Raw genomic sequence first — 57671 nt, 5'->3', positions numbered from 1 at the left:
GCTGGCTGAACAAAAAGTCGAAGCGGCGCGCGTACTGGAAAGTCTGAACGGCGCGCTGGCTGCGGATGCCGCGCTGTTAAGCACCGCAGAACGTCAGGTCATCGACGATGCCGCTGCTCACCTGAGTGAAGTAGCGCAGGGCGATGATGTTGACGCCATTGAACAAGCGATTAAAAACGTAGACAAACAAACCCAGGATTTCGCCGCTCGCCGCATGGACCAGTCGGTTCGTCGTGCGCTGAAAGGCCATTCCGTGGACGAGGTTTAATATGCCAAAGATTGTTATTTTGCCTCATCAGGATCTCTGCCCTGATGGTGCTGTTCTGGAAGCTAAGAGCGGTGAAACCATTCTCGACGCTGCGCTGCGTAACGGCATCGAGATTGAACACGCCTGTGAAAAATCCTGCGCTTGCACCACCTGCCACTGTATCGTTCGTGAAGGTTTTGACTCGTTGCCGGAAAGCTCTGAGCAGGAAGACGACATGCTGGACAAAGCCTGGGGGCTGGAGCCGGAAAGCCGTTTAAGCTGCCAGGCGCGCGTCACCGATGAAGATTTAGTGGTCGAAATTCCGCGTTACACTATCAACCATGCGCGTGAGCATTAACAGAGGTTAGTATGGGACTTAAGTGGACCGATAGCCGCGAAATTGGCGAAGCACTGTACGATGCGTATCCCGATCTCGACCCGAAAACGGTTCGATTCACCGATATGCATCAGTGGATTTGCGATCTGGAAGATTTCGACGACGACCCGCAGGCATCTAACGAGAAAATCCTCGAAGCGATTTTGTTAGTCTGGCTGGACGAAGCTGAGTGAATAAACGGGCTGCCTGGGGGTAGCCCGTTTTGCTGTTAAACAAATAAGGATAACTAAAATGACAGAAGCGATGAAAATTACCCTTTCTTCCCAACCTGCTGATGCGCGTTGGGGAGAAAAAGCGACTTACAGCATTAATAATGATGGCATTACCCTGCACCTGACCGGGGCTGACGATTTGGGGCTGATCCAGCGTGCGGCGCGCAAGATTGACGGTCTGGGCATTAAGCATGTCCAGTTAAGTGGTGAAGGCTGGGATGTGGATCGTTGCTGGGCGTTCTGGCAGGGTTACAAAGCGCCTAAAGGTACGCATAAAGTCGAGTGGCCGGAGTTGGACGATGCACAACGCCAGGAACTGGATAACCGCCTGATGATCATCGACTGGGTGCGTGACACCATCAACGCACCGGCTGAAGAACTGGGGCCATCACAACTGGCGCAGCGTGCTGTTGATCTGATCAGCAACGTTGCGGGCGATCGTGTGACTTACCGGATCACTAAAGGCGAAGATCTGCGCGAGCAGGGTTATATGGGGCTGCACACTGTTGGACGCGGATCAGAACGTTCCCCGGTATTGCTGGCGCTGGACTATAACCCAACGGGCGATAAAGAAGCGCCGGTATACGCTTGCCTGGTAGGCAAAGGCATCACCTTTGATTCCGGCGGTTACAGTATCAAACAGACCGCGTTTATGGACTCGATGAAGTCCGATATGGGCGGTGCTGCAACGGTTACCGGAGCGCTGGCATTTGCTATTACGCGCGGTCTGAATAAACGCGTGAAACTGTTCCTCTGCTGTGCGGATAACCTGATCAGCGGCAACGCGTTCAAACTGGGCGATATCATCACCTATCGCAACGGTAAAAAAGTCGAAGTGATGAACACCGATGCGGAAGGGCGACTGGTGCTGGCAGATGGCCTGATTGATGCCAGCGCGCAGAAACCGGAACTGATTATTGATGCTGCGACCCTGACCGGAGCGGCGAAAACCGCGCTGGGTAATGATTATCACGCACTGTTCAGTTTTGACGATGCGCTGGCAGGGCGTTTGCTGACGAGTGCCGCGCAGGAGAATGAACCATTCTGGCGTCTGCCACTGGCGGAGTTCCATCGTAACCAGTTACCGTCAAACTTTGCCGAACTTAACAATACCGGAAGCGCGGCTTATCCGGCAGGGGCGAGTACGGCGGCGGGCTTCCTGTCGCACTTTGTTGAGAACTATCAGCAAGGTTGGCTGCACATTGACTGCTCAGCGACTTACCGTAAAGCGCCGGTTGAGCAGTGGTCTGCGGGCGCGACCGGGCTGGGTGTGCGCACGATTGCCAATCTGTTAACTGCGTAATCTTTTATGCCGGATGCGGTTCAAGCCACATCCGGTTTTTTTATCAGACCGTTGGCAAAGTGCATTTGTTCATGCTGGATGCGGCGTAAACGCCTTATCCAGCCTACAAAGTATTGCAAATTCAACAAATTGCGATTCACTTGTAGGCCTGATAAGCGTAGCGCATCAGGCACTTGCGCCCAGAACGTTGAATGATTTGTGGTTCTTATGTCCGAAACAAAAAATGAACTTGAAGACCTGCTGGAAAAAGCAGCAACCGAACCGGCACACCGTCCGGCCTTTTTCCGTACTCTACTGGAATCCACTGTCTGGGTGCCGGGTACAGCGGCGCAGGGCGAGGCAGTAGCTGAAGATAGTGCACTTGATTTACAGCACTGGGAAAAAGAAGATGGCACCAGCGTCATTCCTTTTTTCACCTCGTTAGAAGCACTTCAACAGGCGGTTGAAGACGAACAAGCATTTGTCGTGATGCCCGTTCGTACGCTGTTTGAGATGACCCTTGGTGAAACGCTCTTCCTTAATGCAAAACTGCCCACCGGCAAAGAGTTTATGCCGCGTGAAATCAGTTTGCTGATCGGTGAAGAGGGAAACCCACTGAGCAGTCAGGAAGTGCTGGAAGGTGGCGAGTCGCTGATATTATCGGAAGTCGCAGAGCCGCCAGCACAAATGATTGATTCGCTCACCACCTTATTTAAAACCATTAAGCCGGTGAAGCGCGCTTTTATTTGTTCAATTAAAGAAAGCGAAGAGGCACAACCTAATTTGCTTATTGGTATTGAAGCAGATGGCGATATCGAAGAAATTATTCAGGCGGCGGGAAGCGTGGCGACCGATACGTTACCGGGCGATGAACCTATCGATATTTGTCAGGTGAAAAAAGGGGAAAAAGGAATTAGCCACTTTATTACCGAACATATTGCGCCATTCTATGAACGTCGCTGGGGTGGATTCCTGCGTGATTTTAAACAGAATCGGATAATATAAAATATGCCGCCCCAAAGGGCGGCATTCGGGCTTACTTGCTGCACTGAAGGTTGTTAGCCACCAGTAAATTATTACCAGAGAAACTCCGGTTATTATTTACCTGGGAAAACAGCGCACCAGAAACAATAAGTACGATACAAAAGCACCGTATCTTCATTGTGCGGTCCATGCGAAGACCGCATCACGACAGCACCACTGGCGATATTGCCGCGATAGCAAGCGCTGTGAAGCACCTGCGTTGCTTATGCAACACAAGTCAATCTGCTGGAAAGGCCGCGAACCAGACCAGCAATAAAAAGCTTATATCACTGGCTCAACCGGCAAATCTGCCCGTGCCCCCCATTCACTCCATGCACCGTCGTACAGTTTTATGTTTGGCACATCCAGCGTAGCGAGTGCCAGCAACACGACGGCTGCCGTTACGCCAGAACCGCAACTGACAATAATTGGTTTGTCATAGCTGACGCCGCGTCCAAAAAATATTGTATCCAGTTCATCGGTCGTCTTCAGTTCGCCTTCGCGCACCAACTCCGTCCACGGAACATTCAGCGCGCCGGGAATATGCCCACGACGTAAACCTGGGCGAGGTTCATCAACTTCAGCATTAAAACGCGCTGCCGGTCGGGCATCAATAATTTGCGCCGTTTTTTCATGGCTTGCCAATAACACATCGGTCACTTTCACCACGGCTTCCAGGTTAAACGCGGTGTTAAACTCCCCTTCCGGCAATACCACCGCGCCCTCTTCTAACAGAAGACCATCGCGCTGCCAGCCCGCCAGTCCACCGCCCAGAATCGACACTTTCTCCACGCCAAAAGTGCGCAGCATCCACCATGCGCGCGGTGCAGAGAAAAGGTTACCTTCATCATAGACAATCAGATGTTTGTCCTGATTAACGCCCAGTTCACGCATTGCCACTGCGAATGTTTCCGGGCGTGGCAGCATGTGCGGAAGCGGGGAAGTGTGATCGGAAAGTGCTTCGATATCGAAAAATACTGCGCCGGGGATATGTCCATTGAGATATTCCTGGGCAATGTCACGATCTTCCTGTCCGGGCGGTGCCATACGGGCATCAATAATCTGAATTTCCGGATCATCTATATGTTCAGCGAGCCAGTCGGCTCCTACAAACCATGTCGTGGACATAGGCATCTCCATTTTTGCCGGGGTTAAGCTAAATTGTCGGATGTTTGCCGAAAAGCGACAAGCAAAAGAGACTGATTTGGCTGTCTGAGCCACATTTCTCACTAAAATTCGGATTCTGTAGGCGTGATAGTGAATTACATAACGTCATTTCTCACGCATAATAATTATTCGATGTTGCTAACGGGCCATTGTGGCAGGGATGAGAGATGAAAAAGTTACGCATAGCCGCCTGCATGTTAATGCTGGCGCTGGCAGGGTGCGACAACAACGATAACGCGCCAATAGAGGTGAAAAAAGACGCGTCCTCAGAAGTTGCTAAAGACACATCGTCGGGAAATACGAATTCTGCAAAAACCTCCGCGGTAGAGCGACAAAAACTGGCACAACAGAGTGCCGGTAAAGCACTGACATTGCTGGATCTCTCTGAAGTACAACTCGATGGCGCAGCCACGCTGGTGCTGACTTTCTCCATCCCCCTCGACCCGGATCAGGATTTCTCGCGTGTTATCCATGTCGTCGATAAAAAGAGCGGCAAAGTGGATGGTGCCTGGGAGCTATCAGATAATCTCAAAGAGCTACGCTTGCGCCACCTTGAACCTAAACGTGATTTGATCGTCACTATTGGCAAGGAGGTCAAAGCTCTCAATAACGCAACCTTCAGTAAAGATTACGAAAAAACGATTTCTACCCGCGATATCCAACCCAGCGTCGGTTTTGCCAGCCGTGGTTCGCTGCTGCCCGGGAAAGTCGTTGAAGGGCTGCCGGTAATGGCGCTCAACGTTAATAATGTCGATGTTAACTTCTTCCGTGTGAAGCCTGAATCTCTGCCTGCTTTCATTAGCCAGTGGGAATACCGCAATTCGCTGGCGAACTGGCAATCGGACAAACTATTGCAGATGGCTGATCTGGTCTACACCGGGCGTTTTGATCTCAATCCTGCGCGTAACACCCGTGAAAAATTATTGCTGCCGCTGGGCGATATCAAGCCGCTTCAGCAGGCGGGCGTGTATCTGGCGGTGATGAATCAGGCCGGACGTTACGATTACAGTAATCCGGCTACGTTGTTTACGTTAAGTGATATTGGCGTATCGGCCCACCGTTATCACAATCGTCTGGATATCTTTACCCAAAGCCTGGAAAACGGCGCGGCTCAGCAAGGAATTGAAGTCTCGTTATTAAATGAGGAAGGGCAGACGCTGACTCAGGCGACCAGTGATGCACAGGGCCATGTGCAACTGGAAAATGACAAAAACGCGGCACTGCTGCTGGCGCGTAAAGACGGTCAGACAACGTTGCTTGATTTAAAACTTCCGGCGCTGGACTTAGCGGAATTTAACATTGCAGGCGCGCCAGGCTACAGCAAGCAGTTCTTTATGTTTGGCCCGCGCGATCTTTATCGCCCTGGCGAAACGGTAATTCTCAATGGGTTATTGCGGGATGCGGACGGTAAAATGTTACCGGATCAACCTGTCAAACTGGACGTGATTAAACCCGACGGGCAGGTTCTTAGGAGCGTCGTTAGTCAGCCGCAAAATGGCCTCTATCACTTTACCTGGCCACTCGATAGCAGTGCGCCAACAGGCATGTGGCATATCCGCGCTAACACGGGCGATAACCAGTATCGAATGTGGGATTTCCACGTCGAAGATTTCATGCCTGAGCGTATGGCGCTGAATCTGAGTGGCGAGAAAACGCCGTTAACGCCGAAAGATGAGGTGAAATTCTCTGTGGTGGGTTACTACCTGTACGGAGCGCCTGCTAACGGTAATACCTTGCAGGGGCAGCTTTTCCTGCGGCCACTGCGTGAAGCGGTTGCTGCATTACCCGGTTTCGAATTTGGTGATATTGCTGCCGAAAACCTTTCCCGATCATTGGATGAAGTCCAGTTGACGCTGGATGATAAAGGGCGCGGCGAAGTTTCTACAGAAAGTCAGTGGAAAGAAACACATTCTCCATTGCAGGTTATTTTCCAGGGGAGTTTACTGGAATCCGGCGGCCGCCCGGTGACGCGCCGTGTTGAACAGGCTATCTGGCCTGCGGATGCGTTGCCAGGGATCCGCCCGCAGTTCTCGTCAAAATCGGTTTACGATTACCGCACTGACAGCACGGTAAAACAGCCCATTGTTGATGAAGACAGTAACGCTGCTTTTGATATCGTTTATAGCGATGCACAGGGCGTGAAAAAAGCCGTGTCGGGCTTGCAGGTGAGACTGATTCGTGAACGTCGTGATTACTACTGGAACTGGTCGGAAGATGAAGGCTGGCGGTCGCAGTTTGATCAAAAAGATCTGATCGAAAATGAGCAAACACTGGATCTGCAAGCGGGTGAAACCGGCAAAGTGAGTTTCCCGGTAGAGTGGGGCGCTTATCGTCTGGAAGTCAAAGCGCCGAATGAAGCGGTCAGTAGCGTGCGTTTTTGGGCCGGATATAGCTGGCAGGATAATAGCGACGGTAGCGGTGCGGTACGACCAGACCGTGTCACGATGAAACTGGATAAAGCCAGTTATCGACCTGGCGATACGATCAAGTTGCATATTGCTGCGCCAACGGCGGGTAAAGGCTACGCGATGGTCGAGTCCAGTGAAGGGCCGCTGTGGTGGCAAGAGATTGATGTCCCGGCACAAGGGCTGGATTTGATGATTCCGGTCGATAAAACCTGGAATCGACATGACCTCTATTTAAGTACGCTGGTGGTTCGTCCGGGAGATAAATCTCGTTCCGCGACGCCAAAACGTGCGGTTGGCGTGTTGCATTTGCCGCTTGGCGATGAAAACCGTCGCCTCGATCTGGCGTTGGAAACACCAACAAAAATGCGCCCCAATCAGCCATTAACCGTGAAAATCAAAGCCAGCAATAAAAATGGTGAGATGCCAAAACAGGTGAATGTGCTGGTGTCGGCCGTTGATAGTGGTGTGCTGAATATCACTGATTACGTTACACCAGATCCGTGGCAGGCATTCTTTGGTCAGAAACGTTATGGTGCTGATATTTACGATATTTACGGTCAGGTTATTGAAGGTCAGGGACGTCTGGCAGCGCTGCGCTTTGGTGGCGATGGCGATGAGCTGAAACGCGGGGGTAAACCGCCCGTGAACCACGTCAATATTGTTGCGCAACAGGCACAGCCGGTAACGCTCAACGAACAGGGGGAAGGCACGGTTACGCTACCCATTGGCGATTTTAATGGTGAGCTACGAGTCATGGCGCAGGCCTGGACAGCGGATGACTTCGGCAGCAGCGAAAGTAAAGTGGTTGTTGCCGCACCGGTGATAGCGGAACTGAATATGCCACGCTTTATGGCCAGCGGCGATACCTCGCGTCTGACGCTGGATATCACTAATCTTACCGATAAACCGCAAAAACTGAACGTTGCTCTGACCGCCAGCGGTTTGCTTGAACTGGTGAGTAACTCGCCCGCAGGCGTTGAATTAGCGCCAGGCGTGCGAACTACGCTGTTTATCCCGGTACGCGCACTGACGGGCTATGGCGATGGCGAAATTCGGGCCACCATTAGCGGGTTAGTGTTACCGGGGGAAACCGTTGCCGATCAGCATAAGCAGTGGAAAATTGGCGTCCGTCCGGCATTCCCGGCACAAACGGTCAATTATGGTACGGCGTTGCAGCCTGGTGAAACATGGGCGATGCCAACTGATGGATTGCAAAACTTCTCGCCTGTTACGCTGGAAGGACAGTTGTTGTTGAGCGGCAAACCACCGCTGAACATTGCTCGTTATATTAAAGAGTTAAAAGCGTATCCTTACGGATGTCTGGAGCAAACCACCAGCGGCCTGTTCCCGTCACTTTATACCAATGCCGCCCAGCTACAGGCATTGGGTATCAAAGGCGACAGTGATGATAAACGCCGTGCGGCAGTCGATATTGGCATTTCGCGTTTGCTGCAAATGCAACGTGATAACGGCGGCTTTGCGCTGTGGGATAAAAACGGTGACGAAGAGTACTGGCTGACTGCCTACGTGATGGATTTTCTGGTTCGCGCAGGTGAGCAGGGTTACAGCGTGCCGACAGAAGTCATTAACCGGGGAAATGAGCGTCTGCTGCGCTATTTACAAGATCCGGGCATGATGTCGATTCCGTATGCGGATAACCTCAAAGCCAGCAAGTTTGCCATACAGTCTTATGCTGCGCTGGTACTGGCACGGCAGCAAAAAGCACCGCTGGGTGCACTGCGTGAAATCTGGGAGCGTCGTGCAGATGCTGCTTCGGGTTTGCCACTGTTGCAACTTGGCGTTGCGCTGAAAACGATGGGCGATGCGACGCGTGGTGAAGAAGCGATTGCACTGGCGCTGAAAACGCCGCGCAATGATGAGCGGAAATGGCTGGGCGATTACGGTAGCCCACTGCGCGACAACGCGTTGATGCTCTCCTTGCTGGAAGAGAACAAACTGTTGCCAGATGATCAGAACACCTTATTGAACACGCTTTCGCAGCAGGCGTTTGGTGAACGTTGGCTATCAACTCAGGAAAGTAACGCGTTGTTCCTGGCTGCCCGTGCGATTCAGGATTTACCGGGCAAATGGCAGGCGCAAACGTCTTTCTCTGCCGCACCGCTGACAGGCGAGAAAGCGCAAAACAGCAATCTGAATAGCGATCAACTTGCAACTTTGCAGGTAACCAACAGTGGCGACCAACCGCTATGGCTGCGTGTGGATGCCAGCGGTTATCCGCAGTCCGCACCGCTTCCAGCGAATAATGTTCTGCAAATTGAGCGCCATATATTAGGTACTGATGGTAAGAGCAAGTCTCTGGACTCGTTGCGTAGTGGCGATCTGGTGCTGGTCTGGTTGCAGGTAAAAGCCAGTAACAGCGTGCCGGATGCGCTGGTGGTTGATTTGTTGCCAGCGGGTCTGGAACTGGAAAACCAGAACCTGGCGAACGGCAGCGCCAGTCTGGAACAAAGTGGTGGCGAAGTGCAAAACTTGCTCAATCAAATGCAGCAAGCGAGCATTAAGCACATTGAGTTCCGTGACGATCGCTTTGTGGCCGCGGTTGCCGTTGATGAATATCAACCGGTAACGCTGGTATATCTGGCGCGGGCGGTAACGCCGGGAACGTATCAGATGCCGCAGCCGATGGTGGAATCGATGTATGTTCCCCAATGGCGGGCGACGGGTGCGACTGAAGATTTGCTGATTGTCAGACCGTAAATGCCTCGTCTGTTAACAAAACGCGGCTGCTGGATAACGCTGGCAGCCGCGCCTTTTATCATCATTCTGGCGGCGTGGGGAGCAGATAAACTCTGGCCTCTGCCGCTACATGAAGTCAATCCCGCACGCGTGGTTGTGGCGCAGGACGGTACGCCACTGTGGCGCTTTGCTGATGCAGATGGTATCTGGCGTTATCCGGTAGCAATCGAAGATGTTTCTCCACGTTATATTGAAGCACTGATTAATTACGAAGATCGCTGGTTCTGGAAGCATCCGGGCGTAAACCCGTTCTCGGTGGCGCGCGCAGCCTGGCAGGATCTGACTTCTGGTCGGGTTATCTCTGGCGGTAGCACGCTCACCATGCAAGTGGCGCGTCTGCTTGATCCTCACCCCAAAACGTTTGGCGGCAAAATTCGTCAGCTCTGGCGCGCGTTTCAACTGGAGTGGCATCTGTCTAAACGTGAAATTCTGACTTTGTATCTTAATCGCGCCCCGTTTGGCGGTACGTTGCAGGGAGTTGGGGCAGCAAGCTGGGCTTATTTTGGGAAATCGCCTGCAAATTTAAGCTATTCCGAGGCAGCAATGCTGGCGGTATTACCGCAAGCACCCAGTCGGCTGCGCCCGGATCGCTGGCCGGAGCGTGCCGAGGCTGCGCGTAATAAAGTGCTCAAACGGATGGCAGTGCAAGGTGTATGGTCCCGTGAGCAGGTAAAAGAGTCAATCGAAGAACCTGTCTGGCTGGCACCCAGACAGATGCCAAAACTGGCACCGCTGTTTTCGCGGATGATGCTCGGTAAAAGTAAAAGCGACAAAATCGTTACTACACTGGATGCAGGCCTTCAGCGGCGTCTGGAAGAACTGGCGCTAAACTGGAAAGGACGATTGCCGCCGCGCAGTTCACTGGCGATGATCGTGGTTGATCATACTGATATGCGTGTTCGCGGCTGGGTAGGATCGGTTGATCTCAATGATGATTCACGCTTTGGTCATGTCGATATGGTTAATGCGATCCGATCGCCGGGATCGGTGCTTAAACCGTTTGTCTATGGTCTGGCGCTGGATGAGGGATTGATCCATCCGGCATCGTTGTTGCAGGACGTCCCCCGACGCACCGGCGATTATCGACCAGGTAACTTTGATAGCGGATTTCATGGCCCGATCAGCATGAGCGAGGCGCTGGTGCGCTCGCTGAACTTACCCGCCGTGCAGGTGCTGGAAGCCTATGGTCCGAAACGGTTTGCGGCAAAGCTGCGTAACATCGGGTTACCGCTGTTTCTGCCCAACGGTGCTGCGCCGAATCTGTCGCTCATTCTCGGCGGCGCAGGTGCAAAACTGGAAGATATGGCAGCAGCGTATACCGCTTTTGCTCGCCGCGGTAAGGCAGGTAAATTGCGCTTACAGCCTGACGACCCCCTGCTTGAACGCCCCTTAATGTCGCCGGGGGCTGCGTGGATCATCCGCCGGATCATGGCTGATGAAGCGCAACCCTTGCCGGATGGCGCTTTGCCGCGCATCGTACCACTGGCATGGAAAACTGGCACCAGTTATGGCTATCGAGATGCATGGGCGATAGGTATAAATGCTCGCTATATCATCGGTATCTGGACCGGCAGGCCGGACGGTACGCCTGTTGTTGGTCAGTTTGGCTTTGCCAGCGCCGTACCGCTGTTGAATCAGGTCAATAATATCTTACTGTCGCGCAGTGCAAATCTGCCAGAAGACCCACGTCCGAACTCTGTAAGCCGTGGTGTTATCTGCTGGCCGGGCGGGCAGTCTTTGCCGGAAGGTGACAGTAACTGTCGGCGTCGCCTGGCAACCTGGTTACTGGATGGAAGCCAGCCGCCAACTCTGTTACTGCCGGAGCAGGAAGGGATTAATGGCATACGTTTCCCTATCTGGCTGGATGAAAATGGCAAACGAGTCGCTGCCGATTGTCCACAGGCGCGACAAGAAATGATAAATGTCTGGCCGCTACCGCTGGAACCCTGGCTGCCTGCTCCGGAACGCCGGGCTGTGCGTTTGCCTCCGGCATCGACAATGTGCCCGCCATACGGTCGCGATGCCCAACTCCCGTTGCAACTAACAGGAGTACGTGATGGCACCATTATTAAGCGATTACCTGGCGCTGCTGATGCTTCTTTGCCTGTGCAAACCAGTGGTGGCGCAGGTGAACGCTGGTGGTTTCTTAATGGTGAGCCGTTAACTGAACGTGGGCGTAACGTTACGCTGCGTTTGAGTGAAAAAGGCGATTATCAATTACTGGTGATGGATGAAATGGGGCAAGTAGCGACGGTGAGATTTTCCATGCAGTAGTCTGTTTCACGACGGTTTGTTGCTTAAGCTCGGTTTATTTTAAAAAAATGTTACCTTCATCAATAGTCAACGGCCTTGTTGCTCATTATAATCCGCGCCATCTCGTACGCTGGTACAGACAACAACAGAACAATTTACAGAGGTAAAAATGGCTATTGAACGTACTTTTTCCATCATCAAACCGAACGCGGTAGCAAAAAACGTCATTGGTAGTATCTTTGCGCGCTTCGAAGCTGCAGGGTTCAAAATTGTCGGCACTAAAATGCTGCACCTGACCGTTGAACAGGCTCGTGGTTTTTATGCTGAACACGATGGAAAACCGTTCTTTGATGGTCTGGTTGAGTTCATGACCTCTGGCCCGATCGTGGTTTCTGTGCTGGAAGGCGAAAATGCGGTTCAGCGTCACCGCGATCTGCTCGGCGCAACCAACCCGGCAAATGCGCTGGCGGGTACTCTGCGTGCTGATTACGCTGACAGCCTGACTGAAAACGGCACCCACGGTTCTGATTCCGTAGAATCTGCCGCTCGCGAAATCGCTTATTTCTTCGGTGAAGGCGAAGTGTGTCCGCGCACGCGTTAATAATTTCGTAAATGCCGCGTGCAAACGTGGCATCCGTGCGCCAGAATTTGTACAATGCAGCGCCCCCGGACGAGCAGCCGCTCACCGGGGCGTTTCTTTTTTCAACCCTCCAGGGGCCATAACGTGTAATAACGAGGCCGGAATAGCATATGTCTGAACAATTAGTCACACCTGAAAACGTCACCACGAAAGATGGGAAAATCAACCTGCTGGATCTCAACCGTCAGCAGATGCGGGAGTTTTTTAAAGAGTTAGGTGAAAAACCCTTCCGCGCCGATCAGGTGATGAAGTGGATGTATCATTATTGCTGCGACAACTTTGATGAGATGACCGACATCAACAAAGTGTTGCGCGGCAAGCTGAAAGAGGTGGCGGAAATCCGCGCACCGGAAGTGGTTGAAGAACAGCGCTCATCTGACGGCACCATTAAATGGGCGATTGCCGTGGGCGATCAGCGCGTCGAAACGGTGTATATCCCGGAAGATGACCGAGCCACACTTTGTGTCTCTTCGCAGGTAGGGTGTGCGCTGGAGTGTAAATTCTGTTCCACTGCCCAGCAGGGCTTTAACCGTAACCTGCGGGTGTCGGAAATTATCGGCCAGGTGTGGCGGGCGGCGAAAATCGTCGGCGCAGCAAAAATCACCGGTCAGCGCCCAATCACTAACGTTGTTATGATGGGCATGGGCGAGCCGCTGCTTAACCTGAGCAATGTGGTTCCGGCGATGGAAATCATGCTCGATGACTTTGGCTTTGGCCTGTCTAAACGCCGCGTGACGCTCTCTACTTCGGGCGTGGTTCCGGCGCTGGATAAACTGGGCGATATGATTGACGTTGCACTGGCAATCTCTCTGCATGCACCAAATGATGAAATTCGTGACGAAATTGTACCGATCAATAAAAAGTACAATATCGAAACTTTCCTTGCTGCGGTGCGCCGTTATCTGGAGAAATCCAACGCTAACCAGGGCCGTGTTACTATCGAGTACGTGATGCTCGACCACGTTAATGACGGTACTGAACACGCGCACCAACTGGCGGAGCTGCTGAAAGATACGCCGTGTAAGATCAACCTGATTCCGTGGAACCCGTTCCCGGGTGCGCCGTATGGTCGTAGCTCGAACAGCCGTATCGATCGCTTCTCAAAAGTACTGATGAGCTACGGTTTCACCACCATTGTGCGTAAAACCCGTGGTGATGATATCGACGCTGCTTGTGGCCAGTTAGCGGGAGATGTCATCGACCGTACTAAACGTACTCTGCGTAAACGGATGCAGGGTGAAACCATCGACATTAAAACGGTCTGATAGCCATTACGCCACGGTTACTTTATGTACCGTGGCGTAATGTTTTATGAATGTCGCATTAAGTTGCAATTGTCTGATCAATATTAACGGTGCGTTTTTGCTGACTTTAAGGCAGTATGTAACGATGCAACAGTAAGTTAGCTTTGATTCACGTGGGCTTTGTCACGAGCACACAGACAGTCTTATACTGTATGATAAAGGTTAACCTTACAGATGTTTCGCGGTGTGGGTGGGCGTGATGGTTCACCGGCATCCCAATTCTCATTTAAACGTACCTGCAGCGAATGAATACTGAAGCCACGCACGACCAAAATGAAGCACTTACCACCGGCGCTCGCTTGCGTAATGCCCGTGAACAAATTGGACTTAGCCAGCAAGCCGTTGCCGAACGACTTTGTTTGAAGGTTTCCACGGTACGCGACATTGAAGAAGATAAGGCACCAGCCGATCTTGCTTCAACATTCTTGCGCGGGTATATCCGCTCTTATGCGCGTCTGGTCCATATTCCAGAAGAAGAACTGCTGCCAGGGCTGGAAAAGCAGGCACCTCTGCGGGCCGCAAAAGTTGCGCCGATGCAGAGTTTCTCCCTCGGGAAGCGACGTAAAAAACGCGATGGCTGGTTGATGACCTTTACCTGGCTGGTTCTGTTTGTAGTGATTGGCCTGAGTGGTGCCTGGTGGTGGCAGGATCACAAAGCCCAGCAGGAAGAGATCACCACGATGGCTGATCAATCTACCGCGGAATTGAATAATAACCAGAGCCAGAGTGTACCGTTAGATACGGCTACTGATCAGAACAGTACCACTACGTCGCCATCGGCGGCGGAGACCACCGTTACGAACACGCAAGCGCCAGCCGTGACGACGCCAGTTCCTGCTGTAGATCCACAGCAGAACGCGGTTGTTCCTCCTTCACAGGCGAATGTTGATACTGCGGCCACTACTACACCGGCGGCTCCGGTTGCAACAACGACGCCAGATGCCGCAGCACCATTGCCAACCGATCAGGCTGCTGTAACAACGCCAGCGGCTGATCCTAATGCACTGGTCATGAACTTTACCGCCGATTGCTGGCTGGAAGTTACCGATGCTGCCGGTAAAAAACTGTTCAGCGGGATGCAACGTAAAGGCGGTAATTTGAATTTAGCCGGTCAGGCACCGTATAAACTGAAAATTGGTGCGCCAGCCGCAGTGCAGATCCAGTATCAAGGGAAACCTGTCGATCTGAGTCGTTTTATCAGAACTAACCAGGTTGCGCGTCTGACCCTAAATGCCGAACAATCACCGGCGCAGTAACAGACGGGTAACGCGGGAGATTTTTCATGCATAACCAGGCTCCAATTCAACGTAGAAAATCAACACGTATTTACGTTGGGAATGTGCCGATTGGCGATGGTGCTCCCATCGCCGTACAGTCCATGACTAATACGCGCACGACGGATGTCGAAGCGACGGTCAATCAAATCAAGGCGCTGGAACGTGTCGGTGCCGATATCGTTCGCGTCTCTGTACCGACGATGGACGCTGCAGAAGCGTTCAAACTTATCAAGCAGCAGGTTAATGTGCCGCTGGTGGCCGACATCCACTTCGACTATCGCATTGCGCTGAAAGTGGCGGAATATGGCGTTGATTGCTTGCGCATTAACCCTGGTAATATCGGCAATGAAGAGCGTATTCGCATGGTGGTTGACTGCGCGCGCGATAAAAACATTCCGATTCGTATTGGCGTTAACGCCGGATCGTTGGAAAAAGATCTGCAAGAAAAATATGGCGAACCGACGCCGCAGGCGCTGCTGGAATCCGCTATGCGTCATGTTGATCATCTCGATCGCCTGAACTTTGATCAGTTCAAAGTCAGCGTGAAAGCGTCTGACGTCTTCCTGGCCGTGGAGTCTTACCGTCTGTTGGCAAAACAGATCGATCAGCCGTTGCATCTGGGTATTACCGAAGCCGGTGGCGCACGTAGCGGGGCAGTGAAATCCGCTATTGGTTTAGGTCTGCTGTTGTCGGAAGGCATTGGCGATACGCTGCGCGTATCACTGGCGGCAGATCCGGTTGAAGAGATCAAAGTCGGTTTTGATATTTTGAAATCGCTGCGGATCCGTTCGCGCGGGATCAACTTCATTGCCTGTCCGACCTGTTCTCGTCAGGAATTCGACGTTATTGGTACGGTCAACGCGCTGGAGCAGCGTCTGGAAGATATCATCACCCCGATGGACGTTTCTATCATCGGCTGTGTGGTGAACGGTCCTGGCGAGGCGTTGGTTTCCACGCTTGGCGTCACGGGCGGCAACAAGAAAAGCGGCCTCTATGAAGATGGCGTGCGCAAAGACCGTCTGGACAACAACGACATGATCGACCAGTTGGAAGCACGCATTCGTGCAAAAGCCAGCCAACTGGACGAAGCGCGTCGAATTGACGTTCAGCAGGTTGAAAAATAATAACGTGATGGGAAGCGTCTCGCTTCCCGTGTATGATTGAACCCGCATGGCTCCCGAAATATTGAGGGAAGCGTTGAGGGTTCATTTTTATATTCAGAAAGAGAATAAACGTGGCAAAAAACATTCAAGCCATTCGCGGCATGAACGATTACCTGCCTGGCGAAACGGCCATCTGGCAGCGCATTGAAGGCACACTGAAAAACGTGCTCGGCAGCTACGGTTACAGTGAAATCCGCTTGCCGATTGTAGAGCAGACCCCGCTATTCAAACGTGCGATTGGTGAAGTCACCGACGTGGTTGAAAAAGAGATGTACACCTTTGAGGATCGCAATGGCGACAGCCTGACTTTGCGCCCTGAAGGGACGGCGGGCTGTGTACGCGCCGGCATCGAGCATGGTCTTCTGTACAATCAGGAACAGCGTCTGTGGTATATCGGGCCAATGTTCCGTCACGAGCGTCCGCAAAAAGGGCGTTATCGTCAGTTCCATCAGTTGGGCTGCGAAGTCTTCGGTCTGCAAGGCCCGGATATCGACGCCGAACTGATTATGCTCACCGCCCGTTGGTGGCGCGCGCTGGGTATCTCTGAACACGTTACCCTCGAGCTGAACTCAATTGGTTCGCTGGAAGCGCGTGCCAATTACCGCGATGCGCTGGTTGCTTTCCTCGAACAGCATAAAGAAAAGCTGGACGAAGACTGCAAACGCCGCATGTATACCAACCCGCTGCGCGTGCTGGACTCCAAGAATCCGGAAGTGCAGGCGCTACTTAACGATGCTCCGGCGTTGGGCGATTATCTGGACGAAGAGTCTCGCGAGCACTTTGCTGGTCTTTGCAAACTGCTGGAGAGCGCAGGTATCGCCTACACCGTAAATCAGCGTCTGGTTCGTGGTCTGGATTACTACAACCGTACCGTTTTCGAGTGGGTGACTAACAGTCTTGGTTCTCAGGGCACAGTGTGCGCAGGCGGTCGTTATGACGGTCTGGTGGAACAACTGGGCGGACGCGCAACACCGGCAGTGGGTTTTGCAATGGGCCTCGAACGTCTTGTGTTGTTAGTTCAGGCAGTTAATCCGGAATTTAAAGCCGATCCTGTTGTCGATATATACCTGGTGGCCTCAGGTGCTGATACTCAATCTGCGGCTATGGCATTAGCTGAGCGTCTGCGTGATGAATTACCTGGCGTGAAATTAATGACCAACCACGGCGGCGGCAACTTTAAGAAACAGTTTGCCCGTGCTGATAAATGGGGCGCATGTGTTGCTGTGGTGCTGGGTGAGTCCGAAGTGGCCAACGGCACGGCAGTAGTGAAGGATTTGCGCTCTGGTGAGCAAACGGCAGTTACGCAGGATAGCGTAGCCGCGCATTTGCGCACGTTACTGGGTTAAGGAAGGAGAAGGACAGCGTGGAAATTTACGAGAACGAAAACGACCAGGTTGAAGCAGTTAAACGCTTTTTTGCTGAAAATGGCAAAGCACTGGCTGTTGGGGTGATTTTAGGTGTTGGCGCACTGATTGGCTGGCGCTACTGGAACAGCCATCAGGTTGAGTCCTCACGATCCACTTCTCTTGCTTATCAAAATGCGGTTACCGCAGTGAGCGAAGGCAAACCGGACAGCATCCCGGCGGCGGAAAAATTCGCTGCTGAAAATAAAAATACTTATGGCGCGCTGGCTTCTTTGGAACTTGCGCAGCAATTTGTTGACAAAAATGAACTAGAGAAAGCTGCCACCCAATTACAACAAGGGTTGGCGGACACGAGCGATGAAAATCTCAAAGCCGTGATAAATCTGCGTCTTGCCCGAGTTCAGGTGCAGCTCAAGCAGGCTGATGCCGCGCTGAAAACCCTCGATACCATTAAAGGTGAAGGTTGGGCTGCTATTGTTGCTGACCTGCGTGGTGAAGCATTGCTGAGCAAAGGTGATAAGCAAGGTGCGCGTAGTGCGTGGGAAACAGGCGTGAAAAGCGATGTTACCCCGGCACTGAGTGAAATGATGCAGATGAAAATTAATAATTTGTCCATCTGAGAGGGACCCGATGCAATTGCGTAAATTACTGCTGCCAGGAATGCTTTCCGTTACCCTTTTAAGCGGCTGTTCGCTGTTTAACAGTGAAGAAGATGTGGTGAAGATGTCCCCATTACCGACCGTTGAAAACCAGTTTACGCCGACCACGGCGTGGAGCACTTCCGTTGGTAGCGGCATTGGTAACTTCTACTCTAATCTTCATCCGGCATTGGCGGATAACGTTGTCTATGCTGCCGATCGCGCTGGTTTGGTTAAAGCGATGAATGCGGATGACGGCAAAGAAATCTGGTCTGTCAGTCTGGCCGAGAAAGATGGCTGGTTATCTAAAGAGCCTGCGTTACTTTCCGGCGGCGTGACCGTCGCGGGTGGTCATGTCTATATTGGCAGCGAAAAAGCGCAGGTTTACGCGCTGAACACCAGCGATGGTACTGTTGCATGGCAAACCAAAGTAGCGGGTGAAGCACTTTCTCGTCCGGTAGTCAGTGACGGTCTGGTTTTGATTCACACCAGCAACGGTCAGTTGCAGGCGTTGAACGAAGCTGACGGCGCTGTTAAATGGACAGTTAACCTCGATATGCCTTCGCTCTCTCTGCGTGGCGAGTCTGCGCCAGCAACTGCATTTGGTGCGGCAGTGGTCGGTGGTGATAATGGTCGCGTCAGTGCTGTGTTGATGCAGCAGGGACAGATGATTTGGCAGCAGCGTATCTCCCAGGCGACCGGTTCTACCGAAATCGACCGTTTGAGCGATGTTGATACTACGCCGGTTGTGGTGAACGGTGTTGTTTTCGCGCTGGCCTATAATGGTAACCTGACGGCGCTTGATTTGCGCAGTGGTCAGATTATGTGGAAACGCGAGTTGGGTTCGGTGAATGATTTCATCGTCGACGGCAACCGCATCTATCTGGTCGATCAAAATGACCGGGTGATGGCGCTGACCATCGACGGTGGCGTTACACTGTGGACTCAAAGCGATCTGCTGCATCGCCTGCTGACGTCCCCGGTGCTGTATAATGGCAATCTGGTGGTGGGTGACAGCGAAGGTTATCTGCACTGGATTAACGTTGAAGATGGCCGTTTCGTTGCCCAGCAAAAAGTTGATAGCTCCGGTTTCCAGACTGACCCGGTTGCCGCTGATGGCAAACTGCTGATCCAGGCAAAAGACGGGACCGTGTATTCCATTACACGTTAATCGTCTCTGTCGTTCACTTTGAAAACGGCTCCTGGACAGGGGCCGTTTTCCTGTTTTTAACAACGACGCGAAAATTGCGGGCGTTGTCTGATGATTTATAAAAATGAGGCTTTAAACATGGTACCTGTGGTCGCGCTTGTCGGGCGCCCTAACGTAGGAAAATCCACGTTATTTAACCGTCTAACTCGCACCCGAGATGCGCTGGTTGCGGATTTCCCGGGTCTGACTCGTGACCGTAAGTACGGTCGTGCGGAAATTGAAGGCCGCGAGTTTATCTGTATTGATACCGGCGGGATTGACGGCACAGAAGACGGTGTAGAAACCCGCATGGCGGAACAATCGCTGCTGGCGATTGAAGAGGCGGATGTGGTGCTGTTTATGGTGGATGCACGCGCGGGTCTGATGCCAGCGGATGAAGCCATTGCCAAACATCTGCGTTCCCGCGAAAAGCCAACCTTCCTGGTGGCGAATAAAACTGACGGACTGGATCCGGATCAAGCAATCGTTGATTTTTATTCACTTGGTTTAGGTGAAATCTACCCGATTGCCGCTTCGCATGGTCGTGGTGTTTTGAGTCTGCTTGAGCATGTTCTGCTACCGTGGATGGAAGATATCGCGCCGCAAGAAGAAGTGGATGAAGACGCGGAATATTGGGCGCAATTTGAAGCGCAAGAGAATGGCGAGGAAGAAGAAGAGGAAGACGACTTCGATCCGCAAAGTCTGCCGATCAAACTGGCGATAGTGGGTCGTCCGAACGTGGGTAAGTCTACACTCACTAACCGTATTCTCGGTGAAGAGCGCGTGGTGGTTTACGACATGCCCGGGACTACGCGTGACAGCATCTACATTCCAATGGAACGTGATGGACGTGAGTATGTACTCATTGACACAGCAGGCGTACGTAAACGTGGCAAAATTACCGATGCGGTAGAGAAGTTCTCGGTAATCAAAACGTTGCAGGCAATTGAAGATGCCAACGTTGTGATGCTGGTGATTGATGCACGCGAAGGTATTTCCGATCAGGATCTCTCCCTGCTGGGCTTTATTCTCAATAGTGGGCGCTCACTTGTGATTGTGGTGAACAAGTGGGATGGCCTGAGCCAGGAAGTGAAGGAGCAGGTGAAAGAGACGCTGGACTTCCGTCTGGGCTTTATCGATTTTGCTCGCGTGCACTTTATCTCTGCGTTGCATGGTAGTGGCGTTGGTAACCTGTTTGAATCAGTGCGTGAAGCGTATGACAGCTCTACCCGTCGCGTAGGCACGTCTATGCTGACGCGTATCATGACTATGGCTGTTGAAGACCACCAGCCGCCGCTGGTTCGCGGTCGTCGCGTGAAGCTGAAATATGCCCACGCCGGTGGTTACAACCCGCCGATTGTGGTAATCCACGGCAACCAGGTAAAAGACCTGCCGGATTCCTATAAGCGTTATCTGATGAATTACTTCCGCAAATCTCTGGATGTGATGGGTACGCCGATTCGTATTCAGTTCAAAGAAGGGGAAAACCCGTATGCGAACAAGCGTAACACCCTGACGCCGACCCAGATGCGTAAGCGCAAGCGTCTGATGAAGCACATCAAAAAAAATAAGTAATAGTAGGTAAGTACTTATCTATAGTTTCCCTCTCGTAAGTAGGGGGAAACTTATCGAAGGAGTTTATATGGAACTCAACTGCCCAATCTGTCAGAAACCTCTCGAGCGTAATGGTGACATCGCTCATTGTGAAACCTGTGACAAAAATTTCTCTCTCCAGGCATTGTGCCCTGATTGCCATCAGCCTTTGCAGGTACTCAAAGCCTGCGGTGCGGTAGATTACTTCTGTCAGAATGGTCACGGGCTTATTTCCCGCAAACGTGTTGAGTTTGTCCTTCCTGAATATTAAGTTTTATTTAAAATTTATATTCACACTATAAAAATTAGATTTATCAGTGTCTGGTCGATAAACAGATCGGTTAGACCATTTTAATTAAAATTGTATTTATATTTGCTTGAGTGATTTTTCCTTTATGTGTGGAATATACTGCCTGTCATTATTAATTTTTTGTATTGATATATTATTCAGGGATGGTGCATTGGGGGCGCTGTATTGTAATGATACTGATCTCTGGTGCAGCCATTGCCGCACCGGAGACAAACATTAAACAAAATAACGACCCATAGCTCGAGTTCGGCAGCGAAGCGACCCGACAAGAAGCACAAAATAATAAAGGAACTTCATTTAAAAAACGCAGTGCCGATTACATCACCAACTCTGCAACACAAGGGTTTGAAAAACACATCGACCTCTGTTGAAAACAGAATTACCTTCTGGTGCAGTTGTTGTGGTGGCACCAAATGTCGCCAACGAAACCTGGGCGTTGGGACACTGAGTTGATTCAGGCAAATGTGATATAGCAAAACAGTGTGGAAGTATGAGTAATACGCCAGGGTACATTCAGTGATGCCCGGATTATATCTGGTGTTGGCATGGTGATATTGCCGGATGCGATACTGGCGCATCTTATCCGGCCTACGGATTAGCCGCTTTTTTACGTGGTTTGCGGGTTTTCATAACTGAACTGACTTCGCTGACCACCACGCCATCACCTAACCGCGTGGTCAACGTATCGCCCGCTTTGACCTGCTTAACCTGTTTCAGCACTGTGCCATCGGCGGCGCTGGTTACGCTATATCCACGCGCCAGTGTTGACAGCGGGCTCACGGCTTCCAGGTGTGTTACTGCATTACCAAAACGTTCACGTGTTACGCTAAGTTGTGCGTGTAACACTTCCGCCAGACGATATTCCAGTTGCTGAATCCGCGTTTGCGCGCGATGAATACGTGACTGCGGATTTTGCTGGGTTAGTCGCTGTGTTAATCGCTGCTGTTGCTGTCCGACACGTTTTAGCTGATTTTCCAGTGCAAAGCTCATCCGCTTTTGTAGACGTTCGAGAGTGGTTTGCTGACGCGCCAGCCGTAGCTGTGGGTGCTGCTGCTGTAATCGATGATGAATCTGTGTAAAACGCCGGGTGCGATTGGCGAGATAATAATCCATCGCCATCTCCAGTCGCTGACGGGCAGATTGCACCTGACGGAGTAATTCTTGCTGATTACGGCTCACCACTTCGGCGGCAGCCGATGGTGTGGGTGCTCGTAAATCGGCAACAAAATCGGCAATGGTCACATCAGTTTCATGTCCAACGGCGCTGACAACCGGAATGTGACTGGCAAAAATCGCCCGCGCTACGCGTTCGTCATTAAAACTCCATAAATCTTCTAGCGACCCGCCGCCGCGCCCGACAATCAATACGTCGCACTCGTTGCGCTTATTCGCCAGTTCAATGGCGCGAACAATTTGCCCAGGCGCATCATCACCCTGTACGGAGGTAGGATAGATGATCACGGGTAGAGACGGATCGCGGCGTTTAAGCACATGCAAAATATCGTGCAACGCGGCACCGGTTTTTGAGGTGATGACACCTACACAGTGCGCGGGGGAGGGGAGTGGCTTCTTAAACTGTTGATCGAACAAACCTTCAGCCTGCAATTTCGCTTTTAGCTGTTCATACTTCTGTTGCAACAAGCCTTCACCGGCGGGCTGCATACTTTCAACGATTATCTGATAGTCACCACGCGGCTCATACAGCGTAATATTGGCGCGAACCAGCACCTGTTGCCCGTGCTGTGGGCGAAAGGCTACCCGGCGGTTGCTGTTACGGAACATTGCGCAGCGCACCTGGGCGGTATCGTCTTTGAGCGTAAAATACCAGTGACCGGAAGCCGGTTGCGTGAAGTTAGATATTTCACCGCTGATCCATACCTGTCCCATCTCATGCTCAAGCAGCAGACGAACCGTTTGATTCAGGCGACTAACGGTAAAAATTGCAGGGGATTGAGAAGGTAACATGTGAGCGAGATCAAATTCTAAATCAGCAAGTTATTCAGTCGATAGTAACCCGCCAGCAGGGGATAGCAAGCATTTTTTGCAAAAAGGGGTAGATGCAATCGGTTACGCTCTGTATAATGCCGCGGCAATATTTATTAACCACTCTGGTCGAGATATTGCCCATGCTACGTATCGCTAAAGAAGCTCTGACGTTTGACGACGTTCTCCTCGTTCCTGCTCATTCTACCGTCCTGCCGAATACCGCTGACCTCAGCACTCAACTGACGAAAACTATTCGTCTGAACATCCCTATGCTTTCCGCAGCAATGGATACCGTAACGGAAGCGCGCCTGGCTATTGCCCTGGCTCAGGAAGGCGGTATTGGCTTTATCCACAAAAACATGTCCATTGAACGCCAGGCGGAAGAAGTTCGCCGCGTGAAAAAACACGAGTCTGGCGTGGTGACTGACCCGCAGACTGTTCTGCCAACCACGACTCTGCGCGAGGTGAAAGAACTGACCGAGCGTAACGGTTTTGCTGGCTACCCGGTAGTAACCGAAGAAAACGAACTGGTTGGTATCATCACCGGTCGTGACGTGCGTTTTGTGACCGACCTGAATCAGCCGGTTAGCGTTTACATGACGCCGAAAGAGCGTCTGGTGACCGTGCGTGAAGGCGAAGCCCGTGAAGTTGTGCTGACCAAAATGCACGAAAAACGCGTTGAGAAAGCGCTGGTGGTTGATGATGAATTCCACCTGATTGGCATGATCACCGTGAAAGATTTCCAGAAAGCGGAGCGTAAACCGAACGCCTGTAAAGACGAGCAAGGCCGTCTGCGTGTTGGTGCGGCGGTTGGTGCTGGCGCAGGTAACGAAGAGCGTGTTGATGCGCTGGTGGCCGCTGGTGTTGACGTTCTGCTGATCGACTCCTCTCACGGTCACTCTGAAGGTGTTCTGCAACGTATTCGCGAAACCCGAGCCAAATACCCGGATCTGCAAATCATCGGCGGTAACGTCGCCACTGCTGCAGGCGCTCGTGCGCTGGCGGAAGCCGGTTGTAGCGCGGTTAAAGTTGGTATCGGCCCTGGTTCTATTTGTACCACCCGTATCGTCACTGGCGTAGGTGTTCCGCAGATCACCGCCGTTGCTGACGCAGTAGAAGCCCTGGAAGGCACCGGTATTCCAGTTATCGCTGACGGTGGTATTCGCTTCTCCGGCGATATCGCTAAAGCTATCGCTGCTGGCGCAAGCGCGGTGATGGTAGGCTCCATGCTGGCAGGTACGGAAGAATCTCCGGGTGAAATCGAACTCTACCAGGGCCGTTCTTATAAATCTTACCGTGGTATGGGCTCTCTGGGCGCGATGTCCAAAGGTTCTTCTGACCGTTACTTCCAGAGCGACAACGCCGCTGACAAACTGGTGCCAGAAGGCATCGAAGGCCGTGTGGCTTACAAAGGTCGCCTGAAAGAGATCATCCACCAGCAGATGGGCGGTCTGCGCTCCTGTATGGGCCTGACCGGCTGTGGTACTATCGACGAGCTGCGTACTAAAGCGGAGTTTGTACGTATCAGCGGTGCTGGCATTCAGGAAAGCCACGTTCATGACGTGACCATCACCAAAGAGTCCCCGAACTACCGTATGGGCTCCTGATTCTCTTCGCCCGACTTCATGTCGGGCGATTTATATTACCTGTTTCACTTGCCTCGGAATAAGCGTCAATGACGGAAAACATTCATAAGCATCGCATCCTCATTCTGGACTTCGGTTCACAGTACACCCAACTGGTTGCGCGCCGCGTGCGTGAGCTGGGCGTTTACTGTGAACTGTGGGCATGGGATGTGACAGAAGCACAAATTCGTGACTTCAACCCAAGCGGCATTATTCTTTCCGGCGGCCCGGAAAGCACCACCGAAGAAAACAGCCCGCGAGCGCCGCAGTATGTCTTTGAAGCAGGCGTACCGGTATTCGGCGTTTGCTATGGTATGCAGACCATGGCGATGCAGTTAGGTGGCCATGTTGAAGCCTCTAACGAGCGTGAGTTTGGTTATGCACAGGTTGAAGTACAAACTGATAGCGCGCTCATTCGTGGCATCGAAGATGCGTTAAGTGCGGACGGCAAACCGCTGCTTGACGTGTGGATGAGCCACGGCGATAAGGTAACTGCAATTCCTGAGGGTTTCGTTACCGTAGCCAGCACCGAAAGTTGCCCGTTTGCCATAATGGCTAACGAAGAAAAACGTTTCTATGGCGTACAGTTCCACCCGGAAGTGACTCACACCCGTCAGGGGATGCGTATGCTGGAGCGTTTTGTGCGCGATATTTGCCAGTGTGAAGCACTGTGGACACCAGCAAAAATTATCGATGACGCCGTAGCCCGCATTCGCGAGCAGGTGGGCGATGATAAAGTGATCCTTGGCCTCTCTGGTGGCGTGGACTCTTCTGTTACTGCGATGCTTCTGCACCGTGCTATCGGTAAAAACCTGACCTGCGTATTCGTCGACAACGGCCTGCTGCGTCTGAATGAAGCTGAACAGGTAATGGATATGTTTGGTGATCGCTTCGGCCTGAACATCATTCACGTTCCGGCAGAAGAGCGTTTCCTGGCTGCGCTGGCGGGTGAAAACGATCCGGAAGCTAAACGTAAAATCATCGGTCGCGTCTTCGTTGAAGTATTCGATGAAGAAGCGCTGAAACTGGAAGATGTAAAGTGGCTGGCGCAGGGGACTATCTACCCTGACGTTATTGAATCCGCCGCTTCTGCGACGGGTAAAGCGCACGTTATCAAATCTCACCACAACGTAGGCGGCCTGCCGAAAGAGATGAAGATGGGCCTGGTTGAACCGCTGAAAGAGCTGTTCAAAGACGAAGTGCGTAAGATTGGTCTGGAGCTGGGTCTGCCGTACGACATGCTGTACCGCCACCCGTTCCCGGGGCCTGGCCTTGGCGTTCGCGTGCTGGGTGAAGTGAAGAAAGAGTACTGCGACCTGCTGCGCCGTGCGGATGCCATCTTCATTGAAGAACTGCGTAAAGCTGATCTGTACGACAAAGTCAGCCAGGCATTCACTGTCTTCCTGCCAGTACGCTCCGTAGGCGTAATGGGCGATGGTCGTAAATATGACTGGGTTGTCTCTCTGCGTGCTGTCGAAACCATCGACTTTATGACCGCACACTGGGCGCACCTGCCATATGATTTCTTAGGGCGCGTTTCCAACCGTATTATCAATGAAGTGAATGGTATTTCCCGCGTGGTGTATGACATCAGCGGTAAGCCGCCAGCTACTATTGAGTGGGAATAAACCCGAACACTAAATGCTGAGGTTTTCTATTCGTACGAGGCTTCAGCATATTTTGGTAACAAAACCCTCTGTTCATCCACTGGAGGGTTTTTTATGCAATTAAAAAGCCCATAATCCTCACGAATTACAGGCCTGGTAGTGGAAAGACGATTAATTAAACCAACTGTCTGATTTATTCTCTTCTGCTTTACCCACGCTTTTCATCAAATCACGACCACCTTCAGTCATATTCCTGTTAGCGTCAGCTTCAGATTGTACAACATCGGTTTGCGCTGCTTTGTGTTTCAGTTCCTGATCGATAAATTCGTTCTCACGCTTAACGCGCGCTTCTTCTTTTGCCAGCGCCAGTTTTTGCTTCTGAATCTCTAAGTTGCGCAGCTCATCTTCATAACTTTGATCGCGCTTTTTATCCGCAGTGAATTCGGCGTCCCGTTTATCCTGGCGAGCTTTTTTATCCGCTGCTGCTGCTGCCGCTCTTTTATTCGCTGCGGCCTGAGCGTTTGCGCGCCGTTGCTTCTCTTGCTGGATTTCCCTGTTGCGCTCCGCAACCCATTCGTCATGCTGCCTTTGTTCTTCATTTTTGCCTTGCTGTTCAGCTTCTGCGACCGCAGAGAGTTGATCCTGTAATGAAGAGGCGAAAGCCGGGCTACTAACAGCAGCTAATATGGCGGCGCAAAGAAAAACTTTCTTCATGAGTCCTCCTGATAGTTAGCTCTTTTCAGGACATTTTGTATTTGGCTGAATACGCGTTTCGTTATAAGTGGTGGTAATAACAACGGCTAAACCCGTTGTGAACTGGCATTCTTTACCCACCTGAGTGGAGGTGTACACTTTGGTGCCTTCCTTATAAGTTAAAGAGACACCTTCCACTAAGGTTTTATCATTCACCATAGTACCCGCTGCCGCGCCTACAGCTCCGCCACCAACTGCACCAGCCGTTGTTCCGGAGTTACTACCAGATCCAACGTTATGGCCGATAACGCCGCCTGCGACAGCGCCAATAAGTGCGCCAAAGGCTTGCGCATTCCGTTTATTTTGTGAGTTATCTACGGCAACTTTTGCGGGAAGAATGGAGATAATATTAACGGTTTTAGTTTCTTGCTTTGTATTCAGTTGATCGGTTTGATAGACATCGGCGGCATGGTCGTCAGCATTTGACTGGCATCCTGCCAGGGTGAATGACGCTAAAATTGCCACAGGCAGAAAACATTTTTTAAATTTCATCACTATTCCTTGTTGTACACATTACGAAAAATAAGACATTTAAGATCATCAAAAGAAGAAAGTAAATGTATTGCGGATAAAGGAATAGATTTAATTTATTAAAATTCACCAGGGTAATAAATTAATAAAAAATATAATTGAAATATATATATTAATTTAATGTTTATTCCGTCCTTAGGCAAGATGATCGTCAGTCAGGGCAAAGAGGCGAGATTTAAGGTGAAAGAATGCTTGCCGCTTTGATAACAACAAAGAGCAACAGCATCTGACAACATTGAGCCGTCTTGTTCAGGAAGGATGACGAAGGTAACCGCTAACGTTGTACCGATGATTCGATAGAGAGTGTGGATTGTTGAGCTTCTTTTTTGCTCTGATGATGCTGCCAGGCACTGACGGACGAGTAGATAAAGCGGCCAAAGAAGAAGATAAAGCTAATGAGTAGTACGATACGGGTCATACGACTGTTAAATCGGTGTCGTTTTCGCATACTGGTTGCCTGACTCACAAAAGGTTCCTTGAAGTATGTCCCACTCAGGAGACGGTACTTACATTAAGGCACATCAGGAAAAAATGGTCAATTCTTCGTTATGTAAAAAAGCGTCAGTGGATACATATTTTAATGTTATGGAAATTAATTTAATTATTTACAGTGCTGATGTAATAATGATGAATTAACATAATAAACGTAATAATTCATTAATCAGGGTTATTTTGTTTGATATATATCAATTGGAACTTTCATATGACACTTAGAATCAATGTCCTCTATAGCGATGAGTAATCATCTTTCGAAGTCAGGTGGGATGCCTGTCTGAATACACCCCTTCAGGATGTGGGGGATTCTGCTGAGCATCTATGAAACTGAATGCAACTTATATAAAAATACGTGATAAATGGTGGGGGCTTCCGCTGATCCTGCCTTCTTTAATTTTACCTGTTTTCGCACAAATAAATACTTTCGCGCATATTTCCTCTGGTGAAGTATTTCTCTTTTATCTGCCCCTGGCTCTGATGATCAGCATGATGATGTTTTTTGGCTGGGCAGCATTACCGGGTATAGCATTAGGCATTTTTGTTCGTAAGTATGCGGAGCTTGGCCTTTACGAAACGCTTTCGTTAACGGCTAATTTTATTATCATTATTATTATTTGTTGGGGCGGTTACAGGGTCTTTACTCCCCGGCGTAACAACGTTTCACATGGCGATACCCGCTTAATTTCCCAGCGAATTTTTTGGCAGATTTTTTTTCCTGCAACGTTGTTCCTGGTGCTTTTCCAGTTTGCGGCGTTTGTAGGATTACTGGCGAGCAAAGAAAATCTGGTAGGCGTCATGCCTTTTAACCTTGGAACCTTAATCAATTATCAGGCCCTGCTGGTCGGTAATCTTATCGGTGTCCCGCTGTGCTATTTCATCATTCGGGTGGTGCGAAATCCACTTTATTTACGTAGCTATTATTCGCAGTTAAAACAGCAGGTTGACAGAAAAGTGACCAAAAAAGAATTTGCGATCTGGTTACTGGCTTTAGGTACGTTGCTGTTGCTGTTATGTATGCCGTTAAATGAAAAAAGCACAATTTTTAGCACCAACTATACGTTATCGTTATTGTTGCCGCTGATGATGTGGGGAGCAATGCGCTACGGCTATAAGTTTATATCGCTGCTCTGGGCGGTAGTGCTGATGATCAGTATTCACTGCTATCAGAATTACATTCCCCTTTATCCAGGATATACCACGCAACTGACCATAACTTCCTCCAGTTATTTAGTTTTTTCTTTTATTGTCAATTATATGGCTGTACTGGCAACCCGTCAGCGAGCGGTGGTCAGACGCATTCAACGGCTTGCCTATGTGGACCCGGTTGTTCATCTGCCAAATATTCGCGCCCTGAACCGCGCGCTGCGCGATGCACCCTGGTCCGTGCTATGTTATTTACGCATCCCAGGCATGGAAATGCTGGTAAAGAACTATGGCATCATGCTACGCATTCAATATAAACAAAAAATTTCACACTGGCTGACATCATTGCTGGAGCCGGGCGAATCTGTTTATCAGCTTTCCGGCAACGACCTTGCGTTACGATTGAATACAGAATCACACCAGGAGCGCATTACCGCGCTGGATAACCATCTGAAGCAGTTTCGTTTCTTTTGGGATGGAATGCCGTTACAACCTCAGATTGGCGTTAGTTATTGCTATGTCCGCTCACCGGTTAATCATATATACCTGCTGCTCGGGGAGTTAAATACGGTTGCCGAACTTTCCATCGTGACCAATACCCCGGAAAATATGCAACGTCGTGGGGCAATGTATTTACAACGGGAATTAAAAGACAAAGTGGCGATGATGAATCGGCTACAGCAGGCGCTTGAGCATAACCAGTTTTGCCTGATGGCCCAGCCGATTACTGGGGTGCGTGGTGATGTCTATCATGAAATTCTGCTGCGCATGAAAGGAGAGAACGATGAACTCATCAATCCTGACAATTTCTTACCGGTTGCGCATGAATTTGGCTTATCGTCCAGCATCGACATGTGGGTCATCGAACATACACTGCAATTTATGGCGGAAAATAGAGAAAAAATGCCTGCCCGCCGATTTGCTATTAACCTGTCGCCAACTTCCGTTTGTCAGGCGCATTTTCCTTTGAACGTCAGTCATTTTTTAGCTAAATATCAAATAGAAGCGTGGCAGCTTATTTTTGAGGTAACAGAAAGTAATATCCTGACCAATGTTAAACAGGCACAGAATACGTTGCAGCATCTTCAGGAGTTAGGATGCCAAATTGCAATTGATGATTTTGGCACCGGCTATGCCAGTTATGCGCGGCTAAAAAATGTGAATGCCAATTTATTAAAAATTGATGGCAGCTTCATACGCAATATTGTCTCGAATAGTCTGGATTACCAGATAGTGGCGTCAATTTGTCATCTGGCGCGAATGAAGAAAATGCAAGTGGTTGCGGAATATGTTGAAAATGAAGAGATTCGCCAGGCGGTTCATTCTTTGGGTATTGATTACCTGCAAGGCTTTTTGATTGGTGAACCGCAACTGTTAGTGGATATGCTGGATGAAAGAGAACCTGTCCGGGAAAGCGCGTAATTTATTGGGGCCGACATAACATGTTGGCCCGTTTTCATTTCATCTTAAGCCGCGATTTCAGGCGTGCTTTCTTCTTCAATTTTTAACCGCCAGCCAGCCACGCCTTCCCAGTATTCTTGCTCTTTTTCCAGATCAAGCAGAACCAGCGCGTTCTGGCTAAACCAGTCATGCGGAAAACGCAGAGTCCAGTGGCTGTCATCGGTAATCAGCGTTAATGTCGGTGGGGTAGTGGTTGCCTGACGTTGGTTGTTTAGCAATACGCCAAGGCGCAATAGCTGGATTAAGGGCAGAAACTGCTTCTTCTTAAACAGCGTAAAGCGCGGCAGATCGTCGAGCTTAATCGCTTTACGGTGATAGCGTACCAGCGTCGCCATCATCAATTGTTGTTCCTGATTAAAACCCGGTAAGTCGCTGTTTTGCAGGATATAGGCCGAATGGCGATGCAATCCGCTATGGTTGATATTTAACCCGACCTCATGCAGCATGGCGGCCCAGCGTAGCAAGGCTTCCAGTTGCGGATGCGCCAGCTTCGGTTGTTGTTCCCGCCACTGTTCGTACATCTGCATGGTGGTTTCCAGCACCCGCCGTGCCTGTTCACTGTCAATGTGATACTGGTTGGCGAGGCTGCTGGCGGTACGACTACGTACATCCTGATGGCGAAAACGGCCTTCCATTTCATAAAGTACGCCTTCGCGTAGCGCACCGTCAGAAAGCCGCAGTTCACGGATAGCTAAGGCATCAAACACACCGCATAAAATTGCCAGTCCAGGGACAAATACGGTTTTCCGTTCTTCGGAAAGGCCCGGTAAACTAAGCGATGCAAAATTACGATGGCGTAAAACTTCTTTCACCAGTTTTTCGAGACGTTCCGGGGTAATAATCCCGTCTTTCTCGCCCATTTCCATCAACACTTCATGGGCGGCTTTAATGGTGCCGGAAGCGCCCATTGCCACGTTCCAGCCCTGAATCCGGAATTGCCAGGTTAAGGTTTCCAGTTTTTGCGCCGCTGCCATGCGTGCGCGCTGAAAATTCTCTTTATTGATGACGCCACCCTGGAAATAAAGCTGGGCAAAGCTGACGCAACCCATTCGGCGGCTTTCCACGAGAATGGGTTCAAAATTTTCGCCAATCACCAGTTCCGTTGAGCCGCCGCCAATATCAATAACCAGCTTGCGGCCTTTTTCCGGTTGGGTATGCTCCACGCCCATAAAAATCAGACGTGCTTCTTCATTACCGGAGATAATTTCAATCGGGTAGGGGATAACCTTTTCTGCTCGCTTCAGAAAGTCAGTGGCATTCAGCGCCTGACGTAGCGTATGGGTCCCAACAATACAGACGCTGGAAGGAGAAAATCCTTGCAGGCGTTCGGCAAACAGCGACAGGCAGTTTAAGCCGCGCGTCATTGCTTCTTCACTCAACATATTATCTGGCCCCAGACCGTCCGCCAGATGCACACGCTGTTTCAGGCGACCAATAATCTGCATTGCGCCATCCACCACACGGGCAATGACCATGTGGAAACTGTTTGAACCAAGGTCGACCGCAGCAAACTCCTGTGGACGAGGGGATTTGTCGTGTATTGGCATAGGGTTATTCAGATTGTTCGAGTGATTTGATGTAGTCGTAAATCGCCAACTGCGCCCGTACTTTGCGGCGGTTACCGCGGGGAACGTAGCGATTACTGAGTTCTTTATCGATATAACGCGCTTTGACTGTATCGCTGAACAGAATTTCGATGATGTCCAGTACCCGCTGCTTCAGCCGTGGGTCGAGCAGTGGCGTTGCCACTTCAATACGATAATCAATATTGCGTGTCATCCAGTCGGCGGAGGACAGGTAAACCTTTTTATCGCCGCCATTTTCAAAAATATAAACCCGGTCATGTTCCAGGTAACGATCGACAATGCTGATAGCACGGATGTTATCGCTAATGCCTTCCAGATTAGGGATCAGTGAACACATCCCGCGCACCAGCAGATTCACCGGCACGCCGGAGCTGGAGGCCGCATACAGACGATCAACCAGACCTTTATCGACCAGGTTATTCAATTTCAGGGTAATACCGCTGGGTAGCCCTTGTTGAGCATTGGCGATCTCGCGGTCTACCATTTCATACAGCAGGCGACGAGAGTTTTGCGGTGACACCATTAAATAATCGAATGTCACGGGACGGTATGGATTTTCAATAAAATTGAACACTCGCCGTACTTCGTTGGTGATACGCGCATCGGCAGTCAGTAGCGAGTAGTCGGTATAAAGGCGCGCCGTTTTTTCGTTAAAGTTCCCGGTTCCGATATGCGCATAACGCACAACTTCGCCGTTTTCTTTACGCGAAATCAGGAATAATTTGGCATGAATCTTCAGCCCCGGGGCAGAGAAGATCACATGTACTCCCGCTTCGGTAAGCCGCTTCGCCCAATGAATGTTAGCTTCTTCGTCGAAACGTGCCTGTAACTCAACCACCACGGTGACTTTCTTACCGTTGTGCGCGGCGTGGATCATCGAGTCGATGATGCGCGAATCTTTCGCCACGCGGTAAATGTTAATTTTAATCGCCAGTACGCTTGGGTCGAACGAGGCCTGGCGTAGCAGTTCCAGCACGTGCTCAAAAGTGTGATAAGGATAATAGAGCAGCACATCGTGTTCGCGAATGGCGTCAAAACCGTTGCGGAACTGGGCTTTATCAAACCATATATGGCGTAAACGCGGCAGTGGTTTGTTCACCAGATTGGCTTTGCCGACATTGGGGAAATTAATAAAGTCTTTAAAATTGTGATAACGGCCGCCGGGTACGATGGAGTCGTAGCGGGAGATGGTCAGTTTCTCACGCAACACTTCAACCAGCGCACTGGGCATATCGCGTTGATAAACAAAACGTACCGGTTCTGCGGTTAAGCGCTGCTTCAGGCTGGAAGACATCAACTCCATCAGGCTGGCTTCCATCTCGTGCACTAAATCGTATTCGGCATCGCGGGTCATCTTCATCGAATAGGCATTCAGCGCGTCGTAATCAAAGAAGCCTTTGAAAATATCATCAAGGCAGTAACGCAGAATGTTATCCAACAGAATCATTGGCTTGCGTCGACGCGGTGCTTCCGGCGGTAAATTCACAAAGCGCGGCACTTTATCTGATGGGATCTCCAGCAGCGCGTAACGGATGGTATCGCCACGGATAATTTCCACCGCCAGATAGGTGTAATCATCTTTCAGGAACTGCACTAAATCAGTGTCAGCATTGATTAAAATCGGCGTAATGTGCTGACGCAGATACTGCTTAAAGTAATGACGCAGCCAGTTTTGTTGATTGACGGAGAGCTGGCGTTCATTAATCAGGAAGATCTGGTTACGCGCCATCTCCAGCAGCAGTTCGTTGTAGAGACCGTCGAATTCCTGATCGGCTTTCAGCACGCGGGACTGAATTTTGCCCAGTAAATGGCGGGAATGAGAGTTAGAACCTTGTTCTTCGCTAATAATGATGCGTCGCTTCAGTTCAGCGAAGCGGACTTTATAGAACTCATCAAGGTTATTGGAATAGATCCCAAGGAAACGCATCCTTTCAATCAGCGGGTTAGATTTGTCCGCCGCTTCCTGAAGCACGCGTTCATTGAACGATAACCAACTGAGCTCTTTTTCGATGTATAGCTTTTCCTGACCCATTACCACTTTTACTCCGTTTTATTCACGGGACACTGCCTGGATATTATGGCGAGCAATATTGGCAGATGTCCAACTATGCCAGAAAAGGGGGAAAAAAACTGCTGGAGCTTGCGATTTACAAGGGAATTGAAAAGCGCCAACGGTAGAGCTGACGCTTTAACTACGGGGGCATTACTCGTCGGCGGCGTAACCCTGCGGCGGCAGGCGTTGACCATCCAGCCACGCGGCGTTTTCGTGCATCTTCAGACGCCCATCGGCAAACCAGCTAATTACCAGTGGGTAAATAGCGTGTTCCTGGGTTTGCACGCGGGCGATGATTTCATCTTCCGTATCACCTGCAAATACCGGGACTTTTGCCTGTAAAACAACCGGTCCGCCGTCCAGTTCATCGGTGACGAAATGCACCGATGTGCCGTGTTCCTCATCACCATTTTCCAGCGCCTGGCGATGGGTATGCAAACCGGGATATTTTGGTAGTAGGGAAGGGTGGATGTTCAACAAACGCCCGGTGTAGTGAGAAACAAACGTCGGGCTGAGAATGCGCATAAAACCGGCCAGCACGACCACGTCGGGTGCGTACATGTCGATTTCGTGAATCAACTCCCGGTCATAGGCTTCACGACTGTCAAACGCGCTGGAGATGAGCGTATGTGTTGCAATACCGGCTTTGCGGGCGCGTTCAAGGCCGAACGCGTCGGCCTTATTGCTGAAAACTGCCCGTAGGGTGCCTTTAATTTTGTTGGTTTTGCAGGCGTCAATAATTGCCTGCAAATTACTTCCGTTGCCGGAAATAAGCACCACAATATTCATTATTCGATAACCACGCGTTGTTCGGAATCAGAGGCTTTGATGATACCGATTTTCCACGCGTTTTCACCGTTGTCATTGAGCAGGGCGAGAGCTTTGTCCACTTCCGGAGCCGGCAGGGCGATAATCATCCCGACGCCGCAGTTGAAGGTGCGATACATTTCATGGCGGCTGACATTGCCTGCCGTTTGCAGCCAGTTGAATACTTCCGGCCATTGCCAGGAGGATTCATCAATCACTGCCTGGGTATTTTCCGGCAATACGCGCGGAATATTTTCCCAAAAGCCGCCACCGGTCAGATGCGCAATGGCGTGCACATCCACTTTTTCGATCAACTCCAGTACCGATTTCACATAAATACGGGTTGGGGCCAGCAGATGATCGGCTAATGGTTTGCCGTCGAGTTCAGTGGTTTGCGGATCGCAGCCACTGACTTCAAGAATTTTGCGTACCAGCGAATAGCCGTTCGAGTGCGGGCCGCTGGAGCCGAGAGCAATCAGCACATCGCCGTCGCTGACTTTCGAACCGTCGATGATTTCTGATTTTTCTACCACCCCAACACAGAAACCAGCTACGTCATAATCTTCGCCGTGATACATCCCCGGCATCTCTGCCGTTTCGCCACCCACTAGCGAGCAGCCCGATTGCAGACACCCTTCCGCGATGCCGCTGATCACCGATGAGGCAGTATCAACATCCAGTTTTCCGGTTGCGTAATAGTCGAGGAAAAACAGCGGTTCAGCGCCTTGCACCACCAGGTCGTTAACGCACATGGCGACCAGATCGATACCGATAGTGTCGTGACGTTTTAAGTCCATCGCCAGACGCAGCTTGGTGCCTACGCCGTCAGTGCCGGAAACCAACACGGGTTCGCGATATTTTTGCGGCAGCGCACACAACGCACCGAAGCCGCCCAGACCGCCCATCACTTCCGGGCGACGCGTTTTCTTCACTACGCCTTTGATTCTTCCAACCAGAGCATTACCCGCGTCAATATCAACACCGGCATCTTTGTAGCTAAGAGAGGTTTTATCGGTCACTGCTTGGGTCCCCACGCGTTACTTGCGGTAGAAAAATAAAATTCGGCGCAATTCTAACAGGGAAAGCAAACGTTTGCGAGACTGCTTTACACAACCTTTTTTACCCCCTTTTTGCTGAGCGAGAGGTGAAAAAATGCGCGAGCAGAGGCAACGAATGATTTATTGCCAGGATAATTATCTTTTTTAACTATTTGAATGTTAAATGTATTTATCTAAATTTTCTATGGGTTTGACTAAAATCAACGAAAATAATATTGCCGCCTTGAAGAAAGGCGGTATAATCCGTCGATTTTTTTTGTGGCTGCCCCTCAAAGGAGAAAGAGTATGAAGATCGTGGAAGTCAAACACCCACTCGTCAAACACAAGCTGGGACTGATGCGTGAGCAAGATATCAGCACCAAGCGCTTTCGCGAACTCGCTTCCGAAGTGGGTAGCCTGCTGACTTACGAAGCGACCGCTGACCTCGAAACTGAAAAAGTAACCATCGAAGGCTGGAACGGCCCGGTGGAAATCGACCAAATTAAAGGTAAAAAAATTACCGTAGTGCCGATTCTGCGTGCCGGTCTGGGGATGATGGACGGCGTTCTGGAAAACGTTCCGAGTGCGCGTATCAGCGTAGTCGGTATGTACCGTAATGAAGAAACACTGGAGCCGGTGCCGTACTTCCAGAAACTGGTGTCTAACATCGATGAGCGTATGGCGCTGATCGTTGACCCAATGCTGGCAACCGGTGGTTCAGTTATCGCCACCATTGACCTACTGAAAAAAGCAGGTTGCAGCAGCATTAAAGTGTTGGTGCTGGTGGCAGCTCCAGAAGGCATCGCTGCGCTGGAAAAAGCGCACCCGGACGTTGAGCTTTATACCGCATCGATTGACCAGGGACTGAACGAGCACGGATACATTATTCCGGGTCTTGGCGATGCCGGTGATAAAATCTTTGGTACAAAATAAAGAATAAAAATAATTAAAGCCGACTTTAAGAGTCGGCTTTTTTTTGAGTAAAGCGCCTATAACACATAATACAGAGGAATATACTATGACGCGCCGTGCTATCGGGGTGAGTGAAAGACCGCCACTTTTACAGACAATCCCGCTTAGTTTGCAACATTTGTTCGCCATGTTTGGTGCAACCGTCCTGGTGCCCGTCTTATTTCATATTAATCCGGCGACCGTACTGCTATTTAACGGTATCGGAACGCTACTGTATCTCTTCATTTGTAAAGGCAAAATCCCGGCTTATCTCGGTTCCAGCTTTGCCTTTATTTCACCGGTATTATTGTTGTTGCCGTTGGGTTATGAAGTCGCGTTGGGCGGCTTTATTATGTGCGGCGTGCTGTTCTGCCTGGTTTCTTTTATTGTGAAGAAAGCGGGAACCGGCTGGCTGGACGTCCTGTTTCCGCCCGCAGCAATGGGCGCGATCGTTGCCGTCATCGGTCTGGAGCTGGCAGGCGTAGCTGCCGGTATGGCTGGCTTACTCCCGGCTGAAGGGCAAACACCTGATTCCAAAACCGTCATCATTTCTATTACCACCCTGGCAGTCACGGTTTTAGGTTCCGTGCTGTTCCGTGGTTTCCTGGCGATTATCCCGATTTTGATTGGCGTGCTGGTGGGTTATGCGCTCTCCTTTGCGATGGGGATCGTCGATACCACGCCGATTATTAACGCTCACTGGTTTGCACTGCCAACCCTTTATACACCGCGCTTCGAGTGGTTTGCTATTCTGACTATTCTGCCAGCGGCGCTGGTGGTGATTGCCGAACACGTGGGGCATCTGGTCGTAACGGCTAACATTGTGAAGAAAGATCTGCTGCGCGATCCGGGCCTGCATCGTTCGATGTTCGCTAACGGTCTGTCGACCGTGATCTCCGGTTTCTTTGGTTCCACACCAAACACCACCTACGGGGAAAACATCGGTGTTATGGCGATCACCCGCGTATACAGTACATGGGTAATCGGCGGCGCGGCGATTTTCGCCATCCTGCTTTCCTGCGTTGGTAAACTGGCTGCCGCTATCCAGATGATCCCTCTGCCGGTGATGGGCGGCGTTTCACTGCTGCTTTACGGCGTGATTGGTGCTTCTGGTATTCGTGTGCTGATTGAATCGAAAGTGGATTACAACAAAGCTCAGAACCTGATCCTGACTTCTGTTATTTTGATCATCGGCGTCAGTGGCGCGAAGGTAAACATCGGCGCGGCGGAGCTGAAAGGCATGGCGCTGGCGACTATCGTCGGTATCGGCTTAAGCCTGATCTTCAAACTGATTAGCGTGCTGCGCCCTGAAGAAGTGGTGCTGGACGCAGAAGACGCGGATATAACAGATAAATAATGTACAGACCGGGCAGTGTTGCTGCCCGGTTCAAACATAATGGAATTCTGTGGTAAACTTCTCGCGATTTTGTGGAATCCCTGGTTGAGGTATCTCTGAACACACCGGCACAGCTCTCTTTGCCACTTTATCTTCCTGACGACGAAACCTTTGCAAGTTTCTGGCCGGGGGATAACTCCTCTCTACTGGCCGCGCTGCAAAATGTGCTGCGTCAGGAACATAGCGGTTACATTTATCTCTGGGCACGCGAAGGCGCGGGGCGCAGCCATCTGCTGCACGCGGCTTGCGCGGAATTGTCGCAGCGTGGCGATGCGGTGGGTTATGTCCCGCTGGATAAACGCACCTGGTTTGTCCCGGAAGTGCTCGACGGTATGGAGCATTTGTCGCTGGTCTGCATCGACAATATTGAGTGTATTGCTGGCGATGAGTTGTGGGAGATGGCGATTTTCGATCTCTACAATCGGATTCTGGAGTCGGGCAAAACGCGGTTGTTGATCACCGGCGATCGCCCTCCGCGCCAGTTGAATCTGGGATTACCTGATCTCGCGTCTCGTCTCGACTGGGGGCAGATCTACAAATTGCAGCCGCTTTCTGATGAAGATAAGTTGCAGGCGCTACAGTTACGTGCTCGTTTGCGTGGTTTTGAACTGCCGGAAGATGTGGGACGTTTCTTGCTGAAGCGACTCGACAGAGAGATGCGCACGCTATTTATGACGTTGGATCAGTTGGATCGCGCGTCTATTACCGCGCAACGTAAGTTGACCATTCCGTTTGTGAAAGAGATTTTGAAGCTGTAAACGGGACGTTTATTGTCGGATGCGGCGCGAGCGCCTTATCCGACCTACTCGAATCAAGTTCATTGTATTTGTAGGCCGGATAAGACTCGTCAAGCGTCGCATCCGGCAATATGCCTTAGCTACCGAAGGGGTACATCTTAACCCACGATTTCCAGCACCTGCTCCGGCGGACGACCAATGCGCGCTTTGCCATTCGCGACCACAATCGGGCGTTCCATCAGCTTCGGATTCTCCACCATCGCCTGAATCAGCGCCTCTTCGCTAAGCGAACTGTCAGCCAGATTCAGCTCTTTATAAAGATCCTCTTTCTGGCGCATTAATTCACGGGCGCTGTTCATCCCCAGCATGTTCAGCAAATCACGCAGCGTTGCCGCATCAGCGGGGGTTTCAAGGTAGAGCACTACTTCAGGCTCTACGCCGTTTTCTTTCAGCAAGTTCAGCGTTTCACGGCTCTTTGAACAGCGCGGGTTATGGTAGATTTTTACCTGTTTGGTCATTGTTCTTCCTTTAATGCGAATTACATCTTGGTATAAGGCTTAAAGCGTTCCTGCAACTGGCGCAACTGGTCGATACGCGCATCATAGCGGGCCTGTTGCAGACTGCCTAATTTCACCTGCGAACTGGCGCTACTCAATAAGGAAATGGCCTGATCGAGTCGCCCGGCGAGCGCATAACCTTCTGCTCGCGCAGCCAGTTCCTGATCGCGGTTATTTAGCGCGGCCTCCGCCTGTGCCAGTAAATCCCAGCCATTAATGTCATCTTTATTATTAAAGGTGTAGCGATTCAGAATATTGGCCGCTTCCTGTGGTTGACCACCTTGCAAATAAGCATTCGCCAGGTTGAGCTGCAACACCGGATTGGTGCGTAAATCTCGAGCATTTTTCAGCCGATTGATCGCGTCATTGGCTTTGTTTTGCCCAAGGTCGATATCGGTTGCCAGATCGAGAAACCATGCATTCGTTGGTTCTGCCGTCAGTAATGGCTGAAGCGTTTTCCGCGCCTCGTCGTATTTATTGGCTTCCATCGCCTGCAAAGCACGACCATACTGCGCCGCGCGCTGCTGGCGAACGTTACCTTTCGCCCATTCATCCAGTAAATCGCTGGTGAGCTGGTTACGCCCGGAATTGTACATCCCCAGTGTGCGAGCTTTCGCCAGATAGAAATCTTCTGACGATTGCACCACCATCGGGCGCATCTGATTAGCACGGTTACGGGCATCTGCCAGACGGCTTTCCGGTAACGGGTGCGTCAGCAAAATTTCTGGCGGACGCGAAGAGTAGCGCGCCTGATCGAGCAATTTTTCGAGGAAAGTCGGCATCGCCTGCGGATCGAACCCCGAGCGTTGCAGCACCTGGATACCAATACGGTCTGCTTCCTGTTCGTTTTGCTGAGTGAAACTGATCATCCCCTGGCGTGTTCCCGCCAGCGTACCGGTCAGCGCCGCCATCCCCGCCTGCGGGCTGGCCATCGCCAGTAAAATAGAACCTAGCGCGCCAACCCAGGTCAGTGGTGCGCTACGCTGCTGATCTTCCATCGCTCGCGCCAGGTGACGTTGGGTGACGTGGGAGATTTCGTGCGCCATAACCGAAGCCAACTGGCTTTCGTTATCGGAATAACGGAACAGGGCAGAGTGCAGCACCACGTTGCCGCCAAAGAAAGCAAAGGCGTTAATTTCGTCGTTATTGATCAGAAAGAAATGGAACGGCGTCTTCACTGAGTTGGCATGTGAAACCAGGCGCATCCCCAACGAATTAATATATTGTGTTAACAGTGGGTCATTAATTAATGGTGCGCTACCGCGTAGCTGGCGAACGTAATAGTCGCCCATCTGCATTTCCTGACCAATGGAAAGCGTGCTTCCCGCGGAGGTTCCCATATCCGGCAAGGTGTCTGTGCTGTCGGCAAACGCCGGGGCTACCTGACCGATGGTCATGGCAGCAATGAGGGTAGCAACCAGGTTTTTTTTCAACTGCCTGAACATAACCTCTGTCCTGTATTTCTGGAGATAGTCATTTGACCGATACTGTGAAATATCGTTCCCACCGCACTGCCTTTGAGTGTAACGACGAAGATTAGCCCACTCAAATGGCTTTTCAGTTTCCTTAATCCGTCATAAAAAGCGAAGTCTTTTTTGTGACATTTCGATACAATTGCGGATCGCAATCCCGCTCTTGAGGTTCAGGGAAGGTCTTTATGCTCGAAATGTTGATGCAATGGTATCGCCGCCGTTTTAGCGACCCGGAAGCGATTGCCTTGCTGGTTATTTTAGTTGCCGGTTTTGGCATTATCTTTTTCTTTAGTGGCCTACTCGCGCCGTTGCTGGTGGCTATTGTGCTGGCCTATTTGCTGGAATGGCCGACCGTCCGCCTACAATCTATTGGCTGTTCCCGCCGTTGGGCGACGTCGATTGTGCTGGTTCTGTTTGTTGGCATCCTGCTACTGATGGCATTCGTGGTACTGCCTATTGCCTGGCAGCAGGGTATTTACTTAATCCGCGATATGCCGGGGATGCTCAATAAACTTTCCGATTTTGCCGCCACGTTGCCGCGACGTTATCCGGCGTTGATGGATGCGGGCATCATTGATGCGATGGCCGACAACATGCGCAGTCGGATGCTCACAATGGGCGATTCGGTGGTGAAAATCTCTCTCGCCTCGCTGGTGGGATTGCTGACCATTGCCGTCTATCTGGTGCTGGTGCCGCTGATGGTCTTCTTCCTGCTAAAAGACAAAGAGCAAATGCTGAATGCCGTTCGTCGGGTGCTACCACGTAACCGTGGGCTGGCAGGTCAGGTCTGGAAGGAAATGAACCAGCAAATCACCAACTACATTCGCGGTAAAGTGCTGGAGATGATCGTGGTGGGGATAGCCACCTGGCTGGGTTTTTTACTCTTCGGGCTGAACTATTCACTACTGTTGGCGGTACTGGTCGGCTTCTCGGTGCTTATCCCGTACATCGGTGCTTTTGTGGTGACTATTCCCGTAGTGGGGGTGGCGCTATTCCAGTTTGGAGCAGGCACTGAATTCTGGAGTTGCTTCGCGGTGTATCTGATTATCCAGGCGCTGGACGGTAACCTGTTAGTTCCCGTGTTGTTCTCCGAGGCGGTCAACCTGCATCCGCTGGTGATTATTTTATCGGTGGTGATCTTCGGTGGGCTGTGGGGATTCTGGGGCGTATTCTTCGCCATTCCTCTGGCGACACTAATTAAAGCGGTGATTCATGCCTGGCCCGATGGCCAAATCGCACAAGATTAACCTTCATTCCGGAATGTGAGATGTGCTGGCCGCAAGCGCAGCCAGCACGGAATGGAGCAAAGTAATCAGGCGTGTTCTTTCAGCCAGTTAATCACTACGTCGTGGTGATTGCTGGTTTTGAAATCGTCAAATACATGTTCGATTTTGCCGTCAGCGTCGATCAGGAAGCTGATGCGGTGAATACCATCGTAGGTTTTGCCCATGAAGGACTTCTCTCCCCAGACGCCGAATTGCTCGCACACCTGGTGATCCTCATCAGACAGAAGCGTAAAGTTGAGCAGCTCTTTTTCCGCGAAACGGAAGAGTTTTTCGGGTTTATCAGTGCTGATACCCAGCACATCAACACCGGCTTTTTTCAACTCATCCATGTTATCGCGTAAGCCGCAGGCCTGTACGGTACAGCCGGGGGTCATGGCTTTCGGGTAGAAATAAACCAGAACACGCTGTCCCTGGAAGTCGGCCAAATTAACTTGCTCTCCGTCTTGATCCGGCAAGCTAAATTTCGGTGCGATGTCACCGGCTTTCAGTGGATTCATTACTTAACTCCATCCTGTTCATCATGTTGGGAATAATTGACGACGCTAATACTGCCTTGCGCATTGAGTTCTGTACATAGTGCTTTGAAGGCTTGTTCAATATTTGCTGAATCCGCAGACGCCGGGCTGTGGGCTGTGATCTGAATATGTAGTTGTGCAGCGCGTTCATTTTCAGCAGGTTGCGTGCGAGACACCAGCTCCGCAATGTTCATATGGTGCGCGTCAAAAAGTGCGGTAAAGCGTTCAATTAAATGTGGTGAGTCTGCTACATCGACCTGAACCCAGACAGATGCTGGCATCGGCGGACGCGGACGAGCCGTCGTTCGCTTCATCACGATTAACAGATCCAGCTCGGCACCTTTCAACGGTAACGTTGATTCGATCAAGGTGATTGCGTTCCATGAACCGGAAAGCAGCATGATAAAAGTGAACTCTTCTCCCAGCATCGCCAGGCGACTGTCTTCAATATTACAGCCGCAACTACTGACATGACGGGTGATAGTGTTCACAATTCCGGGGCGATCGGCACCCAGAGCAGTAATCACCAGATAATGTTGCGATGACAGTGTCAAACCGGTTATTCCTTCAAGGGGGAGAGTAGCTCTTAAGGAAAGCATAAAAAAAACATGCATACAACAATCAGAACGGTTCTGTCTGCTTGCTTTTAATGCCATACCAAACGTACCATTGAGACACTTGTTTGCACAGAGGATGGCCCATGTTCACGGGAAGTATTGTCGCGATTGTTACTCCGATGGATGAAAAAGGTAATGTCTGTCGGGCTAGCTTAAAAAAACTGATTGATTATCATGTCGCCAGCGGTACTTCGGCGATTGTTTCTGTTGGCACCACTGGCGAGTCCGCTACCCTGAATCATGACGAACATGTTGATGTGGTGATGATGACGCTGGAACTGGCTGACGGGCGTATTCCGGTGATTGCCGGAACCGGCGCTAATGCTACTGCGGAAGCCATTAACCTGACACAGCGTTTCAATGACACTGGCATCGTTGGCTGCCTGACGGTAACCCCTTATTACAACCGCCCATCGCAGGAAGGTCTGTATCAGCATTTCAAAGCCATCGCTGAACATACTGACCTGCCGCAAATTCTGTATAATGTGCCGTCCCGCACTGGCTGCGATCTGCTACCAGAAACGGTCGGCCGCCTGGCGAAAGTAAAAAATATTATCGGAATCAAAGAGGCAACAGGGAACTTAACACGTGTTAACCAGATCAAAGAGCTGGTTTCAGACGATTTTGTTCTGCTGAGCGGTGATGATGCGAGCGCGCTGGACTTCATGCAATTAGGTGGTCATGGCGTTATTTCCGTTACGGCTAACGTTGCTGCGCGTGATATGGCTCAGATGTGCAAACTGGCGGCAGAAGGGTATTTTGCCGAGGCACGCCTTATTAATCAGCGTCTGATGCCATTACACAACAAACTATTTGTCGAACCCAATCCAATCCCGGTGAAATGGGCATGTAAGGAACTGGGTCTTGTGGCGACCGATACGCTGCGCCTGCCAATGACGCCAATCACCGACAATGGTCGTGAGACGGTCAGAGCGGCGCTTAAGCATGCCGGTTTGCTGTAAAGTTTAGGGAGATTTGATGGCTTACTCTGTTCAAAAGTCGCGCCTGGCGAAGGTTGCGGGTGTTTCGCTTGTTTTATTACTCGCTGCCTGTAGTTCTGACTCACGCTATAAGCGTCAGGTAAGTGGTGATGAAGCCTACCTGGAAGCAGCACCGCTTGCGGAGCTTCATGCCCCGGCAGGCATGATTTTGCCGGTGACCTCCGGTGATTATGCAATCCCGGTGACCAACGGTAGCGGTGCTGTCGGTAAGGCACTGGATATTCGTCCACCAGCCCAGCCGCTGGCGCTGGTATCTGGCGCACGTACCCAGTTCACGGGCGATACCGCTTCACTGCTGGTAGAAAATGGTCGTGGCAATACTCTGTGGCCGCAGGTGGTTAGCGTGCTGCAGGCGAAAAACTACACCATAACCCAACGCGATGATGCCGGTCAGACGCTGACCACCGATTGGGTGCAATGGAACCGTCTGGACGAAGACGAGCAGTATCGCGGCCGTTATCAAATCTCTGTTAAACCGCAGGGTTATCAGCAGGCGGTAACGGTGAAACTGCTGAACCTGGAGCAGGCGGGCAAACCGGTTGCAGACGCGGCTTCCATGCAGCGTTACAGCGCGGAGATGATGAACGTCATTTCCGCTGGCCTGGATAAATCCGTTACTGACGCGGCGAATGCAGCGCAAAATCGTGCTTCCACCACCATGGACGTACAAAGTGCTGCTGACGACACCGGTTTACCAATGCTGGTTGTTCGCGGGCCGTTCAACGTGGTTTGGCAACGTCTGCCAGCGGCGCTGGAAAAAGTGGGCATGAAAGTGACCGACAGCACCCGTTCGCAGGGCAGCATGGCCGTGACCTATAAGCCGCTGTCTGACAGCGACTGGCAGGAACTGGGCGCTCGCGATCCAGGCCTGGCATCCGGCGACTATAAACTGCAGGTCGGTGATTTAGATAACCGCAGCAGCTTACAGTTCATCGATCCGAAAGGTCATACGCTGACTCAAAGCCAAAACGACGCACTGGTATCTGTCTTCCAGGCTGCGTTTAGCAAGTAAAAATACAGGGCTGGAATCATCCGGCCCTTTTTTCTGATATGATACGCAAACGTGTGCGTCGACAGAAAAACGCAATTTTAGCGTTAATTCGCACGAAATTTGTTTGTCGGACACAGGTCGGATAAGGCGTTCACACCGCATCCGACAAAACATCTGGCACACCAGACAGCAAAAGATTTTAAAACGTTAATTCACACCCAGGAGTGATAAAGATGCAAAAGCAAGCTGAGTTGTATCGTGGTAAAGCGAAAACCGTATACAGCACGGAAAACCCGGATCTGTTGGTGCTCGAATTCCGCAATGATACGTCAGCAGGTGATGGCGCGCGCATTGAGCAGTTTGATCGCAAAGGTATGGTGAACAACAAGTTCAACTACTTCATTATGAGCAAACTGGCTGAAGCGGGTATCCCGACTCAAATGGAGCGTCTGCTCTCTGATACTGAATGTCTGGTGAAAAAGCTGGATATGGTGCCGGTTGAGTGTGTCGTACGTAACCGCGCCGCTGGCTCTCTGGTGAAACGTCTTGGAATCGAAGAAGGTATTGAGCTTAACCCGCCGCTGTTCGATCTGTTCCTGAAAAACGATGCAATGCACGACCCGATGGTTAACGAATCTTACTGCGAAACCTTTGGCTGGGTAAGCAAAGAGAACCTGGCGCGTATGAAAGAGTTGACCTACAAAGCGAACGACGTGCTGAAAAAACTGTTCGACGATGCCGGTCTGATTCTGGTCGATTTCAAGCTGGAGTTTGGTCTGTACAAAGGTGAAGTGGTACTGGGCGATGAGTTCTCCCCGGATGGCAGCCGTCTGTGGGACAAAGAAACGCTGGAGAAAATGGACAAAGACCGTTTCCGCCAGAGCCTCGGTGGCGTGATCGAAGCCTATGAAGCCGTCGCCCGCCGCCTGGGTGTAGAGCTGGACTGATTTTTTCGCTCATCATCTTGCCGTGCTGTTGGCACGGCAAGACAACCGCTTTTGTAAGACGTGAATTGAACGCTCATTCCTCCATCATTTCCTCCTGTTTTCCTGTGGTAATCTTCCTCTGAACCACCTACGATCATCACTATAATGAATATATTGTTGAGGTATCTATGCGCTGGCAAGGGCGTCGTGAAAGTGACAATGTTGAAGACAGGCGAAACAGTTCTGGTGGTCCGTCAATGGGCGGTCCCGGTTTTCGCCTGCCAAGCGGTAAAGGTGGGCTGATTTTACTGGTAGTGGTGCTGGTCGCTGGCTACTATGGTGTTGATTTAACCGGGCTGATGACTGGACAACCTGTTTCTCAGCAGCAATCAACGCGTTCAATTAGCCCAAATGAAGACGAAGCGGCAAAATTTACCTCGGTGATTCTGGCTACCACAGAAGATACCTGGGGGCAGCAATTTGAGAAGATGGGGAAGACTTATCAGCAACCGAAGCTGGTGATGTATCGCGGGATGACGCGCACCGGTTGCGGAGCCGGGCAGTCCATTATGGGGCCGTTCTATTGCCCGGCGGATGGCACGGTCTATATCGATCTCTCCTTCTATGATGACATGAAAGACAAGCTGGGCGCGGATGGCGATTTTGCCCAAGGGTATGTTATCGCCCATGAAGTCGGTCATCATGTACAGAAACTGTTAGGTATCGAGCCGAAAGTCCGTCAACTGCAACAAAATGCGACGCAGGCGGAAGTGAACCGCTTATCTGTGCGTATGGAACTTCAAGCCGACTGCTTTGCCGGTGTCTGGGGACATAGTATGCAGCAGCAAGGCGTTCTGGAAACTGGCGATCTGGAAGAGGCTCTGAATGCGGCGCAAGCTATTGGCGATGACCGCTTACAACAGCAAAGTCAGGGGCAGGTGGTGCCGGACAGCTTTACTCATGGTACTTCTCAACAACGCTATAGCTGGTTTAAACGTGGTTTCGATAGTGGCGATCCGGCACAATGCAATACTTTCGGTAAAAGTATTTAACTCTCGGGGCAGGGATGGCTGAACTGACTGCGCTACACACATTAACAGCGCAAATGAAACGCGAAGGGATTCGCCGCTTGTTGGTGTTGAGCGGGGAAGAGGGCTGGTGCTGTGAACATGCACTGAAATTGCGTGACACATTACCCGGTGACTGGTTGTGGGTTTCGCCGCAGCCAACTACTGAAAACCACTGTACGCCATCGGCGCTACAAACTTTGCTGGGGCGCGAGTTCTGTCATGCCGTATTTGACGCCCACCAGGGTTTTGATGCTGCAGCATTTGCGGCGCTTAGTGGGACACTGAAAGCGGGAAGTTGGTTGGTTTTGTTGCTTCCTGTATGGGAAGAATGGGAAAACCATCCCGATGCCGATTCTCTGCGCTGGAGTGATTGTTCCAGTCCCATTGCTACTCCACATTTTGTCCAACATCTCAAATGCGTCCTTACGACGGAGAACGATTCTATTCTCTGGCGACAAAACCAGCCGCTAACGTTGGCTGACTTTGTTCCCCGTACTGACTGGCAACCCGCTACTGGCGCACCACAGCCGGAACAGCAACAGATACTACAGCAGCTTCTGACCATGCCGCCTGGTGTGGCCGCGGTAACTGCTGCGCGCGGGCGCGGTAAGTCGGCACTGGCGGGGCAACTCATTTCCCGTATCGCAGGTCGTGCGATTGTTACTGCGCCTGCGAAAGCCGCAACGGATGTGCTGGCACAGTTTGCGGGCGAGAAGTATCGCTTTGTGGCACCAGATGTATTATTAGCCAGCAATGAGAAAGCCGACTGGCTGGTGGTCGATGAAGCCGCAGCCATTCCCGCACCGTTACTGCATCAACTGGTATCGCGTTTTCCGCGTACTTTGTTAACCACTACGGTGCAGGGCTATGAAGGCACCGGGCGCGGATTTTTGCTGAAATTTTGCGCTCGTTTTCCGCATCTGCAACGTTTTGAATTGCAACAACCGATCCGTTGGGCGCAGGGATGTCCACTGGAAAAAGTGGTCAGCGAGGCACTGGTTTTTGACGATGAAAATTTCACGCACGCACCACAAGGCGAGATCACCATTTCTCCATTTGAACAGATATTATGGCGCAGTGAGCCGGAAACACCGTTAAAGGTTTATCAATTATTGTCTGGTGCGCACTACCGGACGTCGCCACTGGATTTACGGCGGATGATGGACGCACCCGGACAACATTTCCTACAGGCGACTTGCGAAAACGAGATCGCCGGGGCGCTATGGTTGGTGGATGAAGGCGGATTATCTGAACAACTCAGTCAGGCGGTCTGGGCCGGTTTTCGTCGTCCGCGGGGAAATCTGGTGGCTCAATCGCTGGCAGCGCACGGCAGCAATCCACTGGCGGCGACATTACGCGGGCGGCGTGTCAGTCGGATAGCCGTTCATCCGGCGCGTCAACGGGAAGGCATAGGACAACAGCTTATTGTCAGCGCCCTGAAATATACGTATGACCTCGATTATCTTTCTGTGAGTTTTGGTTACACCGATGAATTATGGCGCTTCTGGCAACGATGTGGTTTTGTGCTGGTGCGGATAGGTAACCATCGCGAAGCCAGCAGCGGCTGTTATACGGCGATAGCGCTGTTACCTGTTAGCGAAGCGGGGAAACAACTGGCGGAGCGTGAGCATGACCGTTTACGCCGCGATGCGCAAATTCTCGCGCAGTGGAATGGCGAAACTATTCCGGTTGATCGGCTAAACGACACCGTGCTTTCTGACGACGACTGGCTTGAACTGGCTGGTTTTGCTTTCGCTAATCGTCCGCTTTTAACGTCGTTAGGTTGTTTAACGCGTCTGCTACAAACCAGTGAACTGGCGTTACCGGCGCTGCGTGGACGCTTGCAGAAAAGCGTCAGCGACGCGCGGTTATGTACCACACTTAAACTTTCAGGCCGTAAGGCATTGCTGGCCCGCCAACGCGAAGAAGCCGTGCAGGCGCTATTGGCACTTGATGATGTTCGCACTGAACGCCTGCGCGATGGCATAACGCAATGGCAATTTTTTCACTGACTCCTTCAATTTTCTCTCATGGTCATTGTGAGTCAGCGGCGTAAAATTACTGACATCAGTTAAGGAGTTCGCCATGAAACATGACCATTTTGTTGTTCAAAGTCCGGACAAACCAGCGCAACAGTTGTTACTGCTTTTCCACGGTGTTGGGGATAATCCAGTGGCGATGGGGGAAATCGGCAGTTGGTTTGCGCCGCTGTTTCCGGATGCGCTGGTGGTGAGTGTCGGCGGCGCGGAGCCGAGTGGTAATCCGGCAGGGCGTCAATGGTTTTCGGTGCAGGGTATAACGGAAGAAAATCGCCAGGCGAGGGTAGATGCCATCATGCCGACGTTTATTGAGACGGTACGCTACTGGCAGAAACAGAGCGGAGTAGGGGCTAACGCCACGGCGCTGATCGGTTTCTCACAAGGGGCGATTATGGCACTGGAGAGCATTAAGGCCGAACCGGGTCTTGCCTCACGCGTAATAGCCTTTAACGGGCGTTATGCCAGCCTGCCGGAAAGCGCATCTACTGCCACGACAATTCACTTGATTCACGGTGGTGAAGATCCGGTTATCGATCTGGCACATGCGGTTGCGGCACAAGAAGCGTTAATTAACGCTGGTGGTGATGTCACGCTGGATATCGTGGAAGATTTGGGGCATGCGATCGATAATCGCAGTATGCAATTTGCCCTGGATCACTTGCGTTATACCATTCCGAAACATTACTTCGACGAAGCGTTAAGCGGCGGTAAGCCCGGCGATAATGATGTGATTGAAATGATGTGAAAAACAGGTGCCAGGTGCGTAGGCCGGATAAGGCGTTTACGCCGCATCCGGCTATGGTGCCTGATGCGACGCTGAGGCGTCTTATCAGGCCTACGGTTGAAGGCCAGACATTGTCCGGCTCCTCCAGTTTACTTCTTCGGTTGATCCTTCTTCGGCCAGTCGTCGTCATCGTCCCACTTATCGTTGAAATCACGATGCGGGGGAAGCTCCGGCTTGTTGGCGAGAAATTTCTTATGGTCGACGCGCTTGAGATCTTTGATCACATTCAGCAGAACGCCCACCAAAAAGACAATCACCAGAATCCACCAATATTTAGCCAGCCAGTCCATGCTTATTTCCTCTTGCAGAACTACTCATCAGGCGACGAGCTGTTCCATGATACGTTGATACATACGGGCAAGTAGCTGCAGGTCGGCAGCATTGACGCATTCATTAATTTTATGAATGGTGGCATTGACCGGCCCGAGTTCCACCACCTGCGCCCCCATGCGGGCAATAAAGCGCCCATCGGACGTTCCGCCTGTGGTCAGTAGCTGCGGTTTAATTTCATTATAGTGCTCAACAGCGTTGACTACCGCATCGACCAGTTTACCGCGCGCGGTCAAAAATGGCTGTCCGGAAAGCCACCAGTCAACGGTGTAGCGTAGCTGATATTTTTCCAGTAACGCATGAACCTGCGCTTTGATCATTTCGTCTGTCAGTTCAGTACTGAAACGAAAGTTAAACTGTATATACAGCTCACCCGGAATGACGTTATTACTGCCAGTACCCGCCTGAATATTAGCTACCTGCATACTGGTTGCCGGGAAAAATTCATTACCCTTATCCCACTCGATAGCCACTAACTCATTGAGGAAAGGTGCTGCGCGATGCACGGGGTTATCTGCAAGGTGTGGGTAGGCTACGTGTCCCTGCACGCCATGAATAGTAAGGTTACAGGTCAACGAGCCGCGACGGCCATTTTTCACTACATCACCGACAACTTCGATACTCGACGGTTCGCCAACCAGGCAGTAATCCAGCCGTTCACGACGCGCCATTAAGGTTTCAACCACTTTGACCGTGCCGTTGTGGGCGCTGGCCTCTTCGTCTGAGGTGATCAGAAACGCCAGTCGACCTTTATGGTTGGGATGTTGCGCGACAAAGCGTTCTGCCGCCACGACCATCGCCGCCAACGACCCTTTCATATCTGCCGCGCCGCGCCCGAATAACATACCATCACGAATGGTCGGTTCAAATGGTGGGTTGATCCAACGGTCGGCATCGCCAGGCGGTACAACGTCGGTATGTCCGGCAAAGGCTAACGTTTCTCCCTGTCCACGCCACGCCCAGAAATTCTGCGTATCCGCAAAGTCCATGCGTTCGACGGTAAAACCGATCGCCTGTAAACGTTCGATCATAATTGCCTGACACCCTGCGTCATCAGGACTTAAGGATGGGCGGCGAATAAGCTGCTGTGTCAGCTCAATAACCGGACACGACATAGACTACACCTCATGGAAAAATTGCTGATAACTGGATTCACTGAAACCCAGCAGCATAGGCTTCCCGGGCGCGCAGAGCAATGGGCGTTTGATAATTGCAGGCATTTCAGTCATTAATGCCGCAGCAGACGCCGCATCGGTGATTTTATTGCGAGTGATTTCGTCCAGTTTACGCCAGGTGGTGCCACGGGTGTTGAGTAACGCTTCCCAGCCTAATTCGTTGATAAATGAGTTCAGCAATTCACTGTCCAGACCATCAACACGGTAATCGTGAAAGCGAAAGTCAATGCTATTGGTTTCCAGCCAACGGCGGGCTTTTTTAATGGTGTCACAGTTTTTGATGCCGTAAAGGGTAACCATAATGAATCCTTTTGCGATTATTAAGAATAAATAATCATTTAACGGGCAATACATTTCCCCTGCAAATGATTGTCAGAGAATATAACATTATTAAGGTATTTCACTTAACAACTATTAAATAATTGTGAGCAGTTTGAACGCAATTATTAAGAATATTCCCCTAGGTATCTGTCTGTATTTCAAGCAGAATTGATTCAGTATTAGAATCCGTATGAATATGTTGAAATGTTGCTTTGCATCACATAAAAATCCCTGTCTCAGGGCCATAGTATTTACATAGGTTTTGCCCCGGAGGTAGTAATCACAGCAATCGAATAAATTAGCTTCACCACGGTATATTGTTTCCGTAGAATACCCATAATTATAAGAGAGGTTGTTATGATTGAACGTGAACTGGGGAACTGGAAAGACTTTATCGAAGTTATGCTTCGTAAGTAATTACCAGGACAAAAGGTAAAATGAAAGAACCTGATGAACAGGTTCTTTATCAGAAAGTTGAAAAAGGCGACACGTTGGCATGTCGCCTTTTTTATTGTTTATTCCGGCCGGGGTTTCAGCGGGAAGCGGCGACGTACCAGCACAAAGAATAGCGGTACGAAGTAAATTGCCAGAATGGTAGCGGAAATCATCCCCCCCATTACGCCAGTACCAACCGCATGTTGTCCGCCGGAGCCAGCACCGCTGCTGACTGCCATCGGCAGTACGCCGAAGACAAACGCCAGCGAGGTCATTAAAATCGGGCGTAAACGCTGGCGGCAGGCATAAAGCGTTGCTTCAAAAAGGTCGTGGCCTTTTTGATTCATCTCGTTAGCGAACTCGACAATCAGAATGGCGTTTTTCGCTGATAAACCAATGACCGTTAACAGTCCCACCTGGAAATAAACATCGTTTTCCAGCCCACGCATCCAGGTTGCCAGCAGCGCGCCGATAACCCCCAATGGCACGACCAGCATCACCGAGAACGGCACCGACCAGCTTTCGTACAGTGCTGCCAGACACAGGAACACGACCAGCAATGAAATCGCATACAGCGCCGGAGCCTGCGCGCCGGAAAGCCGTTCCTGATACGACATTGCCGTCCACTCCAGACCGAAGCCGTTCGGCAATTGCTGAACTAACGATTCCATAATATCCATTGCAGTACCGGTACTGACGCCCGGCGCAGCTTCCCCGACAATCTCTACCGCGGAATAACCGTTATAGCGTTCCAGACGCGGCGAACCTGTTTCCCAGCGGGAGGTCGCGAAGGCAGAGAAAGGCACCATGCCGCCGTCTTTGTTACGCACATACCACAGATTGATGTCATCTGGCAGCATGCGATACGGCGCGGCAGCCTGCACATAGACTTTCTTCACGCGACCGCGATCCATAAAGTCATTTACATAGCTCGAACCCCACGCGGTTTGCAGCGTGTCGTTAATATCGTCAATGGCAACGCCCAGCGCCTGGGCTTTACGTTGGTCGATATCAATCTGCAACTGCGGACTGTCATCAAGACCATTATGGCGCACACGGGTTAATTCCGGGTTTTCTGCCGCCAGCGCCAGTAACTGGTTACGTGCTGCCATTAGCGCATCGTGACCCGCCCCGGCGTGGTCCTGCAACTCCATATCAAAACCCGCAGAACTGCCAAGACCGCTAATTGCTGGCGGGCTGCTGGCAATAACTCGGGCTTCTTTAATCTTATTAAATTCTTTCGTTGCACGTTCGATAATGGCAAACGAGGTGCCGGTTTTACTGTCGCGTTCGCTCCAGTCTTTCAGGCGGATAAACATCCGCGCCACGTTTTGCCCGTTGCCGCCAGGGCCAGAACCGACCGTGGCAAACACCGACGTGATGTTGTCTTTCTCATGAGTGAAGTAATACTTCTCGATCTGTTCCACCACTTTCAGGGTTTGTTGCTGGGTCGAGCCGCTGGGCAACTGCACCGAGGTGGTGAACATGCCACGGTCTTCCAGTGGCAGGAACGACGTTGGCAGACGCAGGAACAGAAACACCATGCCGCCAAGTAGCAGGACATAAATCACAATCCAGCGCAGGCTGCGGTGGAGAATTTTCGCCACCCCTTTTTCGTAGCGTTCGGCGTTGCGGTTGAACATCTGGTTAAACCAGGCAAAAAAGCCTTTCTGCCCGTGATGCTCACCTTTTTTCAGTGGCTTAAGTAGCGTGGCGCACAGTGCCGGAGTGAGAATCATCGCCACCAGTACCGACAGCACCATCGCCGCAACAATAGTGATGGAGAACTGGCGATAGATAGCCCCGGTGGTGCCGCCGAAGAAGGCCATTGGCACAAAAACAGCCGAAAGCACCATCGCAATCCCGACCAGCGCGCCCTGGATCTGACTCATCGATTTCCGCGTCGCCTCGCGGGGCGAAAGTCCGTCTTCGCTCATAATACGTTCGACGTTTTCCACCACCACGATGGCGTCATCCACCAGCAGGCCGATCGCCAGCACCATCGCGAACATGGTTAAGGTGTTGACGCTGTAACCGAAGGCGTAAAGCACGGAGAAGGTTCCCATCAACACTACCGGTACGGCGATAGTCGGAATCAGCGTGGCACGGAAGTTTTGCAGGAACAGGTACATGACGAGGAAAACCAGTGCGATAGCTTCCAGCAGAGTTTTCACCACGTCTTCAATGGAGGCCTTAACAAACGAGGTGGTTTCATATGCCACCTTGTACTCCAGTCCGGGGGGGAAATACTGCGCCAGTTCATCCAGACGGTTGAGCACCAGCTCCGCCGTTGCCATTTCGTTCGCGCCGGAGGCCAGTTTTACTCCCAGACCCGAGGCTGGCTTACCATTAAAGCGGCTAAGATAATCATATTTCTCCGCTCCCATTTCGACGGTGGCGACATCGCCCAGCCTTACTTCTGAACCGTCCTGATTCACCCGCAAGGTGATATCACGGAACTGTTCAGGCGTTTGCAACAGCGACTGAGCGTTAATGGTGGCATTTAGCGCCTGTTTATCAACAGAAGGTGTTCCGCCAAGTTGCCCAACCGCAATCTGCGCATTCTGCGACTCAATGGCATCAGTGACATCTTTGGCGGTCATCTGGAAACTGTTCAGTTTTGCCGGATCAAGCCAGATACGCATCGAATACTGCGAACCGTAAGCGTCAATATCACCAACGCCATTAACACGGCTTAACGGATCCTGAATATTACTGGCAACATAATCGGCAATATCCTGTTTATCCATTGAACCATCAGTAGAGACGAAGGCAATGGTCAGAATGTTGGTATCGCCAGTTTTACGTACCGTTACGCCCTGATTTTGCACCGCCTGGGGGAGTTTACGCATGGCTGATTGCAACTGGTTTTGCACCTGTTGCACTGCTTCGTCCGGGTCTGTGCCTGCTTTAAAACTGAGCGTCACCGACGCCTGGCCGGTGCCGCTGCTTTGTGACGACATATACATCAGGTTATCGAGGCCAGTCATATTCTGCTCAATAACCTGGGTCACGGTGTTTTCCAGCGTCTGGGCCGACGCGCCAGGATAGTTAGCCGTTACTCGCACATTAGGGGGGGCGAGATCCGGGTATTGTTCAACAGGCAATGAAAAAATCGCCAGGGTTCCTGTCAGACACAACAGGATTGCCAGTACCCAGGCAAAAATGGGGCGATCAATAAAGAAATTCGCCATTAAAAGAGGACCTCGTGTTTCTGCGTATCGTTATGGGCATACCTTGCTTCACTGTAGCGGCAAGGTACGAGCCAATCGTGGAGAAAAAAAGGAGATAATGTAAATTATCAGCACTCGGTAGCAAAGTTTGCATAAGCGTAAAGTAACGGCAGCTATCTCTTTCCATTGCGGTGCATGAACGGAATGTTTTTCTAATTTGTTGAATTTTTGATAAAAAATACAGCGATTTTTTATTTTGATATCGCAAGGAAGAGCATCATTCGAACCCTGTCAGCGAAAACTCACCTTTACAAATGTAAAGCCGCAGCAGGATGTTAACAAAATTTCTTCTTAACGGAATCGTTGCCCGGCATCGTTTTTCCCGGAGAGCTTGCAAAAAGCGGATATTTCGTTTGTCTGGTTCCATATCAATAAGCGAGGAAACTGCTCGTTTTTGCTGACGCTCATCAACATACTAAACACTATTTTATGACTTCTGCTAATAATCATATGAATATATAGAGATATTAAATCGATGTCATGTATGATTCTTGTATTTTGTTTGTGTGGAATTATTTTTGATATCTATTGTTTTATACGAATATGACTTGCTCTCTATCTTATTAATTAACGTCGGGTATCTTTTTCCTCTATGGTTCTTAAAATGAGAAGACCATTTTTTTTGTTGAAAATCATATGCTAAGTGATGTTGTAAATATTCTTAGCTTTCTGAGAAAATATTTTAATCATCTTGGTAGGTACACCGTGAACTATTCTTCATATGGATCGATCTGTTTTATAGATCGATTTTCATTTATCGATCTATAAAAACTATATGACTTTATTTAAATAAACTGTCACTATTTTTAATATCTATTTCATGGAGGGGGTGTCGCTCCGGATGAACTATTGCCAATAAAATGTATTGGCATGGTTTGCAATGGTTTTTTATTAACTTTTGCATTACATGTGTTTATGTTTATTGAGTATAATTAATTGATTTTATTTATATTTTTTCTTTGTGCGGAACATTTTAAAGACTGTTTTGGCACCTTGTTTCAGGCAGGCTAACAGTAGCCCACTATTAACTAGTGAACGGTAGATGAAGATGTAATATGGAAGTGATTAATCACTAACTTGTCGATAATAATGATTTTATGTTGTTGGTTAAATATCAGCAACGGTGGCGTGTTAGCGCCAAAAATAAAAAACTTTACTCTGATGAATGTTTTTGGATGTTTTTCAATACTTGTTATGGGTAAGAGGGATATTGCGCCAAATCTTATTAAATTATATTGCGCGCAATATGTGTTTATTACCAGAGCATTGGGATAAAAAGTTCTCTGTTGTGAAAATCATAATCGGTGAGTTTGTTTCTTTCCTCAAAATAAGGCGCTTTATTGAACTTTAATTAAAAAGGAATAATACGTGCTGGCGAACCTGACGACATTTAGCGGCGGCACCACCACGCTGGCGGCGGGTTCAACGCTTAACACCGGCGTATTCACCCAGCAGGATGGCAGCGTTCTGAATATCAACCTTGGGGAAGACGCCAGTAGCCCAATCATCACCGCCGACAGCGCCTCG

49 protein-coding genes and 1 pseudogene (2 of these 50 cut by a window edge) are annotated in these 57671 nt (G+C 50.7%); 32 read left to right on the top strand and 18 right to left on the bottom strand.

Annotated elements, in window-relative coordinates; genetic code table 11:
- The 5 genes from hscA to sseB form a co-directional block, all read left to right on the top strand.
- Nucleotides 1-268: the final stretch of a Fe-S protein assembly chaperone HscA gene (gene hscA / locus BEA93_RS12000; RefSeq protein ID WP_001516878.1), read on the top strand. The gene continues 1583 nt to the left of window position 1, outside the view; 268 of the gene's 1851 nt are visible here — the last part of the coding sequence; its start codon lies off the left edge, out of view; its stop codon occupies nucleotides 266-268.
- Nucleotide 269: 1 nt separating this feature from the next.
- The gene (fdx, locus tag BEA93_RS11995) at nucleotides 270-605 is read left to right on the top strand and encodes an ISC system 2Fe-2S type ferredoxin (RefSeq protein WP_001124467.1); all 336 of its coding nucleotides are present in this window, start codon (nucleotides 270-272) and stop codon (nucleotides 603-605) included.
- A gap of 11 nt (nucleotides 606-616) precedes the next feature.
- The gene (iscX, locus tag BEA93_RS11990; protein ID WP_000523616.1) at nucleotides 617-817 is read left to right on the top strand and encodes a Fe-S cluster assembly protein IscX; all 201 of its coding nucleotides are present in this window, start codon (nucleotides 617-619) and stop codon (nucleotides 815-817) included.
- A gap of 58 nt (nucleotides 818-875) precedes the next feature.
- Complete coding sequence (gene pepB / locus BEA93_RS11985) at nucleotides 876-2159, top strand: aminopeptidase PepB (RefSeq protein ID WP_061090348.1); 1284 nt, start codon at nucleotides 876-878, stop codon at nucleotides 2157-2159.
- A gap of 207 nt (nucleotides 2160-2366) precedes the next feature.
- Entirely contained in the window at nucleotides 2367-3143 is a 777-nt protein-coding gene (gene sseB, locus BEA93_RS11980; protein WP_010378943.1) for an enhanced serine sensitivity protein SseB, read from the top strand.
- 31 nt (nucleotides 3144-3174) lie between these two features.
- Here the strand turns inward: sseB and timP are convergent, their stop codons facing one another.
- Together timP and sseA are read right to left on the bottom strand one after the other, a co-directional pair.
- On the bottom strand, nucleotides 3175-3300 hold the full coding sequence (gene timP / locus BEA93_RS26090; RefSeq protein WP_242664687.1) for a small toxic inner membrane protein TimP: 126 nt from the start codon (nucleotides 3298-3300) through the stop codon (nucleotides 3175-3177).
- Nucleotides 3301-3443: 143 nt separating this feature from the next.
- Nucleotides 3444-4289, bottom strand: coding sequence for a 3-mercaptopyruvate sulfurtransferase (gene sseA / locus BEA93_RS11975; RefSeq protein ID WP_000108593.1), 846 nt, complete (start codon nucleotides 4287-4289; stop codon nucleotides 3444-3446).
- 206 nt (nucleotides 4290-4495) lie between these two features.
- Here sseA and yfhM point away from each other — a divergent pair, with 206 nt between their 5' ends.
- From yfhM to BEA93_RS11915, 11 genes are all read left to right on the top strand, one after another.
- Nucleotides 4496-9454, top strand: a complete 4959-nt coding sequence (yfhM, locus tag BEA93_RS11970) for an alpha2-macroglobulin (RefSeq protein ID WP_061090347.1) — start codon at nucleotides 4496-4498, stop codon at nucleotides 9452-9454.
- Nucleotides 9455-11767, top strand: a complete 2313-nt coding sequence (gene pbpC, locus BEA93_RS11965) for a peptidoglycan glycosyltransferase PbpC (RefSeq protein WP_061090346.1) — start codon at nucleotides 9455-9457, stop codon at nucleotides 11765-11767. It begins immediately after the preceding gene.
- A gap of 148 nt (nucleotides 11768-11915) precedes the next feature.
- Nucleotides 11916-12347: a nucleoside-diphosphate kinase gene (gene ndk / locus BEA93_RS11960; protein ID WP_000963841.1), complete on the top strand. Its 432-nt coding sequence runs from the start codon at nucleotides 11916-11918 to the stop codon at nucleotides 12345-12347.
- Nucleotides 12348-12496: 149 nt separating this feature from the next.
- Complete coding sequence (locus tag BEA93_RS11955; protein ID WP_061090345.1) at nucleotides 12497-13651, top strand: bifunctional tRNA (adenosine(37)-C2)-methyltransferase TrmG/ribosomal RNA large subunit methyltransferase RlmN; 1155 nt, start codon at nucleotides 12497-12499, stop codon at nucleotides 13649-13651.
- A 284-nt stretch (nucleotides 13652-13935) separates the two neighbouring features.
- A complete protein-coding gene (gene rodZ / locus BEA93_RS11945) occupies nucleotides 13936-14946 on the top strand; it encodes a cytoskeleton protein RodZ (RefSeq protein ID WP_105224812.1) in 1011 nt (336 codons plus the stop codon).
- Nucleotides 14947-14972: 26 nt separating this feature from the next.
- Entirely contained in the window at nucleotides 14973-16091 is a 1119-nt protein-coding gene (ispG, locus tag BEA93_RS11940; protein WP_000551807.1) for a flavodoxin-dependent (E)-4-hydroxy-3-methylbut-2-enyl-diphosphate synthase, read from the top strand.
- 110 nt (nucleotides 16092-16201) lie between these two features.
- Nucleotides 16202-17476, top strand: coding sequence for a histidine--tRNA ligase (hisS, locus tag BEA93_RS11935; RefSeq protein ID WP_105224813.1), 1275 nt, complete (start codon nucleotides 16202-16204; stop codon nucleotides 17474-17476).
- Between the two features lie 17 nt (nucleotides 17477-17493).
- Nucleotides 17494-18114 (top strand): ancillary SecYEG translocon subunit YfgM, encoded by a 621-nt coding sequence (yfgM, locus tag BEA93_RS11930; protein WP_000409215.1) that lies wholly within the window; start codon nucleotides 17494-17496, stop codon nucleotides 18112-18114.
- Between the two features lie 10 nt (nucleotides 18115-18124).
- Nucleotides 18125-19303 (top strand): outer membrane protein assembly factor BamB, encoded by a 1179-nt coding sequence (gene bamB / locus BEA93_RS11925; RefSeq protein WP_001177078.1) that lies wholly within the window; start codon nucleotides 18125-18127, stop codon nucleotides 19301-19303.
- Between the two features lie 117 nt (nucleotides 19304-19420).
- Nucleotides 19421-20896, top strand: coding sequence for a ribosome biogenesis GTPase Der (der, locus tag BEA93_RS11920; protein ID WP_001516872.1), 1476 nt, complete (start codon nucleotides 19421-19423; stop codon nucleotides 20894-20896).
- A gap of 67 nt (nucleotides 20897-20963) precedes the next feature.
- Entirely contained in the window at nucleotides 20964-21185 is a 222-nt protein-coding gene (locus BEA93_RS11915) for a zinc ribbon domain-containing protein (RefSeq protein WP_000422354.1), read from the top strand.
- 627 nt (nucleotides 21186-21812) lie between these two features.
- Here BEA93_RS11915 and xseA read toward each other — a convergent pair.
- On the bottom strand, nucleotides 21813-23189 hold the full coding sequence (gene xseA, locus BEA93_RS11910; RefSeq protein WP_105224814.1) for an exodeoxyribonuclease VII large subunit: 1377 nt from the start codon (nucleotides 23187-23189) through the stop codon (nucleotides 21813-21815).
- Between the two features lie 161 nt (nucleotides 23190-23350).
- Here xseA and guaB point away from each other — a divergent pair, with 161 nt between their 5' ends.
- Together guaB and guaA are read left to right on the top strand one after the other, a co-directional pair.
- A complete protein-coding gene (guaB, locus tag BEA93_RS11905) occupies nucleotides 23351-24817 on the top strand; it encodes an IMP dehydrogenase (protein ID WP_001516870.1) in 1467 nt (488 codons plus the stop codon).
- Between the two features lie 68 nt (nucleotides 24818-24885).
- The gene (gene guaA, locus BEA93_RS11900) at nucleotides 24886-26463 is read left to right on the top strand and encodes a glutamine-hydrolyzing GMP synthase (protein ID WP_000138266.1); all 1578 of its coding nucleotides are present in this window, start codon (nucleotides 24886-24888) and stop codon (nucleotides 26461-26463) included.
- A gap of 150 nt (nucleotides 26464-26613) precedes the next feature.
- Here the strand turns inward: guaA and BEA93_RS11895 are convergent, their stop codons facing one another.
- The 3 genes from BEA93_RS11895 to BEA93_RS11885 all read right to left on the bottom strand — a co-directional run bounded on the left by BEA93_RS11895 (nucleotide 26614) and on the right by BEA93_RS11885 (nucleotide 28192).
- The gene (locus tag BEA93_RS11895) at nucleotides 26614-27156 is read right to left on the bottom strand and encodes a DUF5384 family protein (protein ID WP_000755156.1); all 543 of its coding nucleotides are present in this window, start codon (nucleotides 27154-27156) and stop codon (nucleotides 26614-26616) included.
- A gap of 15 nt (nucleotides 27157-27171) precedes the next feature.
- On the bottom strand, nucleotides 27172-27690 hold the full coding sequence (locus BEA93_RS11890) for a glycine zipper 2TM domain-containing protein (RefSeq protein WP_010378956.1): 519 nt from the start codon (nucleotides 27688-27690) through the stop codon (nucleotides 27172-27174).
- A 310-nt stretch (nucleotides 27691-28000) separates the two neighbouring features.
- Complete coding sequence (locus BEA93_RS11885) at nucleotides 28001-28192, bottom strand: YfgG family protein (protein ID WP_000076002.1); 192 nt, start codon at nucleotides 28190-28192, stop codon at nucleotides 28001-28003.
- Nucleotides 28193-28209: 17 nt separating this feature from the next.
- Here BEA93_RS11885 and BEA93_RS25305 point away from each other — a divergent pair, with 17 nt between their 5' ends.
- Together BEA93_RS25305 and BEA93_RS11875 are read left to right on the top strand one after the other, a co-directional pair.
- Nucleotides 28210-28362: a hypothetical protein gene (locus BEA93_RS25305; RefSeq protein WP_000019728.1), complete on the top strand. Its 153-nt coding sequence runs from the start codon at nucleotides 28210-28212 to the stop codon at nucleotides 28360-28362.
- Between the two features lie 180 nt (nucleotides 28363-28542).
- Nucleotides 28543-30786, top strand: a complete 2244-nt coding sequence (locus BEA93_RS11875; RefSeq protein ID WP_016249067.1) for a bifunctional diguanylate cyclase/phosphodiesterase — start codon at nucleotides 28543-28545, stop codon at nucleotides 30784-30786.
- A 44-nt stretch (nucleotides 30787-30830) separates the two neighbouring features.
- Here the strand turns inward: BEA93_RS11875 and ppx are convergent, their stop codons facing one another.
- From ppx to purM, 4 genes are all read right to left on the bottom strand, one after another.
- Nucleotides 30831-32372: an exopolyphosphatase gene (gene ppx / locus BEA93_RS11870; protein WP_001121375.1), complete on the bottom strand. Its 1542-nt coding sequence runs from the start codon at nucleotides 32370-32372 to the stop codon at nucleotides 30831-30833.
- Nucleotides 32373-32376: 4 nt separating this feature from the next.
- Nucleotides 32377-34443, bottom strand: a complete 2067-nt coding sequence (gene ppk1 / locus BEA93_RS11865; RefSeq protein WP_001516868.1) for a polyphosphate kinase 1 — start codon at nucleotides 34441-34443, stop codon at nucleotides 32377-32379.
- Nucleotides 34444-34614: 171 nt separating this feature from the next.
- Nucleotides 34615-35253, bottom strand: coding sequence for a phosphoribosylglycinamide formyltransferase (gene purN / locus BEA93_RS11860; RefSeq protein ID WP_105224828.1), 639 nt, complete (start codon nucleotides 35251-35253; stop codon nucleotides 34615-34617).
- Nucleotides 35253-36290, bottom strand: coding sequence for a phosphoribosylformylglycinamidine cyclo-ligase (purM, locus tag BEA93_RS11855; RefSeq protein ID WP_001516867.1), 1038 nt, complete (start codon nucleotides 36288-36290; stop codon nucleotides 35253-35255). The genes purN and purM overlap by 1 nt, the downstream gene beginning before the upstream one ends.
- A gap of 324 nt (nucleotides 36291-36614) precedes the next feature.
- On the opposite strand from purM, the gene upp reads away from it, so the two are divergent.
- The 3 genes from upp (at nucleotide 36615) to BEA93_RS11840 (ending at nucleotide 39413) form a co-directional block, all read left to right on the top strand.
- Nucleotides 36615-37241: a uracil phosphoribosyltransferase gene (gene upp / locus BEA93_RS11850; protein WP_001295473.1), complete on the top strand. Its 627-nt coding sequence runs from the start codon at nucleotides 36615-36617 to the stop codon at nucleotides 37239-37241.
- Between the two features lie 85 nt (nucleotides 37242-37326).
- Complete coding sequence (gene uraA, locus BEA93_RS11845) at nucleotides 37327-38616, top strand: uracil permease (protein ID WP_016249065.1); 1290 nt, start codon at nucleotides 37327-37329, stop codon at nucleotides 38614-38616.
- A gap of 95 nt (nucleotides 38617-38711) precedes the next feature.
- On the top strand, nucleotides 38712-39413 hold the full coding sequence (locus tag BEA93_RS11840) for a DnaA inactivator Hda (protein ID WP_001307333.1): 702 nt from the start codon (nucleotides 38712-38714) through the stop codon (nucleotides 39411-39413).
- A 137-nt stretch (nucleotides 39414-39550) separates the two neighbouring features.
- On the opposite strand, the gene arsC is transcribed toward BEA93_RS11840, so the two are convergent.
- Nucleotides 39551-39910 carry an arsenate reductase (glutaredoxin) gene (arsC, locus tag BEA93_RS11835; protein ID WP_000166463.1) on the bottom strand — a complete coding sequence of 120 codons (360 nt, stop codon included), beginning with the start codon at nucleotides 39908-39910 and terminating at the stop codon, nucleotides 39551-39553.
- A 20-nt stretch (nucleotides 39911-39930) separates the two neighbouring features.
- Nucleotides 39931-41394, bottom strand: a complete 1464-nt coding sequence (gene bepA / locus BEA93_RS11830; RefSeq protein ID WP_000489687.1) for a beta-barrel assembly-enhancing protease — start codon at nucleotides 41392-41394, stop codon at nucleotides 39931-39933.
- Between the two features lie 212 nt (nucleotides 41395-41606).
- On the opposite strand from bepA, the gene BEA93_RS11820 reads away from it, so the two are divergent.
- Complete coding sequence (locus tag BEA93_RS11820) at nucleotides 41607-42668, top strand: AI-2E family transporter (RefSeq protein WP_000892035.1); 1062 nt, start codon at nucleotides 41607-41609, stop codon at nucleotides 42666-42668.
- Nucleotides 42669-42733: 65 nt separating this feature from the next.
- Here BEA93_RS11820 and bcp read toward each other — a convergent pair whose 3' ends face one another.
- Both bcp and BEA93_RS11810 read right to left on the bottom strand, forming a co-directional pair.
- Nucleotides 42734-43204: a thioredoxin-dependent thiol peroxidase gene (bcp, locus tag BEA93_RS11815; RefSeq protein WP_001068673.1), complete on the bottom strand. Its 471-nt coding sequence runs from the start codon at nucleotides 43202-43204 to the stop codon at nucleotides 42734-42736.
- Complete coding sequence (locus tag BEA93_RS11810) at nucleotides 43204-43776, bottom strand: glycine cleavage system transcriptional repressor (protein ID WP_010378971.1); 573 nt, start codon at nucleotides 43774-43776, stop codon at nucleotides 43204-43206. Before BEA93_RS11810 ends, bcp begins: the two co-directional genes overlap by 1 nt.
- A 146-nt stretch (nucleotides 43777-43922) precedes the next feature.
- Here BEA93_RS11810 and dapA point away from each other — a divergent pair, with 146 nt between their 5' ends.
- The 6 genes from dapA (at nucleotide 43923) to ypfH (ending at nucleotide 50611) form a co-directional block, all read left to right on the top strand.
- Complete coding sequence (gene dapA / locus BEA93_RS11805; protein WP_001516863.1) at nucleotides 43923-44801, top strand: 4-hydroxy-tetrahydrodipicolinate synthase; 879 nt, start codon at nucleotides 43923-43925, stop codon at nucleotides 44799-44801.
- A gap of 16 nt (nucleotides 44802-44817) precedes the next feature.
- Nucleotides 44818-45852, top strand: coding sequence for an outer membrane protein assembly factor BamC (gene bamC / locus BEA93_RS11800; protein ID WP_001516862.1), 1035 nt, complete (start codon nucleotides 44818-44820; stop codon nucleotides 45850-45852).
- 212 nt (nucleotides 45853-46064) lie between these two features.
- A complete protein-coding gene (gene purC / locus BEA93_RS11795; RefSeq protein WP_001516861.1) occupies nucleotides 46065-46778 on the top strand; it encodes a phosphoribosylaminoimidazolesuccinocarboxamide synthase in 714 nt (237 codons plus the stop codon).
- Between the two features lie 167 nt (nucleotides 46779-46945).
- Nucleotides 46946-47809: a KPN_02809 family neutral zinc metallopeptidase gene (gene ypfJ, locus BEA93_RS11790; protein ID WP_001267513.1), complete on the top strand. Its 864-nt coding sequence runs from the start codon at nucleotides 46946-46948 to the stop codon at nucleotides 47807-47809.
- A gap of 14 nt (nucleotides 47810-47823) precedes the next feature.
- Entirely contained in the window at nucleotides 47824-49839 is a 2016-nt protein-coding gene (gene tmcA / locus BEA93_RS11785) for a tRNA cytosine(34) acetyltransferase TmcA (protein WP_105224829.1), read from the top strand.
- A 73-nt stretch (nucleotides 49840-49912) separates the two neighbouring features.
- Nucleotides 49913-50611 carry an esterase gene (gene ypfH, locus BEA93_RS11780; protein WP_000679835.1) on the top strand — a complete coding sequence of 233 codons (699 nt, stop codon included), beginning with the start codon at nucleotides 49913-49915 and terminating at the stop codon, nucleotides 50609-50611.
- Between the two features lie 128 nt (nucleotides 50612-50739).
- Here ypfH and BEA93_RS11775 read toward each other — a convergent pair whose 3' ends face one another.
- The 3 genes from BEA93_RS11775 to BEA93_RS11765 are packed head-to-tail and all read right to left on the bottom strand — an operon-like array spanning nucleotide 50740 to nucleotide 52455.
- Nucleotides 50740-50940: a YpfN family protein gene (locus BEA93_RS11775; protein WP_000383836.1), complete on the bottom strand. Its 201-nt coding sequence runs from the start codon at nucleotides 50938-50940 to the stop codon at nucleotides 50740-50742.
- A 27-nt stretch (nucleotides 50941-50967) separates the two neighbouring features.
- Entirely contained in the window at nucleotides 50968-52095 is a 1128-nt protein-coding gene (gene dapE, locus BEA93_RS11770) for a succinyl-diaminopimelate desuccinylase (protein WP_105224830.1), read from the bottom strand.
- Between the two features lie 3 nt (nucleotides 52096-52098).
- Nucleotides 52099-52455: an ArsC family reductase gene (locus tag BEA93_RS11765; RefSeq protein ID WP_000258263.1), complete on the bottom strand. Its 357-nt coding sequence runs from the start codon at nucleotides 52453-52455 to the stop codon at nucleotides 52099-52101.
- A 378-nt stretch (nucleotides 52456-52833) separates the two neighbouring features.
- Here BEA93_RS11765 and ypfM point away from each other — a divergent pair, with 378 nt between their 5' ends.
- Nucleotides 52834-52893, top strand: coding sequence for a protein YpfM (gene ypfM, locus BEA93_RS11760; RefSeq protein WP_001386977.1), 60 nt, complete (start codon nucleotides 52834-52836; stop codon nucleotides 52891-52893).
- A 98-nt stretch (nucleotides 52894-52991) separates the two neighbouring features.
- Here the strand turns inward: ypfM and acrD are convergent, their stop codons facing one another.
- The gene (gene acrD / locus BEA93_RS11755) at nucleotides 52992-56105 is read right to left on the bottom strand and encodes a multidrug efflux RND transporter permease AcrD (RefSeq protein ID WP_085449137.1); all 3114 of its coding nucleotides are present in this window, start codon (nucleotides 56103-56105) and stop codon (nucleotides 52992-52994) included.
- 1416 nt (nucleotides 56106-57521) lie between these two features.
- On the opposite strand from acrD, the pseudogene BEA93_RS11750 reads away from it, so the two are divergent.
- Nucleotides 57522-57671, top strand: a pseudogene (locus tag BEA93_RS11750) (autotransporter outer membrane beta-barrel domain-containing protein); its annotated part runs 1896 nt beyond the window's last position; the annotation flags it as partial.

Source organism: Escherichia sp. MOD1-EC5950, from assembly GCF_002965345.1.
Lineage (GTDB): Bacteria > Pseudomonadota > Gammaproteobacteria > Enterobacterales > Enterobacteriaceae > Escherichia > Escherichia marmotae.
The sequence above is the reverse complement of the archived record's forward strand: the minus strand, read 5'-3'. Positions and strand labels throughout refer to the sequence as shown.

Coding starts and splice junctions, on each gene's coding strand:
- rodZ (WP_105224812.1), top strand. CDS start 13,936: ATGAATACTGAAGCCACGCACGACCAAAATGAAGCACTTACCACCGGC.
- fdx (WP_001124467.1), top strand. CDS start 270: ATGCCAAAGATTGTTATTTTGCCTCATCAGGATCTCTGCCCTGATGGT.
- BEA93_RS11915 (WP_000422354.1), top strand. CDS start 20,964: ATGGAACTCAACTGCCCAATCTGTCAGAAACCTCTCGAGCGTAATGGT.
- BEA93_RS11875 (WP_016249067.1), top strand. CDS start 28,543: ATGAAACTGAATGCAACTTATATAAAAATACGTGATAAATGGTGGGGG.
- sseA (WP_000108593.1), bottom strand. CDS start 4,289: ATGTCCACGACATGGTTTGTAGGAGCCGACTGGCTCGCTGAACATATA.
- BEA93_RS11775 (WP_000383836.1), bottom strand. CDS start 50,940: ATGGACTGGCTGGCTAAATATTGGTGGATTCTGGTGATTGTCTTTTTG.
- pbpC (WP_061090346.1), top strand. CDS start 9,455: ATGCCTCGTCTGTTAACAAAACGCGGCTGCTGGATAACGCTGGCAGCC.
- bepA (WP_000489687.1), bottom strand. CDS start 41,394: ATGTTCAGGCAGTTGAAAAAAAACCTGGTTGCTACCCTCATTGCTGCC.
- der (WP_001516872.1), top strand. CDS start 19,421: ATGGTACCTGTGGTCGCGCTTGTCGGGCGCCCTAACGTAGGAAAATCC.
- dapE (WP_105224830.1), bottom strand. CDS start 52,095: ATGTCGTGTCCGGTTATTGAGCTGACACAGCAGCTTATTCGCCGCCCA.
- guaB (WP_001516870.1), top strand. CDS start 23,351: ATGCTACGTATCGCTAAAGAAGCTCTGACGTTTGACGACGTTCTCCTC.
- bamC (WP_001516862.1), top strand. CDS start 44,818: ATGGCTTACTCTGTTCAAAAGTCGCGCCTGGCGAAGGTTGCGGGTGTT.
- upp (WP_001295473.1), top strand. CDS start 36,615: ATGAAGATCGTGGAAGTCAAACACCCACTCGTCAAACACAAGCTGGGA.
- timP (WP_242664687.1), bottom strand. CDS start 3,300: ATGAAGATACGGTGCTTTTGTATCGTACTTATTGTTTCTGGTGCGCTG.
- xseA (WP_105224814.1), bottom strand. CDS start 23,189: ATGTTACCTTCTCAATCCCCTGCAATTTTTACCGTTAGTCGCCTGAAT.
- BEA93_RS11955 (WP_061090345.1), top strand. CDS start 12,497: ATGTCTGAACAATTAGTCACACCTGAAAACGTCACCACGAAAGATGGG.
- guaA (WP_000138266.1), top strand. CDS start 24,886: ATGACGGAAAACATTCATAAGCATCGCATCCTCATTCTGGACTTCGGT.
- sseB (WP_010378943.1), top strand. CDS start 2,367: ATGTCCGAAACAAAAAATGAACTTGAAGACCTGCTGGAAAAAGCAGCA.
- BEA93_RS25305 (WP_000019728.1), top strand. CDS start 28,210: ATGTCCCACTCAGGAGACGGTACTTACATTAAGGCACATCAGGAAAAA.
- ppx (WP_001121375.1), bottom strand. CDS start 32,372: ATGCCAATACACGACAAATCCCCTCGTCCACAGGAGTTTGCTGCGGTC.
- tmcA (WP_105224829.1), top strand. CDS start 47,824: ATGGCTGAACTGACTGCGCTACACACATTAACAGCGCAAATGAAACGC.
- bamB (WP_001177078.1), top strand. CDS start 18,125: ATGCAATTGCGTAAATTACTGCTGCCAGGAATGCTTTCCGTTACCCTT.
- arsC (WP_000166463.1), bottom strand. CDS start 39,910: ATGACCAAACAGGTAAAAATCTACCATAACCCGCGCTGTTCAAAGAGC.
- ndk (WP_000963841.1), top strand. CDS start 11,916: ATGGCTATTGAACGTACTTTTTCCATCATCAAACCGAACGCGGTAGCA.
- purC (WP_001516861.1), top strand. CDS start 46,065: ATGCAAAAGCAAGCTGAGTTGTATCGTGGTAAAGCGAAAACCGTATAC.
- ispG (WP_000551807.1), top strand. CDS start 14,973: ATGCATAACCAGGCTCCAATTCAACGTAGAAAATCAACACGTATTTAC.
- BEA93_RS11765 (WP_000258263.1), bottom strand. CDS start 52,455: ATGGTTACCCTTTACGGCATCAAAAACTGTGACACCATTAAAAAAGCC.
- BEA93_RS11820 (WP_000892035.1), top strand. CDS start 41,607: ATGCTCGAAATGTTGATGCAATGGTATCGCCGCCGTTTTAGCGACCCG.
- BEA93_RS11895 (WP_000755156.1), bottom strand. CDS start 27,156: ATGAAGAAAGTTTTTCTTTGCGCCGCCATATTAGCTGCTGTTAGTAGC.
- yfhM (WP_061090347.1), top strand. CDS start 4,496: ATGAAAAAGTTACGCATAGCCGCCTGCATGTTAATGCTGGCGCTGGCA.
- uraA (WP_016249065.1), top strand. CDS start 37,327: ATGACGCGCCGTGCTATCGGGGTGAGTGAAAGACCGCCACTTTTACAG.
- ypfJ (WP_001267513.1), top strand. CDS start 46,946: ATGCGCTGGCAAGGGCGTCGTGAAAGTGACAATGTTGAAGACAGGCGA.
- ypfH (WP_000679835.1), top strand. CDS start 49,913: ATGAAACATGACCATTTTGTTGTTCAAAGTCCGGACAAACCAGCGCAA.
- ppk1 (WP_001516868.1), bottom strand. CDS start 34,443: ATGGGTCAGGAAAAGCTATACATCGAAAAAGAGCTCAGTTGGTTATCG.
- purN (WP_105224828.1), bottom strand. CDS start 35,253: ATGAATATTGTGGTGCTTATTTCCGGCAACGGAAGTAATTTGCAGGCA.
- acrD (WP_085449137.1), bottom strand. CDS start 56,105: ATGGCGAATTTCTTTATTGATCGCCCCATTTTTGCCTGGGTACTGGCA.
- iscX (WP_000523616.1), top strand. CDS start 617: ATGGGACTTAAGTGGACCGATAGCCGCGAAATTGGCGAAGCACTGTAC.
- bcp (WP_001068673.1), bottom strand. CDS start 43,204: ATGAATCCACTGAAAGCCGGTGACATCGCACCGAAATTTAGCTTGCCG.
- dapA (WP_001516863.1), top strand. CDS start 43,923: ATGTTCACGGGAAGTATTGTCGCGATTGTTACTCCGATGGATGAAAAA.
- pepB (WP_061090348.1), top strand. CDS start 876: ATGACAGAAGCGATGAAAATTACCCTTTCTTCCCAACCTGCTGATGCG.